Raw genomic sequence first — 55,278 nt, 5'->3', positions numbered from 1 at the left:
GCCGTCGACTTGCCCGAGCCCGAAGGGCCCATGATCGCCACGAACTCGCCGCGGCGGATCGTGAGGTCGACGCCGGCCAGCGCGTGCACCTGGGCCTCGCCCTGGCCGTAGCTCTTGCGCACCTTGTCGAAGCTGATAAGCGGCTTTTCGGCCATGGCGGCTCAGTTCCGCGCCTGGCCGGAGCCGGTGATGACGAGATCTCCGGCCGAGACGCCCGACAGGATCTCCGTGTCCTCGCCGTCGGTGGAGCCGGTCTTGACCTTCACGGCTTCCGGCGCCCCGTCCTTCAGCACGTAGAGCGTACGCGTGCCGTCGGGAGCGGCCTGCCGCTGGCGCTCGCCGCCGGGGCGACCCATGCGCGGCATGAACAGGTTCTGCAGGCTCCAGCCGCTGCGTGCCTGCGGCGCAGGCGGGCGGTAGCGGAAGGCAGCGCTCGGCACGGTGACGACGTTCTTGGCTTCGCGGGTGACGACGGCGACGGTGGCCGTCATGCCCGGCCGCAGCAGCATCTCGGCATTGTCCACGTCGAAGCGGGCATTGTAAGTGACGACGCCTTCCGTGGTGGCGGAGGCATAGGCGATGTCGCGGATCTCGGCGTCGAACCGGCGCTCGGGAAAGGCGTCGACCGTGAAGCGGGCCTTCTGGCCTGGCGCAACCGCGCCGATGTCGGCCTCGTCGATTGCCGCCTTCAGCTCCATCTGCTTCAGGTCGGCGGCGATCACGAACAGCACCGGCGCCTGCAGCGACGAGGCGACCGTCTGGCCCGGATCGACAGAGCGGGTGAGCACGATGCCGTTGATCGGTGCATAGATCGTGCTTTTCTCGAGGTCGGCCTGTTGCAGCTTCAGTTCGGCGACGGCGATGGCCAGATTGGCCACCGCGCTGGCCACCGCGCTGTCGGCACGGTCGCGCGCGGCCTCGGCGCTCTCCAGCGCCTGCTCGGCCACCATGCCGCGCTGGGCGAGCTGCTTCGAGCGGGCCAGCGTCTGTTCGCTTTCCTTCAGCGTGGTGCGGGCGTCGGTGACCTTGGCTTCGGCGGCCTTGACCGATGCTTCGGCGCGTTCGATCTGCGCCACGAGGCGCGTGGTGTCGAGTTCGGCCAGCACGTCGCCCTTGCGCACCTGCTGGTTTTCCTCGACCGAAACCGAGCGGACGACACCGGACAGCTCGCTGGAGATCTCCACCTGCGTCAGCGGCTGCAGCGTGCCGGTGGCCGACACCTCGACGGTGAGGTTGCCGGTCGCGGCCGGCACCGTGGTATAGCTGACCTTTGTGGAGGAGGGCGCGGCCCAGAGATAGGCAGCGCCCGCACCTATCAGCACCAGCGCGCCGAGCGCATAGAGCCACCCACGTCGGCGGCTGCCCTTGCCACTTTTTCCGTTGAGTCCCAGCGCTTCCGCGACGTCGTCCGGCGTATCCGTCGCTGGCCGATTGACAATCTGGTCCATGACGGCCCCCTCTATGTTCTAGCGTCCCTACCGCGTGACAACTCGGGGCTGGGAGCCGACAATACAAGTTAAATTTCGCTCATGTTTGCCTGCGGGCAGGGGAATATAATGATGAAGGGCAGGAAATATCTCGTCTACGACGTGTTCACGACCGAGGGGCTGGCCGGCAACCCGCTGGCGATCGTGCTCGATGCGGAGGGGCTCGACACGGCCGCGATGCAAAGAATCGCGCGCGAGTTCAACCTCTCGGAGACTTCCTTCGTTTCCCCGCCGCAGCATCCAGCCCACAAGGCGCGCGTGCGGATATTCACGCCGGTGTACGAAATGCCCTTTGCGGGTCACCCCACGGTGGGCACCGCCATCGCGTTGGCGGAGCTGGCCGGAACGGAGGGGATGGACCAGATCCTGATGCTCGAGGAGAATATCGGCCTGCTGCGCTGCGCAATCTCCAGCAACTCGACCGGCACTTTCGCCGAATTCGACCTGCCCGAGCTGCCGCGGCAACTGGAGCTCAACGTCGAACCGGAGGTGGTGGGCGCGGCGCTGGGGCTTGGGCCGCATGAACTCGGCTTCGAGAATCATCGAGTCGGCCTATGGACCGCGGGCGTGCCCTACATCACCATCCCGGTCGCCGGGCTCGATGTGATCGGCAGGGCCAAGCTCGACAACCAGGCCTGGATGGAGCTTTCCCCGCAACGCGGCGACGGCAAGCGCGCCAGCGCCTATGTCTACACGCGCGACACGGTTCACCATGACAGCGCCTTCCATGCGCGCATGTTCGTGCCGGGCACGCCTTCCTACGAGGATCCTGCCACCGGTTCGGCTGCCGCCGCCTTCTCCGGAGCCATTGCCCGATTCGACGAATTGGCCGAGGGGCCGACTCAGTTTTGGATCGAACAGGGCATGGAAATGGGTCGACCGTCGCGGATACGGCTCGAAATCGACGTCGAGGGCACAAAAATGATTGCAGCTCGTATCGGCGGAAATGCCGTGAAAGTGGCGGAAGGCCTGCTTTTCGCGTGAGTGGCGGAAAAAAGATTTGAAACTTTCACGACAAATGCGTGTTCGGGGGGCTGGACAGGCCAGAAAGGTATGGCTATATCGCGCCCATCACCGGCGGCGCCGGGGATGAGTGGGTGTGTAGCTCAGTTGGTAGAGCAGCTGACTCTTAATCAGCGGGTCCACAGTTCGATCCTGTGCACACCCACCAATCAACCTCTTGATATTAGTGCTTTTCTCGCTGCTTTGCCAGTGTATCGCGCTGCCAGCGGTTTCCACTTCTGGTAGACGGTTTCCAATTCGCGTTCTGTTCCTTTTCCAAAGCAGGCTGCCGAATCTCGGCCCAACGCGACTCCAAGGAGGGGTGTAGCTGGCTGGGTGGTCACCGGTGTTTTTCCGGTAGGGTCGGGTTGTTGAAGACCAACCTGATGGAAAGACCACTGATGACCGACGACATGAAGAACCTGCGCTCGCTCGTTGAGAAGAGCGCCGACGCAGATTTGCTGTGCGCGATGATTGGCTTCGCCGCCGAGAAGTTGATGGCGCTGGAGGTCGGCGCGAAGACGGGCGCGGGCTACGGCGAGAAGAATGCCTTCCGACTTGCCCGGCGCAACGGCGATCGCGACCGGGACTGGGAAACACGGGCCGGGACGGTTGAGTTGCGTATTCCGAAGCTCCGGACTGGCAGCTATTTCCTGAGTTTCCGTGAAGGCTCTCCTCGACAGGCCCATTGAGGGCGAGTGGCCCTAGCTCTGGATTGACGCCACCGACCTGAAAGTCCGGCGTGGCAGGCGCATCGTCCCTGTCGCCGTGGTCATCGCCGTCGGCGTCAATGCCGACGGACGGTGCGAGGTGTTGGGCATGGAGAGCGGCACATCTGAGGCCGAGCCGATCTGGACGGAGTTCCTTCGAAAGCCGACAAGACGCGGTCTGCGCGGCGTCAAGCTCGTCGTCTCCGATGCCCACGAAGGCATCAAGGCCGCCGTTTTCAGTCGGCCGGCCACTCAGATTTCCGCGCGGCTCAATTCCATGGTAGATGGCCGCCATGAAGTCGTTATCGGATGCTTTTCCAGTCTATAATCCGCCACTGGAACCCTACGTCTCGATTCTCCATCGCGACGCAGACCTTCTCGTGCTCGATAAGCCGAGCGGTCTTCTTTCCGTGCCCGGACGCCATCCTGCACTCGCGGACAGCCTGGCGACGCGCGTTCAGGAACAATTTCCCAAAGCCCTGATCATTCATCGACTGGACAAGGACACGTCCGGCTTGGTGCTGATGTCGCTCAATCGCAAGGCACATGCCGCGGTTGCGGCGCAGTTCGAGGCGCGCACCACCCAAAAATCCTATGTGGCCGAGGTCTGGGGTCGGGTCCAGGATGAGGAAGGACTGGTCGACCTGCCTTTGGCTATCGACCCTGACAACAAACCCCGGCATCGCGTCGACCACGAGCACGGCAAGCCCGCGCAGACGCGCTGGCGCGTTCTCGGATATGGCGAGAACACCACGCGCCTGCGCCTTTTCCCGTTGACCGGACGCACACACCAGTTGCGCGTGCACATGAAGGCGTTGGGTCACGTGATCCTGGGCGACGAGTTCTATGCGGACGGCGCGGCTCTGGCGGCCGCAGACCGCCTGCTTCTCCACGCCGAAGAACTCAGCTTTCGCCATCCCCAGGGCTCGCACGTCACCTTCACCGCCCCCGTGCCCTTCTGAGAGCGACGATGGCGCAAAACGTCGACACAACATCCCTGATCGTCGATTTCGTCGGCGGCGCGATCGGTCATCGTTTTCGCTCTGGCGAGGGGCGTGGGCAGGCTCTGGCGAAAGCCGCCGGGTTTTCGCCGGGCGTTATGCCGGAAATCGTGGACGCTACCGCCGGCCTCGGCCGTGACGCGTTTTTCTTGGCATCGCTGGGCGCGCCCGTCACCCTCATCGAGCGCTCCAGGACGATGCATGACCTCCTTGCCGAAGGGCTCGACCGTGCCCGACTGCAGGGGGGACGGTATGCCGAAACCGTTGCGCGGATGACGCTGATCCATGGCGACTCGTGCGCCCTGCTGCCGCAATTGAACCCGCAGGTGGTCTTGGTCGATCCGATGCACCCGCCACGCGGCAACACGGCCCTGGTGAAGAAGGAGATGCGGCTTATCCGCGAAATCGTCGGCACCGATCCCGACGCCTTGCAACTCATGCAGGTCGCCTTGGAGACTGCGCGCAACCGAGTGGTGCTTAAGTGGCCCCTGCGTGCGGAGCCGATGCCAGGGCTCCCCAAACCGTCCCATCAGATCTTGGGAAAGAGCACTCGTTACGACGTCTTCGTGAAAGCCAAGATCGTGAAAACAACGTGATCGGTTCGGAACGACCGGCACAGCAGTGCGCAATCGCCGCAACCAGATCTCGCCCCCCCTTGCGAACCCGTACCGCAAAGGATCGCGTGGGTATCGCCAGCCATTAGGCAGCCCTCCTTTTCGAGCCGGCCACCTGTTCGCTGCCAACGTGCTTACGCCCTTTTTGCACCTCATTCATGCGACCAGGACTGACCTGATAAGACGCGGCGATGTGGTGTTGATACTCTCCGTTCCAAGATGATGTCCCAAGGAGTGGTGTAGCTTCGGCGCTGGCCGTGCTTTCCGGCTTGGGCCGGGAACGGATCAGCTTGCCGCAGCGGGCAGGCTGATGAGCGGTTTATCGCTCATTGCGGCGATGGTCTCAAGGGACAAGTATCCGGATCGCTGAACGGCCCACTCGTCATTCTGCTCGAGCAGCAACGCACCGACGAGGCGCACGATGGCATCGTCGTTGGGAAAGATGTCGATGACCTCGGTTCGCCGCTTGATCTCGCCGTTCAGTCGCTCGATGGGGTTGGTGCTGTGCGGCTGCGTCCCAGGCTGCCTGGGAAAGGTCATGTTGGCCAGCACGTCCTCCTCGGCGCTGTCCATGTGCGTGGCGAGCTGGGGCAGCTTCGGCCTGATCTGGGCGGCGACGTTGCGCCATTGCTGGCTGCGGCCTCCGGCGTGTCCTGGGCGACGGCTGTTGCGATGAAGGCCGAGACGACGCGCCGTCCGCTCTTGCCGGCATGGGCCAGGGCATTGCGCATGAAGTGGACCCGGCACCTCTGCCAAGTGGCCGATGAAGTTGGAAACGCCGATCGATCTGATGCGGCCTTGGTCGCGCAGTTCGATCAGCGTCTTCCAGGCCTCGGCATATTTGTTCTGCTTGGGCAGCGGCCAGTGGATGAGAAACAGGTCGAGCTGTTCCAGGCCGAGATTTTTCACCCTTTAGTCGTAGGCGCCTTCAGCGCCTTGTCGCGCTCGTGGGCCGCGTTGCGCAGCTTCGAGGTGATGAACACAGGCATTTTACCCGCCAGCAGGCCGAGGCAAAACAGCGGCAGGCAACCGGCGGGCCCGGCTAGCTCATTCAGGCTGGCGCGGTCGACCGGACGCGGCTGCCGAGGTTCAGGAGGTTGCCGCTCAGGATCAGCGCCGCGCCCAGAGCGGTGAAGGCATCGATACTTTCGGAATAGGCAAGATAGCCGAGCAGGGTGGTCAGCGGCACGCGCAGGAAATCCATCGGCATCACCGCCGTCGCGTCCGCATGGGACATGGCGCGCGCGGTGCAGTAGTGCGAGAAGGAGCCGGCAAAGGCCAGAGCCACGATCCACGGCCAGACATGGGCAGACGGCCATTGCCAGCTGTGCAGTGCCGGAACGAGGCCGATGACCGACTGGATGACGAGCATCCAGAAGATGATCTTCACCGCGCTGTCGGCGCGCGTCATTGACTTGATGAGCACGTAGGAGAGGGCGAATGTCATTGCTGCGCCGAGCACGACGAATTGGCCCAGTTCGATCCCGTTGCCGCTCGGCCGCACGATAACGGTGACGCCGATCAGTCCGAGCAGGATTGCGCCCGTCTTCCATCCGTTCATGCGTTCGCCCAGAAAGGCCATGGCCAGAAGCGCCGTCCAGATCGGCGCGGTGAACTCGATTGCGATGACCTGGGCCAGCGGAATGAGGGTGAGCCCATAGAGCCAGGCGAACTGCCCGACATAGTGGGCGATATTGCGCGTCAGGTGCTGCACCGGATGCGCGGACTTCATCGCCCGCAGCCCGCCGGCGCGCCACACGAGCGGCGACAGCAGCAGCAGTCCGATGACCGAGCGCATCTCCATGATCTGGAAGAGGCCGAGTTCGCGCGTCGTCTCGCGGCCGGCCGCCGTCATCATCAGCGTGCAGGTAAGCGAGCAGCCCATCCAGAAGGCGGCCTTGGGGAGAGATTGGCTGGCGGTCATGGCGCTGGTATGCGGCCGTCCCGCCAGCGCGACAATCGTTCTCGTGGCTCATTTGCATGGGCCAGTGCGCGACATTGTCACTCCCCTTCGCCGCCGAGCTGGTGTAGAGGGCGCCCTTCGGTGAAGGAGCGGATGATCTTGAACAGGGTCGATGTGGTGGTGATCGGGGCGGGAGCCGCCGGCATGATGTGCGCCATCGAGGCGGGCAAGCGCGGCCGCTCGGTGCTGGTCGTCGACCATGCCGCGGCACCCGGCGAGAAGATCCGCATCTCGGGCGGCGGGCGTTGTAACTTCACCAACATCCATGCCAGCCCGAAGAATTTTCTGTCGCAGAACGCGCATTTCTGCATCTCCGCACTCAGCCGCTACACGCAGCGCGACTTCATCGCGCTCGTCGGGCGCCACGGCATCGCCTATCACGAAAAGACGCTTGGCCAGCTTTTCTGCGACGGCTCGGCCACGCAGATCATCGCCATGCTGGTGGCCGAGATGAAGCGCCATGGCGCCGAGCTTCGGCTTGCCACCAGCGTCGAGCGCATCGAGCGGACGGGCGACGGCTTCTCGCTATCGTTGGGGACCGGCACGGTGCGCTGCGCGTCGCTGGTGGTGGCCTGCGGCGGCAAGTCGATCCCAAAGATGGGCGCGACCGGCTTCGGCTACGACGTTGCCGCACAATTCGGTCTGCGGGTGGTGGAGACGCGCCCGGCCCTGGTGCCGCTGACCTTCGACCAGAACACGCTGGCGCGGTTGAAGCCGCTGGCGGGCGTGGCGGTGGACGCTGCGGCGGTTTCCTGCGGCAAGACCCGCTTCGAGGAGGCCATGCTGTTCACCCATCGCGGCATTAGCGGGCCGTCGATCCTGCAGATCTCGTCCTATTGGCGCGAGGGCGAGGAGATCGGCATTTCCATGCTGCCGGGAACGGACATGTTCGAGGCGCTGCGCCAGGCCCGCGCCGCCAACGGGCGGCAAGCTCTGCAGACGGCACTTGGCGCGAACCTGCCCAAGGCTCTGGCGCAGTCGATCGCCGAGGAGGCGCGCCTGCCCGGCAACATCGCCGACCTTTCGGACAAGCAGCTTCGCAAGGTGGCCGAGATGGTCAATGGCTGGCGAATCAAGCCCGCGGGTTCGGAAGGCTATCGCACGGCCGAGGTGACGCTGGGCGGCGTCGACACGCGCGATCTCGATTCCAAGACCATGGCGGCCAGGACCGTGCCGGGCCTTTATTTCATCGGCGAGGTGGTGGACGTGACCGGCTGGCTGGGCGGCTACAATTTCCAGTGGGCGTGGTCGTCCGGATGGTGCGCGGGGCAGGCGGCTTGAGCGGCCGGCCGACGACGAAGGGACGGCGCGTCAACCGCGTCTTAAAACCTTCGCGCCATGGTGGCTCCATGGTTGGATTCGCGCTCCCCAAACTGAGATGGCTGGTACTTGGCGCTGTCGGCGCGGGCGTCTGGGCAATGACCCAGGAGCCGCCGTCGCCGCGCAAGGCGCAGGCGCCGTCGCGTCCGGCTGTGACCACGCAGCACAAGGCCGAGCCGCCGGCAAGCCCCAAGCCGCCGGGCGCCGTCGCGCCAAGCCTGCAGTCGAAGCAGCAGGTTGCCGCCACGCCGCCGAGCGCGCCCAAGGAAATCGTGGCGCCGGCATCGCGCCCGTCGCAGATCGTCACCAGCTCCGTGGTGAAGCCGGAGCATCCACTGCCGCAGCGGGCACCCGACAACATGCTCTACACGACCACGCGGGTGAACATGCGCGGCACCGCCAACCCCAGCGCGCCCCTGGTGGCGACATTGGCGGTTGGCGAGGCGGTCAAGCCGATCTTGCGTGACGGCAAATGGCAACTCGTGGCAGTGCACGGCCGCAAGGGCTGGATCCTGGCGGAATATCTGCACCCGGCCAGTCCCGAGGCGCCGCGCCCTGCCGCATCCGTGCCGGGAAAGGCCGGCCCGGCCCCTGTGGTGGCGCGTGCCGAGCCGCCGGCGTCGGTGAGGCCCCAGGCCTATACGCCGCCAAGAACCGAGCAGGCCGGACTGTTTTCAAGCGCTAAGTCGCTGTTCGGGTCGAAGCGTCCGTTGCGGGCGCCGCAGGCGGGCGACTGCCAGTGTCCCTACGATCTGATGATCGACGGCTCGCAATGCGGCGAACGCAGCGCCTACAGCCGGCGCAGCCGCCGCAACGTCCAGTGCTATCTGTGATCGCCACAATGATGCGCGCGCGAGCGGACGCGCAAGGCACCCGGTAGAAGCGCCTGCCTATCGACGGACGAGCAGGCCGATCAGGAGCCCCACAACCGCCAGGCCGATGACGGTCGTCGCAACGGGATTGTCGCGCGCGGCTTGCCCCACCTTGCGCGTGCGCCGGGCAATATGGGGCATGGCGTCGTGCACGCGCGACAGGATCTCGTCATAGATGTCCGAGGCGCCGCGATGCGTGTCTTCGAAAGCGGCTGCACCGCGCTTCGACAATCTCTTCTTCAGCGAGGAAACCTCGCGTCGCAATGCCCAGATCTGGTCCTCCAGATCCTCGGCCATGTCGTCGCGAAACTTGGACAGCGTCTCGTCGCGGAGCCTAGAAAATGCGGAAGCCATAAGGGAAGTCCTCGTTAGCTTGATGGAACCAGAACGGCGGCTGCCGCCATTGGTTCCACCCTGAAACGGGACTTCCCGCGACGGCTATTTCTCCGAAACGCCGGCTTCGGCGAAGCTTGCCATGCCGGTGTGGCACTCGAGCGCCGAGCGCACGACGTTGACGGCCAGGCACGCGCCGGAACCTTCGCCAAGCCGCATGCCGAGATCGAACAGCGGCTTCAGCTCCAACGCTTCCAGAAGCGCCCGGTGCCCGGATTCGGCCGACACATGGGCGGCGAGAACATGGTCGAGGCCGGCGTTATGCAGTTTGGCCAGCGGCGCGACCGCGGCGGTGCATACAAAACCGTCGAGCAGCACCGGAACGCCATGCCGGCGCGCGGCGAGCGTCGCGCCGAAGATGGCGGCGAGTTCGCGCCCGCCGAGGGCGGCGGCGACCTTCAGCGGGTCGGAGAGGGAGTCCGCGTGCAGGGCGAGGCCCTTGTCGATGGCCGTCACCTTGCGCTTCAGGCCCGCGTCGTCGACGCCCGTGCCGCGACCGGTCCATTTTTCCGCGCCGCCGCCGAAGAGGGCAGCGGAGATGGCGGCCGCCGGCGTGGTGTTGCCGATGCCCATCTCGCCGAAGCAGATCAGGTCGGTGTCCTTGCCGACCGCCTCATAGCCGGCCGAGACGGCGGCGAGGAATTCCTGCTCACCCATCGCCGGCTCCTGCGTAAAGTCGCCGGTCTGGCGTTCGATATCGAGCGGTATGACGGCAAGCTCGGCTCCGGCGATACGGGCGAGCTGGTTGATGGCAGCACCCCCGCCGGCGAAATTCGCCACCATCTGCACAGTGACTTCCGACGGATAGGCAGAGACGCCTTGCGCGGTCACGCCATGCGAGCCGGCGAAGACGATCACTGTCACCTTGTCGAGCTTGGGCATGTCGCGGCCCTGCCAGCGCGCCAGCCACGCGGCGATGGTTTCGAGCCGGCCGAGGCTGCCCTGCGGCTTGGTCAGCGTGTCCTGGCGGCGGGCGACGGCCTCGGCGGCCGAATCGCTCCCCATGGGCAGATTCTCGCAGGCGACGCGCAGGTCTTCGAAGGAGGTGAAGGTCATCGTGGGGGCTCCGATAAGGTCAGGCAAAAGTTGCGCTTGCGGCAAGCAGGACGAGGATTTCCGCGCCCTGCTGCAGGGCGCCGATGGTGTCGCCGGTGTGGCCGCCGATCTGGCTGAGGCAGAGCCAACGTAACAGGAGAAACCAGAGCGCGAGCATCGCGGCGACGGCTATCGCGCCGGGCAAGCCGAGCAGGAGGAGGGCGACCGCGCCCAGAACGGCGGCGATCACAGCCACTTCGGCGGAAGGCGCGCCGGCATCGGCCGCGAGACCCTGGGTGCGGGCCGAAGGCAGCAGATGCATGAAGCCGGGAATAAGCCCGCGTGAGGCGGCATGCGCGGCAATCAGGCCCGCTAAGACATGCGGGACGGTGGCGAGTTCGGAAAGCGCTGTCCAGCGCAGCAGGATCGAAAGCGCCAGTGCAGCCACGCCATAGGTGCCGACGCGGCTGTCGCGCATGATTTCGAGCTTGCGCTCGCGCGTGCGGCCGCCGCCAAAACCGTCGGCGGTGTCGCCAAGGCCGTCCTCGTGCAGGCAGAAGGTGACAAGCATGGTGGCCGTGAGCGCCAGCGCCGCCGCCGGTCCAGCGGCGAGGCCGAGCCATGTGGCCACGGCAAAGACGATGCCGCTGATCAGCGCCACCACGACGCCGACGAGCGGCGCAGCCCACAGCGCGGAAGACAGGCTGCGGCCTGAAAAGTCGAGATGCGGCAGGGGCAGGCGGGTCAGGAAGACGAGCGCGAGGGCAAAATCCTTGGCCGTTTTGTCGAAAAACCCGCCGCCCATCGCTCAACCCCTCGCGATCGCGTGGAAGAAGGTGCCGCTGACATGGCCGCGCCGGCCACCGGCCGCGCCCAGCGGGTTGCCCTGGCCGTCGGCCAGGTCGGCGAGCCTTTCGTCGGTGCCGGGCGAGATCACCTGCGCGTAATGGAATTCATGCCCGCGCACGAGCGTGCCTTTTTGTCCGAGCGGACAGTCGGCCAGCAGGGTCGCCTGCCGGTAGCCGAGGTTCATCTTGCGCTTGGCAAAACTGGTGGAATGGCCGAGCAGGCCGATCATTTCGTGCGTGGTGCCGTCGGCGTCTTCCAGCGTCTCGCCCAGCGTCATGAACCCGCCGCACTCGCCATGGACCGGCCGCGTCTCGGCAAAGCGGCGCATGCCTGCACGGAAATTCGTTGCAGCGGCAAGCTTGCCGGCATGGAGTTCGGGATAGCCGCCGGGCAGCCAGCAGACGTCGCAATCCTCGCGCGGCGCCTCGTCGGCCAGCGGCGAGAAGGGCACGATCTCCGCGCCGGCCTTGCGCCAATGCGCGGCGACATGCGGATAGACGAAGGTGAAGGCGGCGTCCTGCGCCAGCGCAATGCGCTGGCCGGGCGGCGGAAGCGCGTCGGAAAAATCCGCGCCTTGCGGCTCTAGCGGGGTCATCAGCGCCATGATCGCCTCGAGGTCGAGCGAGCGTTCGGCCATGTCGGCGAGGCGGTCGAGATGCGCCATCAGGTCGGCATGCTCTCCCGCCTGCACGAGGCCGAGATGCCGCTCGGGCAGGGCGAGTGCGGTGTCGCGCATGACGGCGCCGACGACCGGCAGGCCGAGCGCTTCGATGGCTTCGCCCGCAAGCCGCCTGTGGCGCTCGCTGCCCAGCCGGTTCAGCACCACGCCGGCGATACGCACCTGCGGATCGTAGGTGACAAAGCCCTTGGCGATGGCCGCGGCCGTTTGCGACTGGCCCGAAACGTCGAGCACCAGAAGCACCGGCAGGCCGTAAAGCCGCGCGAGATCGGCCGCCGAGCCGGAACGGCCCGGCGCGCTCGGAATGCCGTCGAACAGACCCATTGCGCTTTCCAGCACGATCATGTCGGCCTGCGACGCAGCCTGCGCCGCCAGCGCGTTGAGCAGCGCCGGCGACATCGCCCAGCTGTCGAGATTGACGCCCGGCCGGCCGGTGGCCGCACGGTGGAAGCCGGGGTCGATATAGTCGGGGCCGGATTTCGCGCCGCCGACGCTCAGGCCACGCCGCGCCAGCGCGCGCAATATGCCGATGGTAACGCTGGTCTTGCCCGAGCCCGAGCGGGGTGCGCCGACGATCAGCCCGCGTGCGCTCATGCTTCCCCCAGCAGTTCGGCACGCACCGCGACGATGCCGCCGACGACGATCAGCGCCGGCGACACGACGTTTTCGCGCGCGGCGGTTTCGACCAGCGTACCAAGCGTCGCGGTCACAGTGCGCTCCTGCGGCAGCGACGCGTTCTCGACCAGCGCCGCCGGCGTGTCGGTCGGCAGACCGCCCGCCAGAAGCTCTGCAACGGTCTCCTCCATATGCGTCAGGCCCATATAGATGACGAGCGGCTGGCCGGTGCGCGCAAGCGCTGCCCAGTCGGGCCGGTCGTCGGAAACGGCGGCAAAGCCGGTGGCGAGGATAATCGCGCCATTGACGCCGCGAACTGTGGCCGGAATGCCCGCCGAAGTCAGGCCGCCGAAGGCCGAGGTGACGCCGGAAAGCGCTCGCCAGGGAATGTTCTCGCGGGTCAGCACCAGCGCTTCTTCCGCGCCGCGGCCGAAGACGAAGGGATGCCCGCCCTTCAGCCGCACCACCTTGCGGCCCTCGCGGGCCAGCTTCACCAGCAGGGCATTGATCTCGTCCTGCGGGATCGACAGCCTGCCGCCGCGCTTGCCGACGAAGAATTTTTCGGCCTGTTCGGCAACCGCGACGATTTCGGGCGACACCAGCGCGTCGTGCACCAGTGCCTCGGCCTGTGCGAGCGCGGACAGCACGTCGAGCGTCAGCAAACCCGGGTCGCCCGGGCCGGCGCCGGCCAGCCAGACATGGCCGGGTTCGAGCACCTGCGGCTCATGATTTAAACGGGCGATAGCTTTTTCGAGACTCATGAATGCCGCTTTCGACGATGACGCGGAGCGTCGCCAAGCCTATAGATTGCGCCATGACTGCCGAACAGACCGCCTCCGAAGAAGCTCCCCTGCGTCGTGGCTGGACCACGGGCGCCTGCGCCACCGCCGCCACCAAGGCGGCGTGTGCTGCGCTTTTGTCCGGCGATTTCCCCGATCCGGTGGAGATCACGCTGCCCGGCGGCAATGTGGTCGGCTTCGCGCTCGCTGTTTCGGAGCTGGGCGAGGGGCACGCGATGGCCGGTATCGTCAAGGACGCCGGCGACGACCCGGACGTGACGCATGGCGCACTGGTGAAAAGCACGGTGCGCCGCGGCGCGCCGGGCAGCGGCATTGTCTTCCGCGCGGGGCCGGGCGTCGGCACGGTGACGCGGCCTGGTCTGCCGATCCCGCCGGGCGAGCCGGCGATCAACCCGGTGCCGCGCAAGATGATTACGCAAGCGGTGCATCAGGTTGCTGGCGAAAATGCCGATTTCGAGGTCGAGATTTCCGTCGTCGGCGGCGAGGAGATGGCGCAGCGCACGCTCAACCCACGCCTCGGGATTCTTGGCGGCATTTCGATCCTGGGCACCACGGGTGTGGTCATTCCCTATTCCTGCTCGGCTTGGATCCACTCCATCCATCGCGGCGTCGATGTGGCGCGCGCCATGGGTTTCGACCATGTCGCCGGTTCCACCGGCAACGCGTCCGAACTGGCCGTCCAGAAATTCCACGACATGCACGAAGTGCAGCTCATCGATATGGGCGACTTCGTCGGCGGCATGCTGAAATACATCCGCGCTCATCCGGTCCCGCGCGTCACCATCGCGGGCGGCGTCGCCAAGATGACCAAGCTCGCGCAGGGCATGCTCGACGTGCATTCCAGCCGGGGCAGGGCCGATCTCGAAGGGCTGGCCGCGGTCGCCGCCGAGGCCGGTGCGAGCGAAGACCTTGCCGCGCGCATCAGGGGCGCCAACACCGTGGCCGAAGCCTTTGCGCTCGCCGTGGCCGAGGGCGTGCCGATCGGCGACGCGATTGCCGCTGGTGCGTGGCGCACCGCCGCGCCCGCGCTCAAGGGCACGGACATCGAGCTCGAAATCCTGGTCTTCAACCGCGAAGGCGAGTTGAGAGGGCATGCGCCCTTCGCACCGGCTCATAGCGTATCGCGCCCCCTGAACCGGCGCTGATAGTCGGGATCGTAGAGCGAGCTTTCGCGAAAATCCTGCGAGGCGAGCGACGGACCGACGAAGATCAGCGCCGTGCGCTCGATCGGGTCTTCGGCCAGCTTCGCCGCAATCGTGCCGAGCGTGCCGTGCAGCACGCGCTCGTCAGGCCATGAGGCGTGGAAGACGATCGCCACCGGGCAGTCCGCCCCATAGAGCGGCGTCAGTTCCTCCACCACGCGGTCGATGGCGTGGATGGCGAGATGGATGGCAAGCGTGGCGCCGGTCGCCCCGAAGGCGGCCAGGTTTTCTTTCTCCGGCATGGGCGAGGCGCGCCCCGAAACGCGGGTCAGCACCAGCGATTGCGCGACCGCCGGAATGGTCAGCTCTCGGCCCAGAGCCGAGGCGGCCGCCGCGAAGGAGGGCACGCCGGGCGTCATCGTATAGGGAATGCCGTGGCGCTCGAGGCGGCGGATCTGCTCGGCCACTGCGCTCCACACCGAAAGGTCGCCCGAGTGCAGGCGCGCGACGTCCTTGCCCTCGTCATGTGCCGCCAGATATTCGACCTCGATCTCGTCGAGCGACATGGGTGCGGTGTCGACCAGCTTTGTCCCTGGCGCGCAGTAGTCGAGCAATTCGGGCGCGACGATCGAACCCGCATAGAGGCAGACCGGGCAGCTTGCGAGCAGGTCGCGGCCGCGAACGGTGATGAGGTCTGCCGCGCCCGGGCCGGCGCCGATGAAATGAACCGTCACGCTTTGTCTCCGCTGATGGCTATGGCGCAGGTGACCGATTGGAGTGCGATACGAGGGCCGAGCAGCCGTGAATCCGGGCCCGCTGCCGCAAGTGCGGCCGCTTCCGAAAGCGAGGGCGCGCCGGTCTTTTCCAGCGACAGTTCCGAGTGGCTCTTTGTCCGCTTGCCGGCTTCGGCCAGTTCGGCGTCGCCGATGATGATGACCGCGCGGCGAAGTTGCCGTCCGGCCTGAAAAATCGCCTCTTCGTGCTGCTTCAGCTTGCCGGTCGCCAGCGCGTCGAGACGCGCAATGTCTAGGTCGTGCGCGCAGAGTGCCGCGTTGATCGCGCCCAACACCTGCTCCTTGCTCACGCCCTTGCGGCTGCCGATGCCCGCCACGATCATGGTTTTGCCCACGACCATTGCGTCACCGGCATGGCCGGGCGCCAGCCCTGCATGGTGCCGACCGGAACCGCGCGCGATACGGAAAGACGGATCAGTTCGCCGCCATGGCGCGCTTGCAGCGAAAGCAGCAGCGCTTCCATTTCGAGCGTTACGGCATTCGCCACCAGTCGTCCGCCCGAGGGCAGGGCGGCAATCGCCGCGTCCATGACGCCGGGCTCCGAGCCGCCGCCGCCGACGAAGATGGCATCGGGCGTCGGCAGGCCGGCGAGCGCTTCGGGCGCGCGGCCTTCCACGACCGTCAGGCCGGGCACGCCGCAGGCGCTGGCGTTGCGGGCAATGCGGACGGCGCGTTCGGGATTGGCCTCGACGGCGAAGGCGCGCATGGACGGATCGCGCAGCATCCATTCGATGGAGATGGAGCCCGAGCCGCCGCCGATGTCCCACAACAGTTCGCCGCGGCGCGGCGCGAGCGTCGACAACGTGACGGCGCGGATCTCGCGCTTGGTCAACTGGCCGTCATTCTCGAACAATTCGTCCGGCATGCCGGTCGCCAGCGGCAGGATGCGCGCTTCGGAATTCGATTCAACCTCGACCGCCAGCACGTTGAGTGGATTGATGTTTTCGACAGCGAAGGCGTCGGCGCTCGTTGTGGTCAGGCGCTCGGAAGGGCCGCCCAACGCTTCCAGCACTGTGAACCGCGAGGGTCCGAAGCCGAGTTCGCGCAGCAGCTTCGCAACAGCCACCGGGCCGTCGCCATCCGAAGTCAGTGCCAATATTCGTGCCTTCGGATGCAGCAGCGGGCGGATCAGGTCGATGGGCTTGCCGTGCAGCGAAATCGTCTCAGTGTCCGGCAGCGCCCAGCCAAGGCGCGATGCTGCAAGGCTGAAGGCGGAAGGGGCTGGCAGCACGCGCATTTCGGTCACCGGCACATGGCGGCTCAGCGTGGTGCCGACGCCATGACAAAACGGATCGCCCGAGGCCAGCACGCAGACGGGGCGGCCGGACAGCGCGAGCACGGCGCGCATGCCGGCGTCGAACGGCGTCGGCCATGGCTCGGCCGTACCCGTCACCAGCCCGTCCACCAGCGCCAGATGCCGCTTGCCGCCGAATACGACCTCGGCGGTCGCAATGCAGCGCTTGGCCTCGTCGCCAAGACCCTCTACACCATCCTCGCCGATGCCGACGATGGTCAGCCAGCGGGCAGCGGCGGAGTTTTCTCGTTCAGCAGGCATGATGACCCACCGCATTCTGATACTTGGCGGCACCACGGAAGCCCGGCAGCTTGCCGGCAGGCTGGTTGCTCGCGCCGATCTTTCGCTCACCCTGTCGCTCGCCGGCCGCACGGTCGATCCCGTGGCTCAACCGGTTCCGGTGCGCAGCGGCGGCTTTGGCGGTGCCGAAGGGCTGGCGCAATACCTGCGCGACGAGCGCGTCGCCCTGCTGATCGACGCCACGCATCCCTACGCGGCCAATATTTCGCGCAACGCAGCTGAGGCTGCGGCGCTCGCCGGCGTGCCGATCCTGGCGCTGCGCCGGTCGGGCTGGGAGGCGGTCGAGGGCGATCGCTGGAAGCTGGTGGAAAATGCTGAAGAGGCGGTCGCCGCGCTGGGCGAAAAACCGCGCCACGTGTTCCTGGCGCTCGGCCGGCAGGAGATCGCCGCCTTCGAGGGCGCGCCGCAGCACGCCTATGTCATCCGCAGCGTCGATCCGGTCGATCCGCCGCTTGCCGTGCCGAATGCCACCTACATCCTCGCGCGCGGCCCCTTCGCCGAGGCCGACGAGCGCGAGTTGCTGGCCAGCCATCGCATCGACGCCATCGTTGCCAAGAACAGCGGCGGGGCCGCAACCTATGGCAAGATCGCGGCCGCTCGCGAGCTCGGCATCGAGGTCGTCCTGTTCCGCAGGCCGGACCTGCCGCAGGTGCCTCAAGCCAAAAGCGTCGCGGAGCTGGCCGGCATGATCGATCATTGGCTGGCACCTGCCGAAAAGCGCGGCGTGTAGACCAGCGGGCGTTTTTCGCCGCGCTCGATGATGCGGGTTTCGGGCGAGCCGATCATCACGCAGGTGGCCATGTCGGCCTGCTCGGCGCGGGCTTCCGCCAACGGCGTGATCTCGATGCGCTCGTCGGGCCGGCCGGCGGCGCGGCCGAAGATGACGGGCGTCGTGCCGGGCAGGATGGTCCGCAACTTGTCCAGCGCTTCGCCCAGCTGCCAGGGGCGCGCCTTGCTGATCGGGTTGTAGAGCGCGATGACAAAACCCGCGCCCGCCGCCGCCTCCAGCCGTCGCAGAATCAGGTCCCAGGGCTTGAGGTTATCGGAGAGCGAGATGGCGCAGAAATCGTGACCCAGGGGCGCGCCGATGCGGGCCGCAACCGCCAGCATGGCGGTGACGCCGGGAACGATGGTCAGCTCGATGTCGCGCCATTCGGCAGGGCCGGCCTCGATCGCTTCGCACACGGCCGCAGCCATGGCGAAGACGCCGGGATCGCCGCCCGAAACCACCGCGACGCTGGCGCCTTGCGCAGCCTGCTCAAGCGCTGCATTGGCGCGAGAAATCTCCTCGCGGTTGTCGGAGGCGATGCGGGTCTGGTCGGGCCGCAGGTTCAGCCGGTCGACATAGGGGGCGTAGCCGTAGAAGAACTGCGCCTCGGCTGCCGCTGCACTCGCCTCCGGCGTGATCTGGCCGGGATTGCCGGGGCCGAGCCCGATGACGAAAAGACGCCCGCTCATGGCCGTCCCTCCCAGCCGGGCACCAGCACGATGGCGAAATAGGGCGCGGTGTCGTCGGCCTTTTCTGCCAGCGGCACGGAGGCAGTGTTGGCCATGGTGGCGCGCTCGACATACATCGCCCGCTCCAGCTTGCCGGTGGCGGCGAGCGCGCGTCGGATTTTCGGCAGGTTGCGCCCCACTTTCATGATGACGGCGGCGTCCGTGTCGGCCAGCCGACGCGAAAGCTCGAACTCGCTCATCGTGCCGGGCAGCACGCTCAGCACGTCGTCGCCCTGCACGATCGGCAGGCCGGTCTGCGACCAGCAGCCGGACATGGCGGTGACGCCGGGGATAACCTCGGTCGGGTAATGCTGCGACAGCCGCACATGCAGATGCATGTAGGAGCCATAGAACAGCGGGTCGCCCTCGCTCAGCACCGCCACCGTGCGGCCCGCATCGAGATGCTCGGCCACCGCACGCGCCGACTCCTCATAGAAGCCGGTGATCGCGGCCTTGTAGTCGGCGTGGTCCTTGTCGATCTCGGTGGTCACCGGATAGAGCAGCGGCAGCTCCACGATGCCGGGCTTGAGATGCGCCGAGACGATCGCGCGGGCATTGCCGTTGCTGCCGCGCTTGGCGAAATGCGCCAGCACGTCGGCCTCGCCCAGCGCGCGAACGGCTTTCAGGGTCAGAAGCTCCGGATCGCCGGGGCCGGTGCCGACGCCGATGAGGCGGCCTTTGGGTTCAGCGCTCACAGTCCGGGCCTCGCCAGTGCGTTAAGGGCGGCGGCTGTCATGGCGCTGCCGCCGAGGCGTCCGCGCACGATGGCATAGGGCACGCCATAGGAATTTTCCGCCAGCGCATCCTTGGATTCGGCAGCCCCCACAAAGCCCACCGGCATGCCGAGGATCGCCGCCGGCTTCGGAGCGCCGTCGCGCAGCAGTTCGAGCAGGTAGAAGAGGGCGGTCGGCGCATTGCCGATGGCCACCACCGAGCCCGCCATGCGCTCGAGCCAAAGCTTGATCGCGGCGGCGGAGCGGGTGTTGCCGATCTCCTGCGCCAATGCGGGCGTGCGCTCGTCGCGCAGCGTGCAGATCACCTCGTTATCGGCCGGCAGGCGGGCGCGGGTCACGCCGCGCGACACCATCTCGGCATCGCAGAAGATCGGCGCGCCGGCCTTCAGTGCTGCGCTGGCGGCTTCCACGAAGCCCGGCCCGAATTCGAATTTTTCGGCCGCCTCGACCAGGCCGCAGGCATGGATCATGCGCACGGCCACATCGGCTTCTGCCTCGGAAAAGCGCGACAGGTCGGCCTCGGCGCGAATGATGGCAAAGGAGCGCTCGTAGATCGCCGTGCCGTCGTGAATATAGTCGTATCCGGACATCTCTATCCTTGCTGAAAAGCCATAGCCAACCGGCTTTCGCCGAGCCGCGCGATGCACTGTGCCGTGGTCTCGCCGGGGCGGCGCTGTTCTGTCAAAAGCGCTGCGACCCGACCGAAACCGCGAGCGAGTTCATAGCCCGGCGTGTACGCGGCCGGAAGTCCCTTCGCCGTCCCGTCAACGACAAGTCCGGCTCCTTTTTCGTCGCCCACCAAAGTGAGTGCCGAGCGGGCCGGATGTGCGCAGCCCTTGGCGCAGCCGGAAATGTGCAGCGTGATGGACGGATCGAGTGCTGTGCCGCTGTCGCCGGCGATCTCTTCGGCCACCTCGCGCGCGGCGATGCGGCCGGATGCGCAGGACGGCGCGCCGGGGCAGGCGGCGATCATGCGGCGCGGGTCGAGCGGGTCGGTGACGAAGCCGAGGGAGGCTGCTTTGTGCTGTAACTCTGCACATGCGGATTGCGACAGGCCGAGGACCAGAACGGCGCGCTGCTGCGCGAAGCGGATTTCGCTGGCGCCCAATATTTCAGCCTCGCGGCACAGCGCGATCATGCGCTCGGCCTGCATGTGACCGAAGGGCAGGCCAAGGCCGAGTATCGATGCATCACGGCCCAGCGGCAGGATTCCGATGGGTGAGGGCGCGTTTAGAGCCGAAAGTTCGTATTCTGAATCACCCCGCTGCAGGCGACCGGCGACCAGTTTGCGAAGCTCTTCGGTGGTTAGGTCCCGCGCCCGTGCCTCGCGGCCACGCTCGGCAATCGCGTTCAAGATCGCCAGCGCGGCGTCGCAAGCGTCGGCCTCGGCCACCGCGCCAATGGTTGTCGCTGTGCGCGCATCGCCGGCGACTGCCAGCAGCCACTGGCCCGGCGCAAGCGCGGTCAGCCGCACATCTGCCTGCACGGTGTACATGTTCAGCCTGCCGCCGCCATCGACCACCAGGGACACTTTTGGTCCGAGTCGCGCGCCAAGGCCCGCCGCGTCGATGGCCTCGCGGATGCGGGCGGCGAGCGGGGAGGGATCGGCGATTTCCTGCGGATCTAGCCCTGCGAGCGGCCCCGTCTCCACCGGCACGCCGGTGCGCACGGCGATGCCCAGCGCATCGACCTCGGTTGCCAGCAACGCCGCGCTTTCGGCGGTAAGCCCACGAATCTGCAGGCTGCCGCGCGCCGTGACCTCGATCACGCCGTTGCCGTGTCGCAGCGCGGATTCGCAGAGTCCGATCAAAGCCTTGGGCGAAACTCCTCCAGCGACCGGATTGAGCCGCACGAGAAGGCCGTCGCCGGTCTGCATGGGGGCCGAGAGTGCCGGGCAGGCGCCCCTGCGGGAAAAGCCGCTCATGCCGCAGCCCCCAGCGCTTCGGCCTCGGCGATCAGGCTCGCCAGATCGTCGTCGATCGAGTTGCGCAGCGGGTGCCACAGCCCGCGCCGGCGCGCCGAGGCAAAGCGCTCGGCGATCACCTTGGCTGCCGCCGGGTTCTCGCGCAGCAGGAAGGCGCGCACCGCTTCGTCGCCGAGATAGGCGTCGTGCACGGCCTCGATCAGGGCGCCGGGAATCGCATGGGTGGTTTCGGCAAAGCCGACCAGCCGGTCCACCGTCTCGGCGAATTCGGAGGCGCCGCGCGGCCCGTGGCGCATCTGGCCCTCGATGAAGCGCGGATTGACCGCGCGGGCGCGTACAACGCGCGTCACCGCCTCGGTGACCGAGCGCGGGCGGGGTCGTGCCGGGTCGGTGGTGTCGAGCACGATCACGTCGGCATTGGTGCCCAGCGCGGCAAGCGCTGCCGAAAAGCCGCCGATGAAGGCGACGTCGGCCGAGCCTTCGAGGATATCGCGGCCGGGATCGTCACCGCTATGCACCAGAAGGTCGGCCTCGGCGATACGTGTCGCGAAGGCGCCGGGCGCGGAAACGCCTTCGCCCGAAGCGCCGCCATAGGCGTGGGAGGTTGCGTCCAGATAGGCACGGCCGAGCTCGGCGCGGTCCTGCCATTCGCCGCGCGCCAGCATGTCCTCCAGCCCCGCGCCATAGGTGCCGGGCGACGAGCCGAAGATGCGGGCAGGCGCCTTGCCAAGAGTGCGCGCCTCGGCGGCCAGCGGGTTTTCCGACGCATCCTCGTCGCGCGCTGCGACGGCTGCGGCCGCGGCGTCGATGAGCGCGATCTGGGTGGGGAACATGTCGCGGAACAGGCCGGAAATGCGCCATGTCACGTCCACGCGCGGCCGCCCCACCGTTGCCGGCGGCAGCACCTCGATGCCGGTCACGCGGCCAGTGGCTGCATCCCATTGCGGACGGCAGCCCATCAGGAACAGGCCTTGCGCGATCTCCTCGCCGCCGGTGCGCAGCGAGGCGCTGCCCCAGAGGTCGATGACGAGAGAACGCGGCCAGTCGCCATGATCTTGCAGATAGCGTGTCAGCACCTCCTGCGCTGCCGCGCGGCCGAGGTCGAAGGCGGTCGGCGTCGGCATGGTGCGCGGATCGGCGGTGAACAGGTTGCGGCCGGTGGGCAACACCTCGGTACGGCCACGCGCCGGCGCACCGGAGGGGCCGGCGGTGATGTGGCGGCCATCGAGCGCGGCGATCAGCGCCGCGCGCTCGCTTTCCGAGCTTTTCAGGCGCATTTCGTCGGCCTCGCCTTCGCTGGCGCGGCCATAGACGTGCAGCCCGTCCTTGACCGCAAAATCCTTGAGGTCGCAGAGCCAGGCGTCGATGCGGCGCAGTGCCTCGTCGGGCGCGTCGGTCCTGGCGACGCCGGCCTCGGCGGCAAGGCCGGTTTGCGAAGCGGTGTCGACGATCAGCTTTGCGAGCCTGTCGCGGCGGCGGCGGTCCAGACCGTCGGCCTGTGCATATTCGTCCACCAGCCGTTCCAGCGTCTGCTGGTTCTCGTCCAGTCCGGCATGGGAAAGCGGCGGGGGCAGGTGGCCGAGTGTGACGGCGGCAATGCGCCGCTTGGCCTGCGCTGCCTCGCCCGGATTGCTGACGATGAAGGGATAGACCACCGGCAGGCCGCCAGTGACGATTTCGGGAAAACAGTTTTGGCCGAGCGCCACCGTCTTGCCGGGCAGCCATTCCAGCGTGCCATGCGCGCCCACATGCACCAGCGCGTGGCAGCCGAGGCTTTTGCGCAGCCAGAGCCCGAAGGCGAGCAGCGCATGGCGCGGCGGCAGCGTCGGGTCGTGATAGTCGGCGCGGCGGTCGGCCGAGCGCCCGCGATCGGGTGCTAGGGCAACGGTGATGTTGCCGAAGGTCGCGGCGCGGAATGGGAAAGTGCAGCCTTCCTCTGTTTCAGTTGCGGCATCGCCCCAGGCGGCCTGAACAGTCGCCTGCGCTTCTGCCGGCAATTCGGCAGAGAACCGGACATAGTCATCAAGGCTAATGCCGTGGTCGCGGCGCGCCAAAAGGTCCAGTAGCTCTCGCGGCGATTCGGGAATCCCTTCAACGCGATAGCCCTCGGCCTTCAGGTCGTGCAGCATGGCGAGCACGCTGGAGGGCACGTCGAGGCCGACGGCATAGCCGGTGCGGCCGGGCGCGCTGGGATAGTCCGGGATCAGGATCGCCACCTTGCGCGTCGCGCGTGGCTCGTGCTGCAGGCGTAGGAACGCCGCGATGCGACTCGCCACCTGCTCGACGCGGTCGGGCTCGGGGCGATTGGCGAGGCCCTTGAAGGCCAGCGCGGCATCCGCTTCCATCTCGGCCTTGAACGAGATCGCGCCGGCAAGAATGCGCCCATCGAGCTCGGGCATCACCACATGCATGGCAAGGTCGGCCGGCGCCAGTCCGCGCTGGTTCTCCGCCCAGGCATCGCGGCGCGTGGTGGCGACGATGACCTGGAATACCGGCGCGCCCGCGCGGTCGAACAGCGTTTCCACGCCCGGCTCGGCGCTGCTGGCAAAGGCGGTGGCGGTGATGATGGCCGCGGGTTTCAGGTCCGCCAGCGCGCTTTCCACGAAGGCGAGGGAGGTTTTGTCTTTCAGGCTGGAGACGAAGATGGGAACAGGCGCGATGCCGTGTCCGCGCAACGCCTCGACCAACGCATCGATCGGACCGACATCGGCCGCCAGTAGCATCGAGCGGTAGAAGAGGATCGGGATGACGGGGGCGTCTGCCACCACTGCAGCGGCGGCCTCCACCACGCCCTTGCCGGGCTCGTAAAATCCGGCCTTCGGCACCGCAACCGGCTCCGCCACGCCACCCTGGCCGCCCGCAAGTCCGGCGAGCTGGCGCATCAGGGCGCGCATATTGTCCGGCCCACCCTCGCGGAAATAGGCGAGCAGCAGGTCGAGTTTTTCGCGCGGCAAGGTCGAGCATTCGATCAGCCGCTGGTCCTCGTCGTGGCTTTCACCCGGCAGCAGCGCGAGATGGATTTTTTTGTCCCGGCAGATGGCGGCCAGCCGGTCGCAGCCATAGCGCCACCAGTCGTAGCCGCCGAGGATGCGCACGAGAATGATCTTGGCATGCGCGGCCACGCTGTCGACCCACAGGTCCACCGACATCGGGTGGCGCAGGTCGCGAAGTGCTGCCAGCCGCATGGAGGGCAGGGTGTCCGCCTCCTGCCGCCACGCCGCCGCCAGCCCGGCCAGATCGCTGTCGGTGAAGGACAGCGCCACGACATCCGCCGGCGTCTGCCGAAGGTCGACCGGCTCGATCAGATCGTCGAGCGAGGCGGATGTCGTGGTCAGTATGTGCATGGCCGTGCGCCTGGCTCAGTTTGCCAGAATGCGCTCGATGGCCTCGCGGTTCAGGCCCTTCAGCCCGATGACGACGAGACGCGAGCGGCGGTCCTCGGCCGACGTCCAGGCGCGGTCATAATAATGGTTCACGCGCGGGCCAACGGCCTGCACCAGAAGCCGCATCGGCTTGCCGGCGACATCGACGAAACCCTTCACGCGCAGCACGTTCTCCTGTTCGGCGGCAGTCGCCACGCGGTTTGCCAGGTCCTCGGGGCTGGCGATGGCCGGCAGTTCCACGATGAAGCTGTCAAAATCGTCGTGCTCGTGGTCGAGCATGCCGTCATGCAGGGTCTTGCGGTTTTCGATGTCGTCCTCGACCGCGAGGCCGAGGCCGAGCATCACGGACGGATCGACCTTGCCGTGCGCGCTCGGCACAACCTTCACCGCGCGCGCAAGATGCTCGCCGATCGTCGCATGGGCACGGGCGCTGCCGTCCGCGTCGATCAGGTCGCTCTTGGACAGGATGATGAGGTCGGCGCAGGCAACCTGGTCCTGGAACACTTCCTCGACCGGATCGTCGTGATCGAGCGTTTCGTCTTCCTCGCGCTGCGCCTGCAGGGCGTCCATGTCGGAGGCCACATGGCCGGCGGCAAGGGCTGCGCCGTCGACCACGGCCACGACGCCGTCGACGGTCACGCGGCTCTTCACCGAAGGCCACTGGAAGGCTTGCACCAGCGGCTTGGGCAGCGCCAGACCCGAGGTCTCGATCAGGATGTGGTCCACCTTCGGCTCACGCGACAGGATCTCGTCCAGCGCCGGCACGAAATCGTCGGCCACGGTGCAGCACAGGCAGCCGTTTGCCAGCTCGACGATGTTTTCCTCCGGGCAGGCGTCGATGCCGCAGCTCTTCAGGATTTCGCCGTCCACGCCGACATCGCCGAATTCGTTGACGATGAGCGCCAAGCGCTTGCCGTTGGCGTTTTCGAGGATGTTGCGGATCAGCGTGGTCTTGCCGGCGCCGAGAAAGCCGGTGACGACGGTGCAGGGAACGCGGGTCGCGGAGGCGGTCATGAAATGTCCTTTACTATCGCAAGAGGGGGAATACGCGCGACAAGGCCGCGCTTGAGGCTGTCGGGACGGCCGCGCCAGGGCAGGATGCCGTCGGTCGCGGTGGCGAATAGTTTTGCGCCGGTGATCAGGTCCGGCCCGCTTTCGGTCGTCAGGTCGCCGAAGACGTAGCTCCAGCAGCCCTCGCGCAGCAAAGCGGCGCTGAGGCGGCGCTTGCAGTTGCCGAGGCACTCGACCTGGCGCACGCGGATATTTTCGTTGGTCGCGGCGTGTGCTGCGCCCTGCGCCAGAAATTCGCCGGCGCGGGGGCGGGCGTCGGAGCCGGTTTCGTCCCGGCAGGATGAACAGACGACAACGGTGACGTCGGAGACATCCAAATCACGGACATCCTCGGCCAGTGCTGTCGGGTCAGCTTCGGTCTTCACTAGAATCATGCTCCTTGCCCAGGACACCCGCCGGGCGGTCGGATTTCGTTTAGACGGCAGGTCTCCTGGCTCGCGCCTCGTCGCCTCGCGCCGCCTTCCCGGAAAAATTCCAGTGGCTGTCGGCCTTCGGCTCTTCGCTTACAGTTGCGGGTACAGCTGCGGAATTGGGATTTGTCCCCGCACCGCATTCCCTCTTGGCCCCTCCCTTTGCGGAGAGGGGACCGTCGCGGCGAATTTAGGCGGGGGCGCGTTGTCCTGTCAACGCGCGGTTACGACGCCAGCGTGTCCTTGAGCGCCGGTGCAAGGTCGCCAGCCGGTACCACCTCGATGCGCTCCAGCTCCAGCCATTGCGCCATCAAGCGAAGTTCGTCGGCAAGCGCCTCGGCGGTGTGAGCGGGCGCGCCGGGTTCGGCATAGGCGGCTTGCACGCGCAGCACGCCGGCGGGCCGGTCGGCCTTCAGGTCGATGCGCGCGGCAATCGTGTCGCCGAGCAGGAAGGGCAGGACGTAGTAGCCGTATTGCCGCTTGGCGGCCGGCGTGTAGATCTCGATGCGATAGCGGAAGCAGAACAGGCGCTCGGCGCGGGAGCGTTCCCACACGACCGGGTCGAATGGGGCCAGCAGCGCGCGGGCCTCCACCTTGCGCGGCATGCGCGCACCCGTGTGCAGATAGGCCTGCTGGCTCCAGCCCTCCACGCGCACCGGCAGAAGCTCGCCCGATTCGACCAGTTCTTCCACGCGCCCCTTCACGTCGGCGGGCGAGAGACGAAAATAGTCGCGCAGGTCGCCGACCGTCGCGATGCCGAGCGCACGCGCCGAGATGCGCAACAGTTCGCGGTGCGCGTCGGCGGCCTGCGGCACGGCTGCATTATATATGGCGGCCGGCAGCACGCGTTCGGGCAGGTCGTAGAGGCGCTCGAACCCGCGCCGGGAGGCGGTGGTGATGCGCCCCGCCCAGAACAGCCATTCGAAGGCGTGCTTTTCGTCGCTCCAGCCCCACCAGCCGCCGGAGCCTTTTGCGCCATCGATATCCGAGGCGGCGACGGGGCCGCGTGCGACGACCTCGCTATAGATGTCGTCGATGAGCCGCTTGTTCTGCTGTGCCCATTTGGCGAGGCCGGTATACATTTCCTTATGGCGAGAGGCGCGCTCCATGCGCCAGCGCAGCAGCGGGTAGGTTTCCACAGGCAGGAACGAGGCCTCATGCGCCCAATATTCGAACAGCGAGCGCTTTTTGGAATTGGCCGCCTTGTCGAGCAGGTCGCGCGGGTAGGAGCCGAGCCGCGAAAACAGCGGCATGTAGTGCGCGCGCACCACGACGCTGACGGAATCAATCTGCAACAGGCCGATGCGTGAAAGCACCTTGTTCAGATGCCTCCGGTCGATGGGGCCGGCGGGCCGGGAATCAGCGAAGCCCTGTGCGGCCAGCGCTATGCGTCGCGCCAGCTTGAGCGAAATCCTGTCCTTCATGGTCGTTCGTTCCGCCACATGATGTTGCAATTGCTCGCTTTGGCCGGGAATCGGATTGGCGCTCAAGGCTAGCAATGTTGCAACCCGAATTGTGTCAGGAGGAAAAGTGGAGAAAAAAAGTATGGAATTTAAATGTGCCTTGTGAGGGGTCAATCGCGCAAAAGCGATTGACGCAGTCACCGTTTTGCCAACGTTTGACTTGCTTCGCCGGACCGGCTGCGCTAACCCTCGCCGCGTTGCAGCATGGATTTTCGGCAGCGCCGCCCCGACATATGTGTCGCGGCCTCGCGGCTCGATTCGGTGCTATAATTCAGGTCGATCGGCCGCCAACGGAAAGTCAGAGCATGAGTGGGCTCTTAAGTTCATACCTTCCCATTGTCATTTTCATAGGCGTTGCCCTGGTGATCGGCCTTGCGCTGATCGCTGCGCCTTTCCTGATTGCGTATCGCAATCCCGATCCGGAAAAGCTGTCGGCCTATGAGTGCGGCTTCAACTCGTTTGATGACGCCCGCATGAAGTTCGACATCCGTTTCTACCTGGTGTCCATCCTCTTCATCATCTTCGACCTGGAAGTGGCGTTCCTGTTCCCCTGGGCCGTTTCCTTCGGGAAGATCGGGATGCTGGGTTTCTGGTCGATGATGGTTTTCCTGGCAGTGCTCACCATCGGCTTCATCTATGAATGGAAGAAGGGAGCGCTGGAATGGGATTGAACCAGACATCCTCCACGCTGGTCGCGGCCCAGCCCAAGGGCATCATCGACCCGAACACCGGCAAGTTGATCGGTGCGGACGACCCGTTCGTGGCAGACATCAACAACGAGCTTTCCGACAAGGGATTCCTCGTCACCTCGTCCGAGGCGCTGATCACCTGGGCCCGTACCGGCTCGCTGATGTGGATGACCTTCGGTCTCGCCTGCTGCGCCGTGGAGATGATGCACATCTCCATGCCGCGCTACGACGCCGAGCGTTTCGGCATCGCGCCGCGCGCGTCCCCGCGCCAGTCGGACGTGATGATCGTCGCCGGCACGCTGACCAACAAGATGGCGCCGGCGCTGCGCAAGGTCTATGACCAGATGCCGGAGCCGCGCTACGTCATCTCCATGGGCTCCTGCGCCAATGGCGGCGGCTACTACCATTACTCCTACTCGGTGGTGCGCGGTTGCGATCGCGTCGTGCCGGTGGACATCTATGTGCCCGGCTGCCCGCCCACGGCCGAAGCGCTCCTCTATGGCATTCTTCTCCTCCAGAAGAAGATCCGCCGCACCGGCACGATCGAACGGTAATTTTCCATGAGTGAAGCCCTCAAGGACCTTGCGGCCTATCTGGCCGAGAAGCTCGCCGGCAAGATCGGCGAGGCGGAGCTCGCCTATGGCGAGCTGACGATCTCGGTCGAGCCCGACAACATCGTCGCCGTCGCCAGCTTCCTGCGCAATGACGTGCAGTGCCAGTTCATTTCGATCATCGATGTCTGCGGCGTCGACTATCCGTCGCGCGCCAAGCGCTTCGATGTCGTCTATCACCTGCTGTCGCCGCGTCAGAACCTGCGCGTCCGCCTCCGGGTGCAGGCCGACGAGGATACGCCGGTGCCGTCGATCACTGGCGTCTATCCTGGTGCCGACTGGTTCGAGCGCGAAGCCTACGACATGTACGGCATCCTGTTCTCGGGTCATCCAGACCTGCGTCGCCTGCTGACCGACTACGGCTTCGAGGGCCATCCGCTTCGCAAGGATTTTCCGCTGACCGGCTTCGTCGAGGTTCGCTACGACGATGCCGCCAAGCGCGTCGTCTACGAGCCTGTCGAGCTCCGGCAGGAATTCCGCAGTTTCGACTTCCTGTCGCCGTGGGAAGGGACCGATTACGTCCTGCCGGGCGACGAGAAGGCGAAGACCAGCTGAGGTCGCGCGGAATGAACGAAACCCAAAGATTGACCGGTCGCTGCCTGTGTGGAGCTGTCAGCTTCACGGCGGTGCCGTCCAAGATGGAGATGGATGTCTGCCACTGCGGCATGTGCCGGCGGTGGTCGGGCGGCGCCTTCATGGCGATCGGCTGCGGCAAGTCGGTCGAGATTGTCGACGAGACCGATCTGGGCGTCTACCGGTCGTCTGAGTGGGGCGAGCGGGCATTCTGCAAGAAGTGCGGTTCCTCGCTGTTCTGGCGCGGCGTGCATGACGGCAGCGTGGCCGTTTCGATGCAGGCGTTCTCGGAGCCCGAACGTTTCAACTTCGTCGAAGAGATCTTCATCGACGACAAGCCCGCCAACTATGCTTTCGCCAACGAGACGCGCCGGCTGACCGGTGCGGAGGTTGTGGCGGCCTACGCAGCCAGACAGGAAGCCAACAATGGCTGAAACTTCCGTTCGTAATTTCAACATCAACTTCGGTCCGCAGCACCCGGCAGCGCACGGCGTGCTGCGCCTCGTGCTCGAGCTCGACGGCGAGGTGGTAGACCGCGTCGATCCGCACATCGGTCTCCTGCATCGCGGCACCGAGAAGCTGATGGAGCACAAGACCTATCTGCAGGCGGTGCCCTATCTGGATCGTCTCGACTACGTCGCGCCGATGAACCAGGAGCACGCTTTCGCACTGGCCGTTGAGCGTCTGCTCGGCATCGCGGTGCCCAAGCGCGGCCAGCTGATCCGCGTGCTCTATTCCGAGATCGGCCGCATCCTCAACCACCTGCTCAACATCACCACGCAGGCGATGGACGTCGGCGCGCTTACCCCGCCGCTCTGGGGCTTCGAGGAGCGCGAGAAGCTGATGGTGTTTTATGAGCGTGCCTCGGGTGCGCGCATGCACTCGGCCTATTTCCGCCCGGGCGGCGTTCACCAGGACCTGCCCGAGAAGCTGGTCGAGGACATCGGCAAGTGGTGCGATCCGTTCCTTAAGACGGTCGATGCGCTCGATGAGCTTCTGACCGACAACCGCATCTTCAAGCAGCGCAACGCCGACATCGGCGTGGTCTCGCTGGAAGACGCCTGGGCCTGGGGCTTTTCGGGCGTGATGGTGCGCGGCTCGGGCGCTGCCTGGGACCTGCGGAAGAGCCAGCCCTACGAGTGCTACTCCGAGATGGAATTCGACATTCCGGTCGGCAAGCACGGCGACTGCTACGATCGTTATCTCATCCGCATGGAAGAGATGCGCCAGTCTGTGCGCATCATGCGCCAGTGCATCGAGCGCCTGCTCGGCACCGAGAAGGTGGGGCCGGTCTCCAACATGGACGGCAAGGTCGTGCCGCCCAAGCGCGGCGAGATGAAGCGCTCGATGGAAGCGCTGATCCATCATTTCAAGCTCTACACCGAGGGCTATCGCGTGCCGGAGGGCGAGGTCTACGCCGCCGTCGAAGCGCCCAAGGGCGAATTCGGCGTCTATCTCGTGTCGGACGGCTCCAATAAGCCGTATCGCTGCAAGCTGCGGGCCCCCGGCTTCGCGCATCTGCAGGCGATGGACTTCCTTTGCCGCGGCCACATGCTGGCCGACGTCACCGCCGTCCTCGGCTCCCTCGACATCGTCTTTGGTGAGGTTGACCGCTAATATGTCCGTTCGTCGTCTCGCAGATGCCAGCGTCCAGCCCGCGTCCTTCGCCTTCAACCGCGAAATGGCCGCGCAGGCAAAGACCTGGCTCAAGAAGTACCCGAAAGGCCGTGAGCAGTCGGCGGTTATTCCGCTGCTCATGCTGGCCCAGGAACAGGAAGGCTGGGTGACGCGCGCCGCCATCGAGCACATCGCCGAAATGCTCGACATGCCGCTGATCCGCGTGCTCGAGGTTGCGACCTTCTACACGCAGTTCCAGCTCAAGCCGGTCGGCACGCGCGCTCACGTCCAGGTCTGCGGTACCACGCCGTGCATGCTGCGCGGCTCCGAAGCGTTGATGGATGTGTGCCGCTCCAAGATCCATCACGACCAGTTCCACACCAACGAGGCCGGCACACTGTCCTGGGAAGAGGTGGAGTGCCAGGGCACCTGCGTGAACGCGCCGATGGTCATGATCTTCAAGGACACCTACGAGGATCTGACGCCCGAGCGGCTGGCGGAGATCATCGACCTGTTCGAGGCGGGCAAGGGCGATGGCGTGAAGCCTGGCCCGCAGAACGGCCGCATCTATTCGGCTCCGGAATCCGGCTTGACCTCGCTGACGGACGAGAAGGTGTTCCTGAAGTCTGCGCCGCGCGCCAAGGCTGCGAAGGCGAACGGCGAAGAGAAGAAGACGGTCTGAGGGAAGAAAAATGCTTCAGGATAAGGATCGCATCTTCACCAACATCTACGGGGTCTTCGACCAGTCGCTGAAGGGCGCCATGGCTCGCGGCCACTGGGACGGCACCAAGGGTATCATCGAGAAGGGCCGCGACTGGATCATCAACGAGATGAAGGCGTCGGGCCTGCGCGGGCGCGGTGGCGCCGGCTTCCCGACCGGTCTCAAGTGGTCGTTCATGCCCAAGCAGAGCGACGGCCGCCCGTCCTATCTGGTGGTCAATGCCGACGAATCCGAGCCCGGCACCTGCAAGGACCGCGACATCCTGCGCCACGATCCGCACACGCTGGTCGAAGGCTGCCTGATCGCCGGCTTCGCCATGAATGCAGTCGCGGCCTACATCTATGTGCGCGGCGAGTTCATCCGTGAACGCGAGGCACTGCAGCGCGCCATCGACGAGGCCTATGAGGCCGGCCTGATCGGCAAGGGCAACAAGAACGGCTACGACTTCGACATCTACGTCCATCACGGCGCCGGCGCCTACATCTGCGGCGAGGAAACCGCGCTGCTTGAGAGCCTGGAAGGCAAGAAGGGCCAGCCGCGTCTGAAGCCGCCGTTCCCGGCCAATGTGGGCCTCTATGGCTGCCCGACCACGGTCAACAACGTCGAGTCGATCGCGGTCGCTCCGACCATCCTGCGCCGGGGTGCTGCCTGGTTCTCATCGTTCGGCCGTCCGAACAACGCCGGCACCAAGCTGTTCTGCATTTCCGGCCACGTCAACAATCCGTGCACGGTCGAAGAGGCCATGTCGATCCCGTTCCGCGAGCTGATCGAGAAGCACTGCGGCGGCATTCGCGGCGGCTGGGACAACCTGCTGGCGGTCATTCCGGGCGGCTCTTCGGTGCCGCTGGTGCCGGCCGAGCAGATCATGGACTGCCCGATGGATTTCGACGCGCTGCGCGACCTGAAGTCAGGTCTCGGCACCGCCGCCGTCATCGTCATGGACAAGTCCACCGACATCGTGAAGGCGATTGCGCGGCTCTCCTACTTCTACAAGCACGAAAGTTGCGGCCAGTGCACGCCGTGCCGTGAGGGCACCGGCTGGATGTGGCGCGTGATGGAGCGTCTGGTGCGCGGCGAAGCGCAGAAGCGCGAGATCGACATGCTGCTCGACGTCACCAAGCAGGTGGAAGGCCACACGATCTGCGCCCTTGGCGACGCTGCGGCGTGGCCGATCCAGGGCCTGATCCGGCACTTCCGTCCGGAGATCGAGCGGCGCATCGACGAGTTCACCCGCAACGCCCATCGCGCCGAGCCGGCGCTGGTGGCGGCGGAGTAAGGACAGAGAACAGGCCGGAAGTACGAGAAGGTAAGGGCGGGCCAAGGAAGAGAAACGCAGGGAGACATCCATGCAGGCATCATCCAATCCCGTAAATTTCATGCCCGATGCGCAGCGCTGGGAAAAGATGAACGAGAAGTTCGCCGCCATACTCCCGTGGGAGTTCGCCGGTGCCATCAATCTGATGGCGCATCCGGTGGCCGGCGCAGCCGCGTTCTCCGCGCTGGGCCTGGGCGTGGCCAGCCAGGCCTTCGGCGTGTGGATGGGCACGGTGGCCGGTGCGGCGCATGCCTCGCAGCGGCTGCTGGTGACCGAAGCCGATGAAGAGGCTGACGAAGAGGAAGCATTTGCTTCCAGCTCACAGACGGCGACGGTGCGGGCGCGCGCGGTCGCCAAAACGCTGATGGCCGATGCCCGCGCGGTGGCGCGGGACATGGGCGAGGCGGCCGACGCCCTGGCGACGGAAAAGACGAAGCATTGAATTGGGTCGGCCGGAAGTTCGGCAAGGACATCCGGCCAAGGAATTGCGGACACACCGCAGGGGTTTGAAGCAATATGGCTAAACTCAAGGTCGACGGCATCGAGATCGAGGTTCCCGATCACTACACGCTCTTGCAGGCGGCCGAAGAGGCTGGCGCGGAAGTGCCACGCTTCTGCTTCCATGAGCGTCTGTCGATCGCCGGCAACTGCCGCATGTGCCTCGTCGAGGTGAAGGGTGGGCCGCCCAAGCCGGCTGCCTCCTGCGCCATGGGCGTGCGCGACCTGCGCCCCGGCCCGAACGGCGAAGCGCCCGAGATCTTCACCAACACGCCGATGGTCAAGAAGGCCCGCGAAGGCGTGATGGAGTTCCTGCTCATCAACCATCCGCTCGACTGCCCGATCTGCGACCAGGGCGGCGAGTGCGACCTGCAGGACCAGGCCATGGCGTTCGGCGTGGATTCTTCGCGCTACAAGGAAAACAAGCGCGCGGTCGAGGACAAGTATATCGGCCCGCTGGTCAAGACGATCATGACGCGCTGCATCCACTGCACGCGCTGTGTCCGCTTCACCACGGAAGTCGCCGGCATTTCCGAGCTCGGCCTGATCGGCCGCGGCGAGGATGCCGAGATCACCACCTATCTCGAGCAGGCGATGACCTCCGAGTTGCAGGGCAACGTGATCGACCTCTGCCCGGTCGGCGCGCTGACCTCGAAGCCCTATGCCTTCCAGGCGCGTCCGTGGGAGCTGACCAAGACCGAATCCATCGACGTGATGGACGCGGTCGGCTCGGCCATCCGCGTCGACTCCAGAGGCCGCGAAGTGATGCGCATCATGCCGCGCGTCAACGAGCAGGTGAACGAGGAGTGGATCTCCGACAAGACCCGCTTCATCTGGGACGGACTGCGCACGCAGCGCCTCGACCGGCCCTATGTGCGCCGCAACGGCCGCCTGAGCCAGGCGACCTGGGCGGATGCCTTCGCCGCCATCAAGGACGCCGTTTCCAAGACGTCCGCCGACCGCATCGGCGCGATCGCCGGCGATCTCGCCGCCGTCGAGGAAATGTATGCGCTGAAGCAGCTCATGGCTTCGCTCGGCTCGGCCAATATCGACTGCCGCCAGGATGGCGCCTCGCTCGATCCGGTGCTCGGCCGCGCCAGCTACATCTTCAACCCGACGATCGAGGGCATCGAGCACGCCGATGCGGTCCTGATCATCGGCTCCAATCCGCGCTTCGAGGCTTCGGTTCTCAATGCCCGCATCCGCAAGCGCTGGCGCCAGGGCGACCTGCCGGTCGGCGTCATCGGCGACATGGGCGACCTGCGCTATGACTACGAAATGCTCGGCGCGGGTCCGGACACGCTCAAGGAGCTGGCCGACGGCAAGGGCAAGTTCTTTGCCACGCTCAAGAAGGCCCAGCGTCCGCTGATCATCGTGGGGCAGGGGGCTATCGCCCGTGAAGACGGCTTCGCCGTTCTCGGCCTCGCCGCCAAGCTCGCGACCGCAGTCGGCGCCGTCAACGACGAGTGGAACGGCTTCGCCGTACTGCACACCGCTGCCGCGCGCGTCGGCGCTCTCGACATCGGCTTCGTGCCGGGCGAGGGCGGTAAGTCCGCCGGCGAGATGCTTGGCGGCACCGACGTGCTGTTCCTGCTCGGCGCCGACGAGTTCGACATGAATGCCGCCGGTTCGGCCTTCGTGGTCTACATCGGCACGCATGGCGATGCGGGCGCGCACCGCGCCGACGTCATCCTGCCGGGCTCGACCTATACCGAGAAGTCGGGCACCTATGTGAATACCGAGGGCCGGGTCCAGCAGACTAACCGCGCCGGCTTCGCGCCGGGCGACGCCAAGGAAGACTGGGCGATCCTGCGTGCGCTGTCCGACGTGCTCGGCCATCGCCTGCCGTTCGACTCGCTCTCCCAACTGCGCGCCAAGCTCCATGCCGAATATCCGCATCTGGCCGAGATCGACGAGATCGCCGCGGGCAACCCGGCCGACATCGCCAATATCGCAAGGCTCGGCGGCGCGGTGGGCAAGGAGGCCTTCGTGTCTTCTGTCGCGGACTTCTATCTGACCAACCCGATCGCGCGAGCCTCCGCCGTCATGGCCGAATGCTCGGCCCTCGCGAAGGGCGGCTTCAAGCAGGCAGCCGAGTAGGACGACCATGGATACTTTCTTCTCATTCTACGTCCTGCCGGGACTGATCATTCTCCTGAAGTCGGTGGCGCTGCTCGTCATCCTGCTGATCTTCGTCGCATACATTCTGTACGCCGACCGCAAGATCTGGGCGGCGGTGCAGATCCGTCGTGGCCCGAACGTCGTCGGTCCCTGGGGCCTTCTGCAATCCTTCGCCGACCTTCTGAAGTTCGTCGTCAAGGAGCCGGTCATTCCGTCCGGCGCCAACAAGGGCGTCTTCCTGCTCGCCCCGCTGGTTTCGGCGGTTCTGGCCATGGCGGCCTGGGCTGTCATTCCGGTCGATGAGGGCTGGGCGGTTGCCAACATCAATGTCGGCATCCTCTATGTCTTCGCCATCTCCTCGCTCGAGGTCTACGGCGTGATCATGGGCGGCTGGGCCTCGAACTCGAAGTACCCGTTCCTCGGCGCGCTGCGTTCGGCCGCTCAGATGGTGTCCTACGAGGTCTCGATCGGCTTCGTCATCGTCACGGTGCTGCTGTGCGTGGGCTCGCTCAACCTCAGCGACATCGTGCTGTCGCAGCGCGACGGCCTCGGCACCATGCTCGGCATGCCCAACTCGTTCCTCGACTGGCACTGGCTGGCGCTGTTCCCGATGTTCGTCATCTTCTTCATCTCGGCGCTGGCCGAGACGAACCGCCCGCCCTTCGACCTGGTGGAAGCCGAGTCGGAGCTGGTCGCCGGCCACATGATCGAATATTCGTCGACGCCGTTCCTGCTCTTCTTCCTGGGCGAGTACGTTGCGATCGTGCTGATGTGTGCGCTCACCACCATCCTGTTCCTGGGTGGGTGGCTGCCGCCGGTCAACGTCGCGCCGTTCACCTGGGTGCCGGGTGTGGTCTGGTTCGTTCTCAAGGTGTGCTTCGTCTTCTTCATGTTCGCCATGGTGAAGTCGTTCGTGCCGCGCTACCGCTACGACCAGCTCATGCGCCTGGGCTGGAAGGTATTCCTGCCGATCTCGCTGGCGATGGTGGTCATCGTGGCCGCCTATCTGAAGCTGACGGGGCTGGCATGACGGTCACGGGCATGATCGGCGCCTCGGCGGGATTGGCGATCGCGGCCGCGCACTTCGCGCCGTCGCGGCTGCCCGCCGCGCGCGTCGGCCATGCCGGGACCGGACGAGTTCTCAACATTGCCGGCCTGCGCCCTAGCGCGCTTTCGCCGGTCGTCGGCTACGCAGTAGCCAATTACGCAATTGGAGATTGACGATGTCAGCTCTAGCCCAAGCCGCCAAGTCGCTGCTCCTGAAGGAGTTCGTGCAGGCGTTCTTCCTGTCGATGCGGATGTTCTTTTCGCCCAAGCCGACGCTGAACTATCCGCATGAGAAGGGGCCCGTCAGCCCGCGCTTCCGCGGCGAGCACGCGCTGCGCCGCTATCCCAACGGCGAAGAGCGCTGCATCGCCTGCAAGCTGTGCGAGGCGATCTGCCCGGCGCAGGCCATCACCATCGAGGCCGGCCCGCGCCGCAACGACGGCACCCGCCGTACGGTGCGCTACGACATCGACATGGTGAAGTGCATCTATTGCGGCTTCTGCCAGGAAGCCTGCCCGGTCGACGCCATCGTCGAGGGGCCGAACTTCGAATTCGCGACCGAGACGCGCGAGGAGCTTTACTACGACAAGGAAAAGCTGCTCGCCAACGGCGACAGGTGGGAGCGCGAACTTGCGCGCAACATCGCGTTGGATGCGCCGTATCGCTGAGACAGAATCATGGACGAGCCGGAAATGCTCGTCTAAGGAACACGCGGCCTTGACCGCCCGGATGGGCGGAAAACGGCCAGGAATCGGGTCCAACGGCGAGTGCCGCGGCCCAAGTAGGAAAACTGGGGGAACCCCATGCTGAACGGACTAGAGGCGGCCTTTTTCTACCTCTTTGCCTTTATTGCGGTCGCGTCGGCCTTCATGGTCATTTCGGCGCGCAATCCTGTGCATTCGGTTCTCTATCTGATCCTCACCTTCTTCAACGCGGCGGGCCTGTTCCTCCTGACCGGCGCCGAGTTCCTGGCGCTGATCCTGCTCGTCGTTTACGTCGGCGCGGTGGCGGTGCTGTTCCTGTTCGTCGTCATGATGCTGGATATCGACTTCGCTGAGATGAAGTCCGGCGCGCTGCAATATGCGCCGATCGGTGCGCTGGTGGGCCTGATCCTGCTGGCCGAGCTGATCGTGGTGACCGGCGGCTACGTCTTCTCGCCGAAGCTGGCCGAGACGGTCGCTGCGCCGATGCCGGATCTTGCGACCCGCCAGAACACGGCGGCCCTCGGCGATATCCTCTACACGGATTACATCCTCTACTTCCAGGTGGCGGGCCTGGTGCTGCTGGTCGCCATGATCGGCGCGATCGTGCTGACGCTGCGCCACAAGAAGGGGATCAAGAGGCAGAACATCTCGGCACAGGTCGCCCGCACGGCGGCCTCGATCGAAATCAAGAAGGTCGAGACAGGCAAGGGAATCTGACGATGGTAGTCGGCATCGCACATTATCTCACCGTTTCGGCGATCCTGTTCACGCTCGGCGTGTTCGGCATCTTCCTGAACCGCAAGAACGTCATCGTCATCCTTATGTCGATCGAACTCATCCTGCTCGCGGTGAACCTGAACTTCGTCGCCTTCTCGGCGACGCTCCACGACATGGTGGGCCAGGTCTTCGCGCTGTTCGTGCTGACCGTCGCTGCCGCTGAAGCCGCAATCGGTCTTGCCATTCTCGTCGTCTTCTTCCGCAACCGCGGTTCGATCGCGGTCGAAGACGTCAACATGATGAAGGGTTGACGGAACACAATCATGTATCAGGCAATCGTCTTCCTTCCGCTCCTGGGCTTCCTGATCGCAGGCCTGTTCGGCAATGCCATCGGTGCCAAGGCCTCCGAATACATCACCTCGGGCTTCCTGGTGATCTGCGCGGTCCTGTCTTGGGTCGCGTTCTTCTCGGTCGGCTTCGGTACGACCGAGGCCTTCAGCGTGCCGCTGCTGCGCTTCATCGACTCGGGCACGCTGCAGTCCGACTGGGCGCTGCGCATCGACACGCTGACGGTGGTCATGCTCGTCGTGGTCAACACCGTGTCGGCGCTCGTGCACATCTACTCGATCGGCTACATGCACCACGATCCCGATCGCCCGCGCTTCTTCGCCTATCTGTCGCTGTTCACCTTTGCCATGCTCATGCTGGTGACGGCGGACAACCTCGTTCAGATGTTCTTCGGCTGGGAAGGCGTGGGCCTGGCGTCCTACCTGCTGATCGGTTTCTGGTACAAGCGCCCGTCGGCCAATGCGGCTGCCATCAAGGCTTTCGTCGTCAACCGCGTCGGCGACTTCGGCTTCATCCTCGGCATCGCCGGCGTGTTCGTGCTGTTCGGCAGTGTCGATCTCAACTCGATCTTCGCGACCGCCGCGTCTTACGTGCCGGTTGAGGGCGCTGCGGAGAACACCGCTGCCGTCTTCACGTTCCTCGGCCACGAATACGACCGCGCCTCCGCGCTGACCATCATCTGCCTGCTGCTCTTCATGGGCGCCATGGGCAAGTCGGCGCAGGTTCCGCTGCACACCTGGCTGCCGGACGCCATGGAAGGCCCAACGCCGGTTTCGGCGCTGATCCACGCGGCGACCATGGTCACCGCCGGCGTGTTCATGCTGGCGCGCCTGTCGCCGATCTTCGAGCTGTCGCACTCGGCGCTCACCGTCGTGACCTTCATCGGCGCCTTCACCGCGTTCTTCGCGGCGACGGTCGGCCTGGTGCAGAACGACATCAAGCGCGTCATCGCCTATTCGACCTGTTCGCAGCTCGGCTACATGTTCGTGGCGCTGGGCATGGGCTTCTATTCCGCCGCGATCTTCCACCTGTTCACGCACGCCTTCTTCAAGGCGCTCTTGTTCCTGGGTTCGGGCTCGGTCATCCATGCCGTCTCGGACGAGCAGGACATGCGCAAGATGGGCGGCCTCAAGAAGCTGATCCCGGTCACCTACTGGATGATGGTCATCGGCACGCTGGCGCTCACCGGCGTCGGCATTCCGGGCACCATCATCGGCACGGCCGGCTACTTCTCGAAGGACGCGATCGTGGAGGGCGCCTTCGCCGGCATCGGCCACAACGCGATGGCGGGCTTCGCCTTCACGCTGCTGGTCATCGCCGCCGTGTTCACGAGCTTCTACTCGTGGCGCTTGATCTTCATGACCTTCCACGGCAAGCCGCGTGCCACCGCCGACGTCATGCACCACGTGCATGAATCGCCGCCGGTGATGCTGGTGCCGCTGTTCCTCCTTGCCGTCGGCGCGCTCATGGCCGGCGTGGTGTTCCACGACCAGTTCATCGGGGAAGGCTACAGCGAGTTCTGGAAGGCTGCGCTCTACATCCTGCCGGAGAACCACATCCTGCACGAAATCCACGACGTGCCGCTGTGGGTGAAGCTGTCGCCGTTCGTCGCCATGATCATCGGCTTCGTCACTGCCTACCAGTTCTACATCCGCTCGCCGGAGACGCCGAAGTACCTCGCGGCTCAGCATCGCGGCCTCTATGCCTTCCTGCTGAACAAGTGGTACTTCGACGAGCTGTACGACTTCCTCTTCGTGCGCACCGCCAAGCGGCTTGGCACGTTCCTTTGGAAGAAGGGCGACGGCGCAGTCATCGACGGCTACGGCCCGGATGGCGTGTCGGCCTGGGTGGTCGACGTCACCAACCGCGTCGTCAAGCTTCAGACCGGATATCTCTACCACTATGCATTCGTCATGCTGATCGGCGTCGCCGCCCTCGTCACCTGGATGATGCTCGGGAGCTCGTTTTAGACCATGACCGATTGGCCCATTCTTTCTACGGTCACGTTCCTGCCGCTGGTCGGTGCGTTCCTGATCCTGCTGATCCGGGAAGACAGCGAGGCTGCGCGCCGCAACATCCGTAACGTCGCGCTGCTGACGACCGCATTCACCTTCTTCCTGTCCATCTTCATCTGGACCGGGTTCGACTACTCGAACCCCGGCTTCCAGATGGTCGAGCAGGCCAACTGGATCGGCGGCGGCATCTCCTACCACATGGGCGTCGACGGCATCTCGATGCTGTTCGTCATCCTGACGACGTTCCTGATGCCGATCGCGATCCTGGCGAGCTGGGACTCGATCCAGACGCGGGTCAAGGCGTACATGATCGCCTTCCTGATCCTGGAAACGCTGATGATCGGCGTGTTCTGCGCGCTCGACCTGGTGCTGTTTTACGTCTTCTTCGAAGGCGGCCTGATCCCGATGTTCATCATCATCGGCGTCTGGGGCGGCAAGCGGCGCGTCTATGCCAGCTTCAAGTTCTTCCTCTACACGCTGCTCGGCTCCGTGCTGATGCTGCTCGCCATCATGGCCATGTATTGGGACGCCGGCACCACCGACATCCCGACGCTGCTGGCGCATCACTTCCCGGCCAGCATGCAGACCTGGCTGTGGCTCGCCTTCTTCGCCTCGTTTGCGGTGAAGATGCCGATGTGGCCGGTGCACACCTGGCTGCCCGACGCGCACGTTGAAGCGCCGACGGCCGGCTCGGTCATCCTGGCGGCGATCCTGCTGAAGATGGGCGGCTACGGCTTCCTGCGCTTCTCGCTGCCGATGTTCCCGGATGCGTCGCTCTACTTCCAGCCGCTGGTCTTCGCGCTGTCGGTCATCGCCATCATCTACACCTCGCTGGTGGCGCTGATGCAGGAAGACATGAAGAAGCTGATCGCCTATTCGTCGGTCGCCCACATGGGCTTCGTCACCATGGGCATCTTCGCCATGAATACGCAGGGCATCCAGGGCTCGCTGTTCCAGATGCTGTCGCACGGCCTCGTCTCGGGCGCGCTCTTCCTCTGCGTCGGCGTCGTCTATGACCGCATGCACACCCGCGAGATCTCGGCCTATGGCGGCCTGGTCAACAACATGCCGAAATACGCGGTCGCGTTCCTGATCTTCACCATGGCCAATGTCGGCCTGCCGGGCACCAGCGGCTTCGTCGGCGAGTTCCTGACGCTGATCGGCGCCTTCAGGGCCAATACCTGGGTCGCTCTGTTCGCGGCAACGGGCGTCATCCTGTCGGCGTGCTATGCGCTGTGGCTCTACCGCAAGATCATCTTCGGCGCGCTGACCAAGGACAGCCTGAAGGGGCTGCTTGACCTGTCGTTCCGCGAGAAGGCGATCATCTATCCGCTGGTCGTGCTGACCATCTTCTTCGGCGTCTACCCTGCACCGGTCTTCGACGTGACCGCCGCCTCGGTACAGTCGCTGATTTCCAACATCACCGCATCGCTCGACGCCGCGCAGGCCGTGGCTGCGAACTGAGGTCTGAACATGACGCCGGAACTTTACTCGAGCCTCTCGCTGATCCTGCCGGAGCTGATCATCGCCGTCGGCGCGCTGGCGCTGCTGATGATCGGCGTCTATTCGGGCGAGCGCGCCAACAACACCGTGACCGGTCTTGCCGTGGCGGTGCTGATCGGCGCCGGCGCCTGGATGGTGCTCTTCGGTAAAGATGGGCTGGCCTTCAACGGTGCCTTCGTTGCCGATCCTTTCGCCCAGATCATGAAGATCCTGATGCTGATCGGGTCCGTCGTGACGCTGGTCGTGTCGGTCGGCTTCGCCAAGGCGGAGAAGTTCGACAAGTTCGAGTATCCGGTGCTGATCATGCTGGCCACTGTCGGCATGATGCTGATGATCTCGGCCAACAACATGATCACGCTCTATCTCGGCCTGGAGCTGCAGTCGCTGGCGCTCTATGTCGTGGCCGCCTTCAACCGTGAAAGTGCGCGCTCGACCGAAGCGGGCCTGAAGTACTTCGTGCTCGGCGCGCTGTCTTCGGGCATGCTGCTCTACGGCATCAGCCTCGTCTACGGCTACACCGGCCACACCGGCTTCGAGCAGATCGCAGCCGCGCTGTCTGGCGGCGAGCGTCAGCTCGGCCTCGTCTTCGGCCTGGTGTTCGTGCTGGCCGGCGTTGCCTTCAAGATCTCGGCCGTGCCGTTCCATATGTGGACGCCGGACGTCTATGAGGGAGCGCCGACGCCGGTGACCACCTTCTTCGCCTCGGCGCCCAAGATGGCGGCGATGGCGCTGATGGTGCGCGTGACCATGACCGCCTTCGAGCCGATCGCTTCCGACTGGCAGCAGATCATCGTGTTCATCTCGATCGCTTCCATGCTGCTCGGCTCGTTCGCTGCGATCGGCCAGCGCAACTTCAAGCGCCTGATGGCCTATTCGTCGATCGGCCATGTCGGCTTTGCGCTGGTGGGACTGGCTGCCAATTCCGAGGCAGGCGTTCGCGGCGTCATCATCTACATGCTGATCTACCTGGCCATGACGCTCGGCACCTTCGCCTTCATCCTGGCCATGCGCCGCAAGGACGGCAATGTCGAGCAGATCGGCGATCTGGCCGGCCTTGCCACCACCAACCCGGTGATGGCCACCATCCTGACCATCCTGATGTTTTCGCTGGCCGGCATTCCGCCGCTCGCGGGCTTCTGGGCCAAGTGGTACGTGTTCCTGGCCGCGATCAACGCCAACCTTTACGGGCTTGCGGTGATCGGCGTGCTGGCTTCCGTGGTGGGCGCATACTATTACCTGCGCATCATCAAGATCATGTGGTTCGACGAGCCGGTCGGCGGGTTCCTGCCGATGGCGGGCGAACTGCGTCTCGTGCTCGGCCTGTCCGGCGCCTTCATCCTGTTCTACGTGCTGATCGCTGGTCCGATCGGCCGCGTGGCCGAAGCCGCCGCCAAGACGTTCTTCTGACGGCATGGGTTTTCAGCTCGCTCCGACAGCGGCGGCCGAGGGTTTTCGGCTCGAGGCCCATGACAAGGTCGGATCGACGAACGCAATCGCGCTCGAAAGGGCGCGGGAAGGCGACCCGGGCAGGCTCTGGGTCGTCTCCAAGCGTCAAGAGAGCGGCCGTGGCCGCCGCGGCCGGGTCTGGGCGACGCCGGAAGGCAACCTTGCCGCGACGCTGCTTCTGATCGTCGACCGCGACCTGAAGACGGCCGCCACGCTCGGCTTCGTTGCCGGTCTTGCGCTCGCGGATGCGCTGAACGCCGTGGTGCCGGGACGTATCGCGGTTGCGGCGGATGGTGCGACCGACGGGAACGGAAATCGTTTCGAGCTGAAGTGGCCGAACGACGTGCTCGCCAGGGGCGCCAAGATGGCCGGTATCCTGCTCGAATCCTCGATGCTCGACGCCGACCGCTTCGCGCTTGCCATCGGCATCGGCGTCAACGTCGTGGCATACCCCGAGGACGTTCCCTATCCGGCGACGTCGCTCAAGGCTCTGGGGTCGACCTGTGACGCCGAAACGCTGTTCCTTGCGTTGTCTGACGCCTGGAGCGAGAACATGCGCGTCTGGAACGAGGGGCGGGGGCTGGAGCATATACGTCAGCGCTGGCTCGCTCGCGCGGCCGGCCTCGGCACCCAGGTTGCGGTCCGCGTCGAAGGCAATGTCGTGCGCGGCGTGTTCGAGACGATCGACGAGGACTGCCGATTCGTCATTCGCGACGACAGCGGCGCGATCCACAGGATCGCCGCCGGCGACGTGCATTTCGGAGCTGTCGCTTCGGCGAGAGCGGACTAGAGCATGATCCCGAACCGAAGGTCCGCGCAGCGAATGGTTGCAGACTTTTCGGACAAGATCACGTTCCAAAAACAAATGCTTAGAGCAAGTTAGCGATTCAAGGAAAAGCCCTCTCGCTCTAGGCACCCCCAACGAGCTGCTACGGCTCGCGGCGCCGACTGCCCGATGCGGCAATCATGGGTGGCCGGCGGCAGGATTGAAAAGGAAAAGACATGGCGAAATCCAGGGAAGCTGAGCTCGTATTCGTGCCGCTGGGCGGTGTCGGCGAGATCGGCATGAATTTCGCGCTCTATGGCTTCGGCCCGGCCGACAATCGCGAATGGCTCATCGTCGATGTCGGCGTGACCTTCCCCGATGCGACCTTGCCCGGCGTCGATCTGGTGCTGCCGGACACGCGCTTCATCGAAAGCGAGCTGCACAATCTGCGCGGCATCGTCATCACCCATGCGCACGAGGACCATTACGGCGCGCTGCTCGACCTGTGGCCGCGCCTGAAGGCGCCGGTCTGGATGACGCCGTTCTCCGCAGGCCTGCTGGAATCCAAGCGCCAGGCCGAGGGGGGCGGGCCCAAGGTGCCGGTGAACATCTACCGCGCCGGCGAAACCTTCACGGTTGGGCCTTTCGTCATCGAGGCTGTGGCCGTCACCCATTCCATTCCCGAGCCGATGTCGCTGGCGATCACCACGCCGCTCGGAACGGTGGTCCATACCGGTGACTGGAAGATAGATCCCGCGCCGGAGATCGGTCCGTTGACCGACGAGGAGCGTTTCCGCGCGATCGGCGACCGTGGCGTGCTGGCTCTGGTCTGCGATTCCACCAATGCCATGCGCGACGGCGATTCCCCGTCGGAGCAGGCGGTGGGCGAGGGGCTGCGCGGCGTCATCGAGAAGGCGCCTGGCCGTGTCGCCGTCACCACCTTCTCTTCCAATGTCGGGCGCATCCGCTCCATCGCGGAAGCCGCGCGCGACACCGGCCGGCAGGTGCTGGTGCTCGGCCGCTCGCTCAAGCGCGTCATCGACGTCGCCAGCGAGCTTGGCTACATGGACGGCCTGCCGGAGTTCGTCAGCGAGGAGGACTACGGCTACATTCCGCGCGAGAACCTCGTCATCATCTGCACGGGCAGCCAGGGCGAGGCGCGTGCGGCGCTCGCCAAGCTGGCGCGCGACGAGATGAAGTCCGTGGGCCTGTCGCCCGGTGACATCGTCGTGTTCTCGTCCCGCACCATTCCCGGCAACGAGAAGGCCATCCTCGAGATCAAGAACCTCCTGATCGACCAGGGCTTGAAGATCATCGAGGACGGCGACGCGCTGGTGCATGTTTCCGGCCATCCGCGCCGCAGCGAGTTGCGCCGCATGTATGAATGGGTGCGGCCGCGCATCGCCGTGCCGGTGCATGGTGAGGCCGCGCATCTGGTGGCGCATGGCGGCCTTGCGGCTGCCTGCGGCGTGCCCGAGGTGGCGCAGATCCGCGACGGTGACATGCTGCGGTTGGCGCCGGGTGCCGCCGAGATCGTCGACCAGGTGCCGTTCGGCCGCATCTACAAGGACGGCAAACTGACCGGCGACGACGAGGCCATGGGTATCCGCGAGCGGCGCAAGCTTTCCTTTGCCGGCCATGTGGCCGTCAACGTGGTGCTGGACGATCGCTATGAGATTGCGGGGGAGCCGGACCTCGTGGCGATCGGGGTTGCGCAGGTGGACGCAAGCGGCGACGATATGGAAGAGCTGATGCTGGATGCGGCAATCGGCGCGGTCGACAGCATACCCCGCGCGCGCCGAAAAGACCTGGACCTTGTCCAGGAGGCCGTGCGTCGCGCTGTTCGCGGCGCCGCCAATGAGGCCTGGGGCAAGAAGCCGCTCGTGACGGTGTTCGTCACGCGCTGACCATGTATCGGTGAGGATAATGCTGGGCCGTCTCAATCACGTCGCCATCGCCGTACCGGACCTCGCCGCCGCGAGCGCTGTCTATCGCGATACGCTGGGTGCCAAGCTGACGGAGCCGCAGGCCTTGCCCGAGCATGGCGTGACGGTGGTGTTCATCGACACCGGCAACACCAAGATCGAACTGCTCGAACCTCTGGGCGAGGGGTCCCCGATTGCGGCGTTCCTGGAAAAGAATCCTGCCGGCGGCATGCACCATCTGTGCTATGAAGTAGATGACATCATCGCCGCGCGTGACCGGCTTAAGGCGGCCGGCGCCCGGGTGCTCGGCGATGGAACGCCGAAGATCGGTGCACACGGCAAGCCGGTGCTGTTCCTGCATCCGAAGGATTTTCTCGGCACTCTGGTCGAACTGGAACAGGTGTAGTCACATGGGCTGGATTTCGGGCGCCGCGATTTTCTTCATCATCTGGTGGACGGTGCTGTTTGCTGTCCTGCCCTTCGGCCTGAGAACCCAGGACGACGACCACGCCGTCACCTTGGGCACGGAAGCCAGTGCGCCGCGCGGCCCGCATATGCGGCGCGCCATCATTTTCACGACGATCGTGGCGGTGATTCTTTTCGGCATCTACTACTACGTCACGAACGTCTTGGGCTATAGCTTCGACGACCTTCCGAATTTCACACCGAAGTTCGACTGAGGCGCCCTGCGTCCTGGAGACGCAACGGACGCTCCGGTGACCGAGACCTGAAGCCGCACGTTTCTTATAGACGCTTGCGGCTTTTTGCGCTGATCGTCGTCCAGCCATGGGCGCAATGCGCTGCCTGCTATCGATTTCCCTTCTCGCGTACCCGACTTCTTCCGGCCGTCCAGGGGCCGGGAAGGGCGCGCCAGCGCGCTTGTCGCCCAAAATACCTTTTAAAAAAGATATTTTGGGCCTTTTACCGGAAAGTAATTTAGTCTAGTGATTTAGTGTATTAAACGAAGCGCAGACGAATCTCTTCACTGCTTCCGTCCAGGTCGATCAGACGGCGAGAAAAGAGGTAAGTTGTTGATTGCGCAAAAAAAATGCAAGGCACGAGGCCTTGCAATTGAACGCGTCCGATCTGCTTTCCGTTTTCCGGCGGCTGCGTATTATCGCGCCTAGATCGCATCCTCCCAAGACTTTGACCGCGTAGGAGAGCAGATTTTTCTCTGCCCTCTCGATTATTTGAGCACACTAGACCAAGCTGCGATGAATTGTCACGAACAATTTTGCGTGTCGGGGTGACGAGATGTGCTGCACTGCACAATAATGCGCCAGCCCTTGCCTCTGCGGTAGGCAGTGGCGCCATTCGCGCGAGGGGCGGCAAAATGCCATCGCGCCGCCAAAACGCACGCGAATCCGCTTCGGGTTTCCAATCGGCCTTGAAATGGCTATGAAGCGCGGGCAGGCAACACTGCGCCGGTGCCGATTCCGGTTCCGGTTCCTCTTTCTTCTTTGACGGAACTCCACATGCGTCTATCGCGCTACTTCCTGCCCATCCTGAAAGAGAACCCGCGCGAGGCGGAAATCGTCTCTCACCGGCTGATGCTGCGTGCCGGCATGATCCGCCAGCAGGCGGCCGGAAGCTTCTCTTGGCTGCCGCTGGGCAAGCGCGTCCTGGACAAGGTCTGCCAGATCATCCGCGAGGAGCAGAACCGCGCCGGTGCGCAGGAGATCCTGATGCCGACCATCCAGTCGGCCGACCTGTGGCGCGAGAGCGGCCGCTACGACGACTATGGCGACGAGATGCTGCGCATCAAGGATCGCAACAAGCGCGACATGCTGTTCGGCCCGACCAACGAGGAAATGGTCACGGAAATCTTCCGCTCCTACGTCAAGACCTACAAGGACCTGCCGCTGAACCTCTACCACATCCAGTGGAAGTTCCGCGACGAGCGCCGCCCGCGCTTCGGCGTCATGCGTTCGCGCGAGTTCCTGATGAAGGACGCCTATTCCTTCGACATCGACTACGAAGGCGCCAAGGCGGCCTACAACCGCATGTTCGTCTCCTACCTGCGCACCTTCACGCGCATGGGCCTGCAGGCGATCCCGATGCGCGCCGACACCGGCCCGATCGGCGGCGACCTCAGCCACGAATTCATCATCCTGGCCGAGACCGGCGAGAGCCAGGTCTATTGCGCACGCGAGTTCCTGAGCCTGCCGGTGCCGGGCGAGAACACCGATTTCTCCAACGACGAACAGATCGCCGGTATCGTCAAGGAATGGACGACGCCCTACGCGGCCACCGACGAGATGCATGACGAAGCCGCGTGGAATGCCGTTCCCGCTGGCGACCAGCTCTCGGCGCGCGGCATCGAGGTCGGCCACATCTTCCACTTCGGCGAAAAGTATTCGAAGCCGATGGAGGCCAAGGTGGCCGGCCCCGACGGCAAGGACCACTACGTGTCCATGGGCTCCTACGGCATCGGCCCGTCGCGCCTCATCGCGGCCATCATCGAGGCCAGCCACGACGAGAACGGCATCATCTGGCCGGAGGCCGTGGCGCCGTTCCAGGTCGGCATCATCAACATGAAGACGGGCGACTCCGATTGCGACCGCGTCTCGGAAGAGCTTTATGAAGCGCTCACTGCTGCAGGCAAGGAAGTGCTCTACGACGACACCGACCAGCGCTCGGGCGGCAAGTTCGCCACCGCCGACCTGATCGGCCTGCCGTGGCAGGTCATCGTCGGCCCGCGCGGCGTGGCCGCCGGCGAGGTCGAGATCAAGAACCGCCGCACTGGCGAACGCGAGACGCTGTCGATCCCGGCGGCAATCGCCCGTTTCGGTAAGGCCTGATGGCTAAGGCGGCGGCCAAGCCGGCTGGCGCCGGACCCTTTTCCGCCTTCGAGCGCATGGTGGCATGGCGCTACCTGCGCTCGCGGCGCAAGGAAACGGTCATCTCGGTGATCGCCTCGATCTCGTTCGTGGGCATCATGCTGGGCGTGGCTACCCTCATCATCGTCATGGCGGTGATGAACGGTTTTCGCGCCGAACTGCTCAGCCGCATCCTCGGCATCAACGGACATGTGATCGTTCAGCCGGTCGACATGCCGCTGGAGGACTACGATGCGGTCGCCGGCCGCATCAACGGCGTGGCCGGTGTCAAATACGCCATCCCGCTGATCGACGGCCAGGTGCTGGCCCAGGGCGAGGTGGGCGCCGGCAACGGCGCGCTGGTACGCGGGATTCGCGGCCAGGACCTCGGCAAGATCTCGCTCGTCGCCAACAACATCAAGGAAGGCTCGCTCGTCGGCTTCGACGACAGCGAGGGCGTGGCGATCGGCAGCCGCATGGCCGACAATCTCGGCCTGACGCTCGGAGACACCATCACCCTGATCTCGCCGGAGGGCGACATCACCCCGATGGGCACCACGCCGCGCATGAAGGGCTACAAGGTCGCGGCGATCTTCGAGGTGGGCATGTCGGAATACGATGCGTCCATCGTCTACATGCCGCTCTCCGAGGCGCAGCTGTTCTTCAACATGGAAAAGCGCGCCCAGACCATCGAGGTCTTCGTCGACAATCCCGACGCGATCGATGCGCTGAAGCCTACCATCGAGGATGCGGCGCAGCGGCCGGTCTTCGTCTCCGACTGGCGCCAGCGTAACCAGACCTTCTTCTCGGCGCTGCAGGTCGAGCGCAACGTCATGTTCATGATCCTGACGCTGATCGTGCTGGTGGCCGCGCTCAACATCATCTCCGGCCTCGTCATGCTGGTGAAGGACAAGGGCAGGGACATCGCCATCCTGCGCACCATGGGCGCCACACGCGGCGCGGTCATGCGCATCTTCGTGATGACGGGGGCTGCCATCGGCGTCACCGGCACCATCGCCGGCGTCGTCCTGGGCATCGTCGTGTGCCTGAACGTGGAATCGATCCGCCAGTTCTTCTCCTGGCTGTCGGGCACGGTGCTGTTCAATCCCGAGCTCTATTTCCTGAGCAAGCTGCCGGCCAAGATGGATTTCAACGAAACCGCCAGCGTAGTCGCCATGGCGCTCGTCCTGTCCTTCCTGGCGACGGTGTTCCCGGCCTGGCGCGCCGCCAAGCTCGATCCGGTCGAAGCATTGCGATACGAATGATGGCTAGCGAAAAGATCATCGAACTGAAGGGCGTAGAGCGGCATTATACGCAAGGGTCGCGCAAGCTCACCATCCTCAGCGGCACGGAGTTTTCGCTGCGGCGCGGCGAGATGGTGGCGCTGGTGGCCCCGTCCGGAACAGGCAAGTCCACGCTGTTGCACACGGCCGGCCTGCTGGAGCGGCCGGATGGTGGTGACGTGATCCTGGCCGGCCGCGCCTGCGGCCGCCTGTCCGACGACGAACGCACGGCCATCCGCCGTAACGACATCGGCTTCGTCTATCAGTTCCATCATCTTCTGCCGGAGTTTTCGGCGGTCGAGAACGTGATGATGCCGCAGCTGGTGAAGGGGCTGGCGCCGGCCGAGGCGCGCGCGCGCGCCAAGCAGCTGCTCGACTATATGCAGGTCGGCAAGCGCGGCGAGCACCGCCCCTCCGAGCTTTCGGGCGGTGAGCAGCAGCGCGTCGCGATCGCGCGCGCGGTCGCCAATGCGCCGCTGGTGCTGCTGGCCGACGAGCCGACCGGCAATCTTGATCCGGCCACCGCGAGCTATGTGTTCGACGCGCTGTTCGCGCTCGTGCGGCAATCCGGCCTGGCGGCACTCATCGCCACCCACAACCACGAGCTCGCCGCCCGCATGGACCGGCGGGTCACGCTCTCCGAAGGCAAGGTCGTCCCGCTCTGAGGCGGGCGAGCTTGGGCTTGGCTCTGGCTCTCCCTTCTGCATTCGGCCGGGCTGAATCCCGGCTTGCGGTCGCTCCGCTCCCTTGGCCGAATGACACGGACGGGGCTGCAGATCGACCTTAGGATTGCGGTGTCGAGCCTGTCCCCGGACTGCCGGTTGCGCGTCCGAGGCCTGGGTCGCCGGAACCTCCGCATCTCGCTTCGATCATGCTCCGGCCCGAGGACGACGGGATGAAGGCTTCCGCATGCCTTCAACGCCGTCTGCAGCAGGAACCTTCAACAAGTTAAGATTGAAGGTATTCGGCAAGCTCTCAGCGCTGGCGGAGGTCCGCACAAGCATGTGTGCCGCTCATCCTCGCTCCTAACGGGGAGTGATAGCGGGGGGATGGAGCGTTCGTGAATGGCTGCCTGTAGGCGCGCCTGCCTCCGTCATCCTCGCGCCCCGAACGAAAGTGGTAGCGGAGCGATGGAGCGTCCGTGATTGGCTGCCTGCGCGGCCCCACCTCCGTCATCCTCGTGCCGGAGCACGAGCGAAGCGAGGTGCGGAGGTTCCGGGGACCCATGCCGGTCGGCCAAAACTGCTGCAGCGGTGCAGGCTTCCTACCCTCGAGTCCGACGACCGCCCCTCTGCCCATCCTGAGCATCTAGAAGGATCACAATGGCCAGACGGTGAAAACCGGGCGTGGCGACGATGAAGCATGCGCCGCGCGGCGTTAATGCCCACTTAACCCTGCCGCGACCTCAGGCCGCGAAGCCGCCATCGTCGATCACCTCACCCATTGACGAGTGAACAAAAATAGAACAAACTAACAACATATCGAATACACGAGGGAATCATGACCGATCTGTTCCAGGATGTCATCTCGCTGATTTGCATGAGCGCGTTTCTGGTCACGATGGCGATGTGGATCGGCGCCATGTGATCGTCCATTACCGGAATACGGGGCAGGGAGGGGGCCGTCAGCCGGCCTTGCGTTCAGCCTCGGGCATGATCTCGGCCGGGCCGAACACGGTCTCGAAAGAGGCCTTCAGTGCCACGTCGAGATCAGTCATGGTGACCGGCAGGCCGAGGTCCACAAGGCTAGTCACGCCGTGCTCGGATATGCCGCACGGCACGATGCCGCCGAAATGCTCGAGATCGGGTTCGACGTTGATGGCGATGCCATGAAAACTCACCCAGCGCCGCAGGCGGATGCCGATTGCCGCGATCTTGTCTTCGGCCGGCGAACCGTCGGGCATCGGCGGACGGTCCGACCGCACCACCCAGACGCCGACGCGGTCCTCGCGCCGTTCGCCGCGCACGTTGAACCGATCGAGCGTGGCGATGATCCAGGCCTCCAGCGCCGCCACGAAGGCGCGGACGTCCTCGCGCCGGCGCTTCAGGTCGAGCATGACATAGGCCACCCGCTGGCCGGGACCGTGATAGGTGTATTCGCCGCCGCGACCGGCGTTAAAGACCGGGAATCGGTCGGGGTCGACGAGGTCCGTGGGCTGCGCGCTGGTGCCGGCGGTGTAGAGCGGCGGATGCTCCACCAGCCAGACCAGTTCACCGGCCGATCCGTCGCGAATCGCTGCCGCGCGCGATTCCATGAAGGCGAGGGCGTCTTCGTAGGGGGTGAGACCAGGCTCGATTCGCCATTCGACGGCCGGCGAGTCGGCCGCCGGCAAAAAAGATGTGTCGATCTGGCTGCGCTGATTCATGGCCTGGCCCCGAAAAACTCTCCTTCATATGGCTGCGGCCACGCAAAAGGTCCAGTTTCTCTGCGCGGGCAGCGCGGTTTTCAGGGCTTGAAGCAAGGGATTCCGCTGCGTCGTCACAAAGAATTCGAATATTCGTCACGGCGTACTTGTGTCCCCCAAAACGATTTGCTACATGCCCCCTGCCGGTCGGAACCGGCCCTTCTGTGACGTGCGGTCGTGGCGGAATTGGTAGACGCGCAGCGTTGAGGTCGCTGTGGGGCAACCCGTGGAAGTTCGAGTCTTCTCGACCGCACCATCACAGAAATCGCGGTGCTTAAGCGATTGATTTGGTTATCTCTTTTCTGAGCTGCGCGGAGTTTCCCCCTCAGGGTGCAGGCGCAGAGCGTTCCTGATCTTTTCCGCAGCCTGCTTCGCCAACCTCTTCCTGTCGGCGGTTTTTGTGTAGTGACTGGCCATCGTGCCGCCCGTCCATCCGAACAGTGATTCCAGCTCGGCTACGGTGGCCCGGCATTCGCCGCACGGGTCGCGCCGATCTTGCGGACACCATGCGCCGACTTCTTCACGCCGGCCGCATTGCAGGCGGCGCGGAAATAGTTCCCGAACGTCTCCTTGATCAACGGCTGTCCGTTATCTCCGACGATGAATGCCAGATCGCCGGTCGGGCCGACCTCAAGCGTCTTGGCTAAGTCCGGCAGGATCGGGATATTGACCTCGATGCCCGTCTTTTCCGTTTTGAGTGAGGCGACGCCATCGCGAACATGCTGGCGACCGATACAAACGGCATCGCCGCGGCCCAGGCCTGTGTAGAGCAGGACGTGAAGCCAAACGCGCTCTTTAGTTCCTTCAGGCCGCCGACGCTCGTAGGCCAGCACGTCGTCCTCAGTCCAGGCCGCCGCCCGTTTTGGAAGTCGGCGGATTTTGCTTTTCAACCTTTCTTTCGAACGTCAGGACCACATCCAGATCATCGGTCGCCGGAAGTTCAAATCGTTGATTGTTGTTCGCCATACGAAGAAGTAGCGTGATGAGCGACTGTCGGGACTCGCCTGCTGGGGAGAGGGCATGAAAAGTGGGCTGCGCCGACTATTCTTATTCGCTGGTATAGCGTGCATTCTCATTTGCCAGCCTGCCTCTTCCCAACAAGCCGACCAGACGCTGACGCTGCCGACCATCAAAATCAGTCCGAAAAAGCCCGCAGCACACGCGGCCCGCAAGCAGGCCGTTCAGGTTCCGTCGGCTCCGCCATCCGCACAGCCATCAGCGCGACCTGTCTCAGCGCCACCATCGCCCCCGCCTTCGGCACTGCGTCCCTCAGAACCGACCGAGACCACCCCGACGACACCGGTGACAGGCACCGGAGTTGAGACATCCCGCATCCCGGCAGCGGTCAACAAGATCGACGCCAAACAATTCGAGGCGCAAAGCTCGCCCAGCGTGGTCAGCACCATGCTGATCAATGTGCCGAGCGTTTCGTCAACCAACGAGAGCGGCAACTCCTTCGAGCCCGACCTGCAGTTTCGCGGCTTCCTGGCGACCCCGATAACCGGCACGCCGATAGGTCTCGCCGTCTATCAGAACGGCGTGCGCATCAACGAGGCGTTCGGCGACAACGTCCACTGGGACTTCATTCCGCCCGACGCCATCCATGTGATGGACATCGTCACCGCGAACCCGATCTTCGGTCTCAACGCGCTCGGCGGCGCGGTGGTCGTGCAGATGAAAAACGGCTTCACCTATCAGGGTGCCGAAAACGACTTCGTGGTCGGCTCGTTCGGGCGGGTTCAGGACTCCTTCCAGTGGGGCAAGCAGGATGGCAACTATGCCGCCTATTTCGCCATCGACGGCGCTTATGAGAATGGCTTCCGCGAGCGCTCGTCCTCGACGATCCGCCGCCTTTACGGCGATGTCGGCTACAAGGACGAGCAGAGCGAAATCCACCTGAACGTCACGGCGGCGGACAACTTCTTCAACGCTCCGGCCACGACGCCGGTCGAGCTGCTCAAAAGAGACTACAGCGCCGTCTACACCACTCCGCAGAGCGACGACCTGCAGATGGGGATGATCAGCCTGCAGGGAAACACCAAGCTGTCCGACACGCGGACGTTGGCGGGTACGCTCTATTACCGACACCTGTCCGACAAGCATGTGGACGGAAACGATACGGACGTACAGGTCTGCGACGATCCAACCCTGCTCTGTTTCACCGACGGTACCACGCCGGCAATCGGCAGCAATGGCCAGCAGCTGCCGAACCTTTTTCCGGAAGGCGCCGTACTCGGCCAGATCGACCGCAACAGCACGCGCACCAATGGCTGGGGCGGCACGCTCCAGATAACCGACACGGCCAAGCTGCGCGACATGGACAACACCTTCGTGCTCGGCGCATCGCTCGACATGGCCGGCTCGAACTTCAATGCCAATTCCGAGCTGGGTACCGCCGATCCCGATACGCTCGTGATCACGGGCAACGGGCAGTATCTCGGATATACGACCAGCGATGAAGGGTCGATCGGTCCGGTCAAGCTGCGCACCAGAAACACCTATGTGGGCGTCTATGCGCTCGACACGCTTGACGTGACCAAGAAATTCACGCTGACGCTGGGCGGCCGGTTCAACTTCGCCAATATCGATCTCACGGATCTGCTCCAAACCGGTCCCGGCTCGCTCACCGGCGATCACCAGTATGCCCGTTTCAACCCGGTCATCGGAGGAACCTACAAAATCACGCCCGACGTGGTGGGCTATGCCAGCTATTCGGAATCGAACCGTGCCCCGACACCGCTCGAACTCGGTTGTTCGGACCCCAACCTGCCATGCGTCATCGACACTTTTCTGGTGTCGGACCC

The 55,278-nt window shown here is 65.1% G+C and carries 51 protein-coding genes, 2 tRNA genes, 5 pseudogenes and 1 riboswitch (2 of these 59 only partly in view); of the genes and pseudogenes, 35 read left to right on the top strand and 23 right to left on the bottom strand.

Annotated elements, in window-relative coordinates; translation table 11 throughout:
• Together ABLE85_RS06490 and ABLE85_RS06485 are read right to left on the bottom strand one after the other, a co-directional pair.
• Positions 1 to 155: the beginning of an ABC transporter ATP-binding protein gene (locus tag ABLE85_RS06490; protein ID WP_348791873.1), read on the bottom strand. Its footprint begins 550 nt before the window's first position; only the first 155 of its 705 coding nucleotides appear in the window; the start codon lies at positions 153 to 155; the stop codon falls past the left edge of the window.
• A 6-nt stretch (positions 156 to 161) separates the two neighbouring features.
• On the bottom strand, positions 162 to 1,448 hold the full coding sequence (locus ABLE85_RS06485; protein ID WP_348791872.1) for an efflux RND transporter periplasmic adaptor subunit: 1,287 nt from the start codon (positions 1,446 to 1,448) through the stop codon (positions 162 to 164).
• A gap of 111 nt (positions 1,449 to 1,559) precedes the next feature.
• Between ABLE85_RS06485 and ABLE85_RS06480 the strand changes: the two genes are divergently transcribed.
• From ABLE85_RS06480 to ABLE85_RS06460, 5 genes and pseudogenes are all read left to right on the top strand, one after another.
• Complete coding sequence (locus ABLE85_RS06480; protein ID WP_348792121.1) at positions 1,560 to 2,471, top strand: PhzF family phenazine biosynthesis protein; 912 nt, start codon at positions 1,560 to 1,562, stop codon at positions 2,469 to 2,471.
• 111 nt (positions 2,472 to 2,582) lie between these two features.
• A tRNA-Lys gene (locus tag ABLE85_RS06475) sits at positions 2,583 to 2,658 on the top strand.
• 232 nt (positions 2,659 to 2,890) lie between these two features.
• Positions 2,891 to 3,431, top strand: a pseudogene (locus ABLE85_RS06470) (transposase); the annotation flags it as partial.
• A gap of 52 nt (positions 3,432 to 3,483) precedes the next feature.
• The gene (locus tag ABLE85_RS06465; protein WP_348791871.1) at positions 3,484 to 4,161 is read left to right on the top strand and encodes a pseudouridine synthase; all 678 of its coding nucleotides are present in this window, start codon (positions 3,484 to 3,486) and stop codon (positions 4,159 to 4,161) included.
• A gap of 8 nt (positions 4,162 to 4,169) precedes the next feature.
• The gene (locus ABLE85_RS06460) at positions 4,170 to 4,796 is read left to right on the top strand and encodes a class I SAM-dependent methyltransferase (protein WP_348791870.1); all 627 of its coding nucleotides are present in this window, start codon (positions 4,170 to 4,172) and stop codon (positions 4,794 to 4,796) included.
• A gap of 303 nt (positions 4,797 to 5,099) precedes the next feature.
• Here ABLE85_RS06460 and ABLE85_RS06455 read toward each other — a convergent pair.
• The 3 genes and pseudogenes from ABLE85_RS06455 to ABLE85_RS06445 form a co-directional block, all read right to left on the bottom strand.
• Positions 5,100 to 5,578 (bottom strand): annotated as a pseudogene (locus ABLE85_RS06455) (transposase); the annotation flags it as partial.
• Between the two features lie 61 nt (positions 5,579 to 5,639).
• Positions 5,640 to 5,723 (bottom strand): annotated as a pseudogene (locus ABLE85_RS06450) (aldo/keto reductase); the annotation flags it as partial.
• 142 nt (positions 5,724 to 5,865) lie between these two features.
• Entirely contained in the window at positions 5,866 to 6,738 is an 873-nt protein-coding gene (locus ABLE85_RS06445) for a DMT family transporter (RefSeq protein WP_348791869.1), read from the bottom strand.
• Between the two features lie 138 nt (positions 6,739 to 6,876).
• On the opposite strand from ABLE85_RS06445, the gene ABLE85_RS06440 reads away from it, so the two are divergent.
• Both ABLE85_RS06440 and ABLE85_RS06435 read left to right on the top strand, forming a co-directional pair.
• Positions 6,877 to 8,058 carry an NAD(P)/FAD-dependent oxidoreductase gene (locus tag ABLE85_RS06440; RefSeq protein WP_348791868.1) on the top strand — a complete coding sequence of 394 codons (1,182 nt, stop codon included), beginning with the start codon at positions 6,877 to 6,879 and terminating at the stop codon, positions 8,056 to 8,058.
• A 68-nt stretch (positions 8,059 to 8,126) separates the two neighbouring features.
• Positions 8,127 to 8,930: an SH3 domain-containing protein gene (locus ABLE85_RS06435; protein ID WP_348791867.1), complete on the top strand. Its 804-nt coding sequence runs from the start codon at positions 8,127 to 8,129 to the stop codon at positions 8,928 to 8,930.
• Positions 8,931 to 8,987: 57 nt separating this feature from the next.
• On the opposite strand, the gene ABLE85_RS06430 is transcribed toward ABLE85_RS06435, so the two are convergent.
• The 5 genes from ABLE85_RS06430 to cobA form a co-directional block, all read right to left on the bottom strand.
• A complete protein-coding gene (locus tag ABLE85_RS06430; RefSeq protein WP_348791866.1) occupies positions 8,988 to 9,323 on the bottom strand; it encodes a hypothetical protein in 336 nt (111 codons plus the stop codon).
• A gap of 84 nt (positions 9,324 to 9,407) precedes the next feature.
• Positions 9,408 to 10,418, bottom strand: a complete 1,011-nt coding sequence (gene cobT, locus ABLE85_RS06425; protein ID WP_348791865.1) for a nicotinate-nucleotide--dimethylbenzimidazole phosphoribosyltransferase — start codon at positions 10,416 to 10,418, stop codon at positions 9,408 to 9,410.
• Between the two features lie 19 nt (positions 10,419 to 10,437).
• A complete protein-coding gene (gene cobS, locus ABLE85_RS06420) occupies positions 10,438 to 11,202 on the bottom strand; it encodes an adenosylcobinamide-GDP ribazoletransferase (protein ID WP_348791864.1) in 765 nt (254 codons plus the stop codon).
• A 3-nt stretch (positions 11,203 to 11,205) separates the two neighbouring features.
• Positions 11,206 to 12,519 (bottom strand): cobyrinate a,c-diamide synthase, encoded by a 1,314-nt coding sequence (locus ABLE85_RS06415; RefSeq protein ID WP_348791863.1) that lies wholly within the window; start codon positions 12,517 to 12,519, stop codon positions 11,206 to 11,208.
• Positions 12,516 to 13,301 carry a uroporphyrinogen-III C-methyltransferase gene (cobA, locus tag ABLE85_RS06410; protein WP_348791862.1) on the bottom strand — a complete coding sequence of 262 codons (786 nt, stop codon included), beginning with the start codon at positions 13,299 to 13,301 and terminating at the stop codon, positions 12,516 to 12,518. The genes ABLE85_RS06415 and cobA overlap by 4 nt, the downstream gene beginning before the upstream one ends.
• Before the next feature lie 53 nt (positions 13,302 to 13,354).
• Here cobA and ABLE85_RS06405 point away from each other — a divergent pair, with 53 nt between their 5' ends.
• Positions 13,355 to 14,485, top strand: coding sequence for a cobalt-precorrin-5B (C(1))-methyltransferase (locus ABLE85_RS06405; protein WP_348791861.1), 1,131 nt, complete (start codon positions 13,355 to 13,357; stop codon positions 14,483 to 14,485).
• Here the strand turns inward: ABLE85_RS06405 and cobM are convergent.
• The 3 genes from cobM to cbiE are packed head-to-tail and all read right to left on the bottom strand — an operon-like array spanning position 14,452 to position 16,831.
• Complete coding sequence (gene cobM / locus ABLE85_RS06400) at positions 14,452 to 15,216, bottom strand: precorrin-4 C(11)-methyltransferase (protein ID WP_348791860.1); 765 nt, start codon at positions 15,214 to 15,216, stop codon at positions 14,452 to 14,454. The genes ABLE85_RS06405 and cobM overlap by 34 nt on opposite strands.
• Complete coding sequence (locus ABLE85_RS06395) at positions 15,213 to 15,617, bottom strand: cobalamin biosynthesis protein (RefSeq protein ID WP_348791859.1); 405 nt, start codon at positions 15,615 to 15,617, stop codon at positions 15,213 to 15,215. Before ABLE85_RS06395 ends, cobM begins: the two co-directional genes overlap by 4 nt.
• Positions 15,596 to 16,831: a precorrin-6y C5,15-methyltransferase (decarboxylating) subunit CbiE gene (gene cbiE / locus ABLE85_RS06390; RefSeq protein WP_348791858.1), complete on the bottom strand. Its 1,236-nt coding sequence runs from the start codon at positions 16,829 to 16,831 to the stop codon at positions 15,596 to 15,598. The genes ABLE85_RS06395 and cbiE overlap by 22 nt, the downstream gene beginning before the upstream one ends.
• A gap of 1 nt (position 16,832) precedes the next feature.
• Between cbiE and ABLE85_RS06385 the strand changes: the two genes are divergently transcribed.
• Positions 16,833 to 17,600: a cobalt-precorrin-6A reductase gene (locus ABLE85_RS06385; RefSeq protein ID WP_348791857.1), complete on the top strand. Its 768-nt coding sequence runs from the start codon at positions 16,833 to 16,835 to the stop codon at positions 17,598 to 17,600.
• Here ABLE85_RS06385 and ABLE85_RS06380 read toward each other — a convergent pair.
• The 8 genes from ABLE85_RS06380 to ABLE85_RS06345 all read right to left on the bottom strand — a co-directional run bounded on the left by ABLE85_RS06380 (position 17,564) and on the right by ABLE85_RS06345 (position 27,313).
• Positions 17,564 to 18,328 carry a precorrin-3B C(17)-methyltransferase gene (locus ABLE85_RS06380; RefSeq protein ID WP_348791856.1) on the bottom strand — a complete coding sequence of 255 codons (765 nt, stop codon included), beginning with the start codon at positions 18,326 to 18,328 and terminating at the stop codon, positions 17,564 to 17,566. The genes ABLE85_RS06385 and ABLE85_RS06380 overlap by 37 nt on opposite strands.
• A complete protein-coding gene (locus ABLE85_RS06375) occupies positions 18,325 to 19,062 on the bottom strand; it encodes a precorrin-2 C(20)-methyltransferase (protein ID WP_348791855.1) in 738 nt (245 codons plus the stop codon). Before ABLE85_RS06375 ends, ABLE85_RS06380 begins: the two co-directional genes overlap by 4 nt.
• Positions 19,059 to 19,691, bottom strand: a complete 633-nt coding sequence (locus tag ABLE85_RS06370) for a precorrin-8X methylmutase (protein ID WP_348791854.1) — start codon at positions 19,689 to 19,691, stop codon at positions 19,059 to 19,061. Before ABLE85_RS06370 ends, ABLE85_RS06375 begins: the two co-directional genes overlap by 4 nt.
• A gap of 2 nt (positions 19,692 to 19,693) precedes the next feature.
• Entirely contained in the window at positions 19,694 to 21,025 is a 1,332-nt protein-coding gene (gene cobG, locus ABLE85_RS06365; RefSeq protein ID WP_348791853.1) for a precorrin-3B synthase, read from the bottom strand.
• Complete coding sequence (gene cobN / locus ABLE85_RS06360) at positions 21,022 to 24,369, bottom strand: cobaltochelatase subunit CobN (RefSeq protein ID WP_348791852.1); 3,348 nt, start codon at positions 24,367 to 24,369, stop codon at positions 21,022 to 21,024. Before cobN ends, cobG begins: the two co-directional genes overlap by 4 nt.
• Positions 24,370 to 24,384: 15 nt before the next feature.
• Positions 24,385 to 25,422, bottom strand: coding sequence for a cobalamin biosynthesis protein CobW (gene cobW / locus ABLE85_RS06355; RefSeq protein ID WP_348791851.1), 1,038 nt, complete (start codon positions 25,420 to 25,422; stop codon positions 24,385 to 24,387).
• Positions 25,419 to 25,817 (bottom strand): DUF1636 family protein, encoded by a 399-nt coding sequence (locus ABLE85_RS06350; protein WP_348792120.1) that lies wholly within the window; start codon positions 25,815 to 25,817, stop codon positions 25,419 to 25,421. The genes cobW and ABLE85_RS06350 overlap by 4 nt, the downstream gene beginning before the upstream one ends.
• 64 nt (positions 25,818 to 25,881) lie before the next feature.
• Positions 25,882 to 26,085: riboswitch (cobalamin riboswitch) on the bottom strand.
• 28 nt (positions 26,086 to 26,113) lie between these two features.
• On the bottom strand, positions 26,114 to 27,313 hold the full coding sequence (locus ABLE85_RS06345) for a winged helix-turn-helix domain-containing protein (RefSeq protein ID WP_348791850.1): 1,200 nt from the start codon (positions 27,311 to 27,313) through the stop codon (positions 26,114 to 26,116).
• 344 nt (positions 27,314 to 27,657) lie between these two features.
• Here ABLE85_RS06345 and ABLE85_RS06340 point away from each other — a divergent pair, with 344 nt between their 5' ends.
• The 24 genes and pseudogenes from ABLE85_RS06340 (at position 27,658) to ABLE85_RS06225 (ending at position 50,735) form a co-directional block, all read left to right on the top strand.
• Positions 27,658 to 28,023, top strand: a complete 366-nt coding sequence (locus ABLE85_RS06340; RefSeq protein WP_348791849.1) for an NADH-quinone oxidoreductase subunit A — start codon at positions 27,658 to 27,660, stop codon at positions 28,021 to 28,023.
• Entirely contained in the window at positions 28,014 to 28,595 is a 582-nt protein-coding gene (locus ABLE85_RS06335) for an NADH-quinone oxidoreductase subunit B family protein (protein ID WP_348791848.1), read from the top strand. The genes ABLE85_RS06340 and ABLE85_RS06335 overlap by 10 nt, the downstream gene beginning before the upstream one ends.
• Positions 28,596 to 28,601: 6 nt before the next feature.
• On the top strand, positions 28,602 to 29,207 hold the full coding sequence (locus ABLE85_RS06330; RefSeq protein WP_348791847.1) for an NADH-quinone oxidoreductase subunit C: 606 nt from the start codon (positions 28,602 to 28,604) through the stop codon (positions 29,205 to 29,207).
• An 11-nt stretch (positions 29,208 to 29,218) separates the two neighbouring features.
• A complete protein-coding gene (locus ABLE85_RS06325; protein WP_348791846.1) occupies positions 29,219 to 29,659 on the top strand; it encodes a GFA family protein in 441 nt (146 codons plus the stop codon).
• Positions 29,652 to 30,842: an NADH-quinone oxidoreductase subunit D gene (locus ABLE85_RS06320; RefSeq protein WP_348791845.1), complete on the top strand. Its 1,191-nt coding sequence runs from the start codon at positions 29,652 to 29,654 to the stop codon at positions 30,840 to 30,842. The genes ABLE85_RS06325 and ABLE85_RS06320 overlap by 8 nt, the downstream gene beginning before the upstream one ends.
• 1 nt (position 30,843) lies before the next feature.
• Positions 30,844 to 31,494 (top strand): annotated as a pseudogene (gene nuoE, locus ABLE85_RS06315) (NADH-quinone oxidoreductase subunit NuoE); the annotation flags it as partial.
• 40 nt (positions 31,495 to 31,534) lie between these two features.
• Entirely contained in the window at positions 31,535 to 32,839 is a 1,305-nt protein-coding gene (nuoF, locus tag ABLE85_RS06310) for an NADH-quinone oxidoreductase subunit NuoF (RefSeq protein ID WP_348791844.1), read from the top strand.
• Between the two features lie 70 nt (positions 32,840 to 32,909).
• Positions 32,910 to 33,320 carry a hypothetical protein gene (locus ABLE85_RS06305; RefSeq protein WP_348791843.1) on the top strand — a complete coding sequence of 137 codons (411 nt, stop codon included), beginning with the start codon at positions 32,910 to 32,912 and terminating at the stop codon, positions 33,318 to 33,320.
• A 74-nt stretch (positions 33,321 to 33,394) separates the two neighbouring features.
• Positions 33,395 to 35,476, top strand: coding sequence for an NADH-quinone oxidoreductase subunit NuoG (nuoG, locus tag ABLE85_RS06300; RefSeq protein WP_348791842.1), 2,082 nt, complete (start codon positions 33,395 to 33,397; stop codon positions 35,474 to 35,476).
• 7 nt (positions 35,477 to 35,483) lie between these two features.
• Complete coding sequence (gene nuoH, locus ABLE85_RS06295; protein ID WP_348791841.1) at positions 35,484 to 36,527, top strand: NADH-quinone oxidoreductase subunit NuoH; 1,044 nt, start codon at positions 35,484 to 35,486, stop codon at positions 36,525 to 36,527.
• Complete coding sequence (locus ABLE85_RS06290) at positions 36,524 to 36,718, top strand: hypothetical protein (protein ID WP_348791840.1); 195 nt, start codon at positions 36,524 to 36,526, stop codon at positions 36,716 to 36,718. The genes nuoH and ABLE85_RS06290 overlap by 4 nt, the downstream gene beginning before the upstream one ends.
• A gap of 2 nt (positions 36,719 to 36,720) precedes the next feature.
• Entirely contained in the window at positions 36,721 to 37,212 is a 492-nt protein-coding gene (nuoI, locus tag ABLE85_RS06285; protein ID WP_348777270.1) for an NADH-quinone oxidoreductase subunit NuoI, read from the top strand.
• 135 nt (positions 37,213 to 37,347) lie between these two features.
• The gene (locus ABLE85_RS06280; protein WP_348791839.1) at positions 37,348 to 37,965 is read left to right on the top strand and encodes an NADH-quinone oxidoreductase subunit J; all 618 of its coding nucleotides are present in this window, start codon (positions 37,348 to 37,350) and stop codon (positions 37,963 to 37,965) included.
• Positions 37,966 to 37,967: 2 nt separating this feature from the next.
• Positions 37,968 to 38,276, top strand: a complete 309-nt coding sequence (gene nuoK / locus ABLE85_RS06275) for an NADH-quinone oxidoreductase subunit NuoK (RefSeq protein WP_106722139.1) — start codon at positions 37,968 to 37,970, stop codon at positions 38,274 to 38,276.
• 12 nt (positions 38,277 to 38,288) lie between these two features.
• On the top strand, positions 38,289 to 40,283 hold the full coding sequence (nuoL, locus tag ABLE85_RS06270; protein WP_348791838.1) for an NADH-quinone oxidoreductase subunit L: 1,995 nt from the start codon (positions 38,289 to 38,291) through the stop codon (positions 40,281 to 40,283).
• Positions 40,284 to 40,286: 3 nt separating this feature from the next.
• The gene (locus tag ABLE85_RS06265; protein WP_348791837.1) at positions 40,287 to 41,792 is read left to right on the top strand and encodes an NADH-quinone oxidoreductase subunit M; all 1,506 of its coding nucleotides are present in this window, start codon (positions 40,287 to 40,289) and stop codon (positions 41,790 to 41,792) included.
• Between the two features lie 9 nt (positions 41,793 to 41,801).
• Positions 41,802 to 43,238 carry an NADH-quinone oxidoreductase subunit NuoN gene (nuoN, locus tag ABLE85_RS06260; protein WP_348791836.1) on the top strand — a complete coding sequence of 479 codons (1,437 nt, stop codon included), beginning with the start codon at positions 41,802 to 41,804 and terminating at the stop codon, positions 43,236 to 43,238.
• A gap of 4 nt (positions 43,239 to 43,242) precedes the next feature.
• Complete coding sequence (locus ABLE85_RS06255) at positions 43,243 to 44,067, top strand: biotin--[acetyl-CoA-carboxylase] ligase (RefSeq protein WP_348791835.1); 825 nt, start codon at positions 43,243 to 43,245, stop codon at positions 44,065 to 44,067.
• A gap of 212 nt (positions 44,068 to 44,279) precedes the next feature.
• On the top strand, positions 44,280 to 45,950 hold the full coding sequence (locus tag ABLE85_RS06250; RefSeq protein ID WP_348791834.1) for a ribonuclease J: 1,671 nt from the start codon (positions 44,280 to 44,282) through the stop codon (positions 45,948 to 45,950).
• A gap of 19 nt (positions 45,951 to 45,969) precedes the next feature.
• Positions 45,970 to 46,374, top strand: a complete 405-nt coding sequence (gene mce / locus ABLE85_RS06245) for a methylmalonyl-CoA epimerase (RefSeq protein ID WP_348791833.1) — start codon at positions 45,970 to 45,972, stop codon at positions 46,372 to 46,374.
• A 4-nt stretch (positions 46,375 to 46,378) separates the two neighbouring features.
• Positions 46,379 to 46,648 (top strand): DUF1467 family protein, encoded by a 270-nt coding sequence (locus tag ABLE85_RS06240; protein WP_348791832.1) that lies wholly within the window; start codon positions 46,379 to 46,381, stop codon positions 46,646 to 46,648.
• A 795-nt stretch (positions 46,649 to 47,443) separates the two neighbouring features.
• Positions 47,444 to 48,769 carry a proline--tRNA ligase gene (gene proS, locus ABLE85_RS06235; RefSeq protein ID WP_348791831.1) on the top strand — a complete coding sequence of 442 codons (1,326 nt, stop codon included), beginning with the start codon at positions 47,444 to 47,446 and terminating at the stop codon, positions 48,767 to 48,769.
• Positions 48,769 to 50,052, top strand: a complete 1,284-nt coding sequence (locus ABLE85_RS06230) for a lipoprotein-releasing ABC transporter permease subunit (protein ID WP_348791830.1) — start codon at positions 48,769 to 48,771, stop codon at positions 50,050 to 50,052. The genes proS and ABLE85_RS06230 overlap by 1 nt, the downstream gene beginning before the upstream one ends.
• Positions 50,052 to 50,735 carry an ABC transporter ATP-binding protein gene (locus ABLE85_RS06225; RefSeq protein ID WP_348791829.1) on the top strand — a complete coding sequence of 228 codons (684 nt, stop codon included), beginning with the start codon at positions 50,052 to 50,054 and terminating at the stop codon, positions 50,733 to 50,735. Before ABLE85_RS06230 ends, ABLE85_RS06225 begins: the two co-directional genes overlap by 1 nt.
• Positions 50,736 to 51,694: 959 nt before the next feature.
• Here the strand turns inward: ABLE85_RS06225 and lipB are convergent.
• Positions 51,695 to 52,435 (bottom strand): lipoyl(octanoyl) transferase LipB, encoded by a 741-nt coding sequence (gene lipB / locus ABLE85_RS06220; protein ID WP_348791828.1) that lies wholly within the window; start codon positions 52,433 to 52,435, stop codon positions 51,695 to 51,697.
• A 210-nt stretch (positions 52,436 to 52,645) separates the two neighbouring features.
• Between lipB and ABLE85_RS06215 the strand changes: the two genes are divergently transcribed.
• Positions 52,646 to 52,730, top strand: a tRNA-Leu gene (locus tag ABLE85_RS06215).
• A gap of 35 nt (positions 52,731 to 52,765) precedes the next feature.
• Here ABLE85_RS06215 and ABLE85_RS06210 read toward each other — a convergent pair.
• Positions 52,766 to 53,277, bottom strand: a pseudogene (locus tag ABLE85_RS06210) (tyrosine-type recombinase/integrase); the annotation flags it as partial.
• A 499-nt stretch (positions 53,278 to 53,776) separates the two neighbouring features.
• Here ABLE85_RS06210 and ABLE85_RS06205 point away from each other — a divergent pair.
• A protein-coding gene (locus ABLE85_RS06205; RefSeq protein ID WP_348791827.1) for a TonB-dependent receptor crosses the window boundary here: on the top strand, positions 53,777 to 55,278 show its 5' portion. It continues 709 nt past the right edge of the window; the window shows 1,502 of its 2,211 coding nt (coding positions 1-1,502); its start codon is at positions 53,777 to 53,779; the stop codon falls past the right edge of the window.

It is taken from the genome of Mesorhizobium sp. KR1-2 (assembly GCF_040045035.1).
Classification (GTDB): domain Bacteria; phylum Pseudomonadota; class Alphaproteobacteria; order Rhizobiales; family Rhizobiaceae; genus Pseudaminobacter.
Note: the sequence above shows the minus strand (reverse complement) of the source record. Positions and strands in the feature narration are given on the sequence as shown.

What these genes read in the sequence shown, in the direction of transcription:
- ABLE85_RS06430 (WP_348791866.1), bottom strand. Translation starts at nt 9,323, where the DNA reads ATGGCTTCCGCATTTTCTAGGCTCCGCGACGAGACGCTGTCCAAGTTT.
- cobA (WP_348791862.1), bottom strand. Translation starts at nt 13,301, where the DNA reads ATGAGTCTCGAAAAAGCTATCGCCCGTTTAAATCATGAGCCGCAGGTG.
- ABLE85_RS06230 (WP_348791830.1), top strand. Translation starts at nt 48,769, where the DNA reads ATGGCTAAGGCGGCGGCCAAGCCGGCTGGCGCCGGACCCTTTTCCGCC.
- nuoG (WP_348791842.1), top strand. Translation starts at nt 33,395, where the DNA reads ATGGCTAAACTCAAGGTCGACGGCATCGAGATCGAGGTTCCCGATCAC.
- cobW (WP_348791851.1), bottom strand. Translation starts at nt 25,422, where the DNA reads ATGACCGCCTCCGCGACCCGCGTTCCCTGCACCGTCGTCACCGGCTTT.
- cobT (WP_348791865.1), bottom strand. Translation starts at nt 10,418, where the DNA reads ATGACCTTCACCTCCTTCGAAGACCTGCGCGTCGCCTGCGAGAATCTG.
- ABLE85_RS06255 (WP_348791835.1), top strand. Translation starts at nt 43,243, where the DNA reads ATGGGTTTTCAGCTCGCTCCGACAGCGGCGGCCGAGGGTTTTCGGCTC.
- ABLE85_RS06415 (WP_348791863.1), bottom strand. Translation starts at nt 12,519, where the DNA reads ATGAGCGCACGCGGGCTGATCGTCGGCGCACCCCGCTCGGGCTCGGGC.
- ABLE85_RS06335 (WP_348791848.1), top strand. Translation starts at nt 28,014, where the DNA reads ATGGGATTGAACCAGACATCCTCCACGCTGGTCGCGGCCCAGCCCAAG.
- ABLE85_RS06485 (WP_348791872.1), bottom strand. Translation starts at nt 1,448, where the DNA reads ATGGACCAGATTGTCAATCGGCCAGCGACGGATACGCCGGACGACGTC.
- ABLE85_RS06330 (WP_348791847.1), top strand. Translation starts at nt 28,602, where the DNA reads ATGAGTGAAGCCCTCAAGGACCTTGCGGCCTATCTGGCCGAGAAGCTC.
- ABLE85_RS06385 (WP_348791857.1), top strand. Translation starts at nt 16,833, where the DNA reads ATGACCCACCGCATTCTGATACTTGGCGGCACCACGGAAGCCCGGCAG.
- ABLE85_RS06345 (WP_348791850.1), bottom strand. Translation starts at nt 27,313, where the DNA reads ATGAAGGACAGGATTTCGCTCAAGCTGGCGCGACGCATAGCGCTGGCC.
- proS (WP_348791831.1), top strand. Translation starts at nt 47,444, where the DNA reads ATGCGTCTATCGCGCTACTTCCTGCCCATCCTGAAAGAGAACCCGCGC.
- nuoI (WP_348777270.1), top strand. Translation starts at nt 36,721, where the DNA reads ATGTCAGCTCTAGCCCAAGCCGCCAAGTCGCTGCTCCTGAAGGAGTTC.
- ABLE85_RS06240 (WP_348791832.1), top strand. Translation starts at nt 46,379, where the DNA reads ATGGGCTGGATTTCGGGCGCCGCGATTTTCTTCATCATCTGGTGGACG.
- ABLE85_RS06480 (WP_348792121.1), top strand. Translation starts at nt 1,560, where the DNA reads ATGAAGGGCAGGAAATATCTCGTCTACGACGTGTTCACGACCGAGGGG.
- cobG (WP_348791853.1), bottom strand. Translation starts at nt 21,025, where the DNA reads ATGAGCGGCTTTTCCCGCAGGGGCGCCTGCCCGGCACTCTCGGCCCCC.
- cobS (WP_348791864.1), bottom strand. Translation starts at nt 11,202, where the DNA reads ATGGGCGGCGGGTTTTTCGACAAAACGGCCAAGGATTTTGCCCTCGCG.
- ABLE85_RS06340 (WP_348791849.1), top strand. Translation starts at nt 27,658, where the DNA reads ATGAGTGGGCTCTTAAGTTCATACCTTCCCATTGTCATTTTCATAGGC.
- ABLE85_RS06250 (WP_348791834.1), top strand. Translation starts at nt 44,280, where the DNA reads ATGGCGAAATCCAGGGAAGCTGAGCTCGTATTCGTGCCGCTGGGCGGT.
- cobN (WP_348791852.1), bottom strand. Translation starts at nt 24,369, where the DNA reads ATGCACATACTGACCACGACATCCGCCTCGCTCGACGATCTGATCGAG.
- ABLE85_RS06395 (WP_348791859.1), bottom strand. Translation starts at nt 15,617, where the DNA reads ATGGTCGTGGGCAAAACCATGATCGTGGCGGGCATCGGCAGCCGCAAG.
- ABLE85_RS06435 (WP_348791867.1), top strand. Translation starts at nt 8,127, where the DNA reads ATGGTTGGATTCGCGCTCCCCAAACTGAGATGGCTGGTACTTGGCGCT.
- nuoL (WP_348791838.1), top strand. Translation starts at nt 38,289, where the DNA reads ATGTATCAGGCAATCGTCTTCCTTCCGCTCCTGGGCTTCCTGATCGCA.
- ABLE85_RS06290 (WP_348791840.1), top strand. Translation starts at nt 36,524, where the DNA reads ATGACGGTCACGGGCATGATCGGCGCCTCGGCGGGATTGGCGATCGCG.
- ABLE85_RS06305 (WP_348791843.1), top strand. Translation starts at nt 32,910, where the DNA reads ATGCAGGCATCATCCAATCCCGTAAATTTCATGCCCGATGCGCAGCGC.
- ABLE85_RS06265 (WP_348791837.1), top strand. Translation starts at nt 40,287, where the DNA reads ATGACCGATTGGCCCATTCTTTCTACGGTCACGTTCCTGCCGCTGGTC.
- ABLE85_RS06370 (WP_348791854.1), bottom strand. Translation starts at nt 19,691, where the DNA reads ATGTCCGGATACGACTATATTCACGACGGCACGGCGATCTACGAGCGC.
- ABLE85_RS06225 (WP_348791829.1), top strand. Translation starts at nt 50,052, where the DNA reads ATGGCTAGCGAAAAGATCATCGAACTGAAGGGCGTAGAGCGGCATTAT.
- ABLE85_RS06460 (WP_348791870.1), top strand. Translation starts at nt 4,170, where the DNA reads ATGGCGCAAAACGTCGACACAACATCCCTGATCGTCGATTTCGTCGGC.
- nuoN (WP_348791836.1), top strand. Translation starts at nt 41,802, where the DNA reads ATGACGCCGGAACTTTACTCGAGCCTCTCGCTGATCCTGCCGGAGCTG.
- ABLE85_RS06320 (WP_348791845.1), top strand. Translation starts at nt 29,652, where the DNA reads ATGGCTGAAACTTCCGTTCGTAATTTCAACATCAACTTCGGTCCGCAG.
- lipB (WP_348791828.1), bottom strand. Translation starts at nt 52,435, where the DNA reads ATGAATCAGCGCAGCCAGATCGACACATCTTTTTTGCCGGCGGCCGAC.
- ABLE85_RS06325 (WP_348791846.1), top strand. Translation starts at nt 29,219, where the DNA reads ATGAACGAAACCCAAAGATTGACCGGTCGCTGCCTGTGTGGAGCTGTC.
- nuoH (WP_348791841.1), top strand. Translation starts at nt 35,484, where the DNA reads ATGGATACTTTCTTCTCATTCTACGTCCTGCCGGGACTGATCATTCTC.
- mce (WP_348791833.1), top strand. Translation starts at nt 45,970, where the DNA reads ATGCTGGGCCGTCTCAATCACGTCGCCATCGCCGTACCGGACCTCGCC.
- nuoK (WP_106722139.1), top strand. Translation starts at nt 37,968, where the DNA reads ATGGTAGTCGGCATCGCACATTATCTCACCGTTTCGGCGATCCTGTTC.
- cbiE (WP_348791858.1), bottom strand. Translation starts at nt 16,831, where the DNA reads ATGCCTGCTGAACGAGAAAACTCCGCCGCTGCCCGCTGGCTGACCATC.
- ABLE85_RS06380 (WP_348791856.1), bottom strand. Translation starts at nt 18,328, where the DNA reads ATGAGCGGGCGTCTTTTCGTCATCGGGCTCGGCCCCGGCAATCCCGGC.
- ABLE85_RS06405 (WP_348791861.1), top strand. Translation starts at nt 13,355, where the DNA reads ATGACTGCCGAACAGACCGCCTCCGAAGAAGCTCCCCTGCGTCGTGGC.
- nuoF (WP_348791844.1), top strand. Translation starts at nt 31,535, where the DNA reads ATGCTTCAGGATAAGGATCGCATCTTCACCAACATCTACGGGGTCTTC.
- ABLE85_RS06465 (WP_348791871.1), top strand. Translation starts at nt 3,484, where the DNA reads ATGGCCGCCATGAAGTCGTTATCGGATGCTTTTCCAGTCTATAATCCG.
- ABLE85_RS06445 (WP_348791869.1), bottom strand. Translation starts at nt 6,738, where the DNA reads ATGACCGCCAGCCAATCTCTCCCCAAGGCCGCCTTCTGGATGGGCTGC.
- ABLE85_RS06280 (WP_348791839.1), top strand. Translation starts at nt 37,348, where the DNA reads ATGCTGAACGGACTAGAGGCGGCCTTTTTCTACCTCTTTGCCTTTATT.